The sequence below is a fragment of the Pelagicoccus sp. SDUM812002 genome, from assembly GCF_031127835.1.
Taxonomy (GTDB): Bacteria; Verrucomicrobiota; Verrucomicrobiia; order Opitutales; family Opitutaceae; genus Pelagicoccus.
On sequence record NZ_JARXHX010000003.1, the window covers coordinates 1 to 57671 of the forward strand.

The window sequence follows — 57671 nt, forward strand, 5'->3', positions numbered from 1 at the left end:
AGGGGCATTAACTCCCCCAGCTCCCACACCACCTAGCATGCGGATCCGCACTAGGCGGTTCCAATACGCTATCGGGACGTATCCGGATAGTGAACACGCGACCAGAGGTCTACAAGGGACAACAGTCCCTGTTCCTTGAGGTAGCGATTAGATAGAGCCTGATTCACGCCGGGCGTTTTGGACATTTTCCAGTCGCCCAGCTTCGTCACCCCTGTGATAATCGCATTGCGGCGGCTCACTCCAAGGGACGTCAGGTTGCGGACGCGATTGGCGATGGTCTTCCACTGCTTCCAATAGCAGCAGCGGATTCGGCGACGTATTCAATGGTCCATGCGCCGTGCTTACCCGAAGGTCCTGCTGATCGCGTAGTAGCCCATCCACCCGCGCAGGTACCGCGCTAGCTTTCCGAGCCTGTATTCCATCGATACGCCCCAGCTGCGGCACGTGTACTCCCGTATCCGGCCCTTGAACACATGGAGCGACTTCTCGCTCCACACGATCTTTCCGCCGGTTCCGAAGGAGAACCCGAGGAACGCGAGTTCCCGCGCCTTGACGACGCGGCTCTTCTCCTCGTTCACCTTCGTAAGCGTCCGGTGAACCGGCTTACGATTCTTCCTTGACGGTGCGGTATTTGGCGATGGGCTTCTCGAGCAGCTTCACGACGTCCTGAGCCTTCAACGAGCGAGAAGCCCTCAACTCGACGCAAAAGCGGCTGTACTCGTCCACGATGCTCAGGATCCGTATCGAACGACCGTCCTCAGTCACGTCATGAATGAAGTCCCAGCACCACACGTCGTTGACCGCTTCGGCCCCGGCCGGAGTTGCGCAAGAGGTTCCGCGACGCGTCTTCTTGGAGGTGTTCGCCTTCGCCGCCAGCCCTTCCTTGCGGCGCAGTCGCTGAACCTTCTTGAAGCTTATCCTCCAACCCTCCTTGCGCAGCTTCGCCGTATCGAAGCGGTATCCGTAGGTTGGATATTCCAGGGAAAGCTCGATGATTCGCCTAAGCAGAAGAGCTTCAAGCTCGCCGCCGGACTTCAGCGGGCGGTACAGGGCGCTGCGGCTCAGGCCGATCCATCGGCTAGCCCGCCGCGCGGAGCACATTCCTAAGCTCAGAATGTGCTCAATCGCTTGTCTTCTTCGCGCCGGGCCTACCATTTTTTTGAGTTCACCTCCTTGAGCACGTCGATGTGCAGATCCCTTTCGGCAACCAGCTTCTTCAAGCGGCGGTTCTCTTCTTCAAGCTCCTTGAGCCGCTTCGCGTCATGGACTTCCATTCCTGCGTATTTGCGTTTCCAGCGATAGAGGGTCTGCTCGCTGAACTCATGCTCGCGGCAAATCTCCAGGGCGCTCTTGGATCCCTCGCTTTCGCGAAGGATCTTCATTATCTGTTCGGTACTGTGTCGTTTCTTCTTCATGGTCTGGCAATCGTGCCGCCAGACTAACGTTTCAACCGGTCCCAATTCAAGGAGTCATCCCAGCGTTCGATTTTGGCCCGGAGACAAGTTCACTCAAAAGAACCTCCGAAAACTGTATTGTGCAGATACGAAGGATTGAAATCCTACTCAAATCTAGCGGATTCACGCTTCAATACAATTTATCCAACAGTCAACTAAGGTTGCCTTTTGGCTGACATGCTTTAACCAAATGAGCATGAGACCCCTACTACATTTTTGTATCCTGATAACAATGACTCACACTGCAGCCATCGCCGAAACAACTTACAAGCTCCTCCTATGGGACGGGCCACCTCCCAACCACCAAGGCTCGGACCTAGAGGAAAAGATCTTTAAAAGAGGTGACAATGGGGACTTGGATCGCATTGCCTTCGTTCAAGACCCTGAGATTGAGGTTCGTCTACCCTCCCCTCAAAGCGCCACCGGCCAAGCCGTCGTCGTTTGCCCTGGCGGCGGTTACGCGGTGCTGGCGTACGATTGGGAGGGCATCGATACTGCGAACTATCTCAATGCTCACGGAATAGCTGCTATCGTATTGAAATATCGACTTCCGGAGGACGCGAGCAACGAAATCCCTCACCTCAGTCCGCTTCTCGACGCAAAGCGTGCCATGCGCCTAACGCGATTCCACGCGAAGGACTGGAATATCGATCCAAACCGAATCGGTGTCATGGGATTCTCCGCAGGCGGACACGCTGCCTCGACACTTGGCACGCATTTCGACGAAGGCGACCCAGACGCCGACGACCCCATCGACCAACTTAGCTCGCGCCCGGACTTCATGGCCCTTATCTATCCCGTCATTACCATGGACGCCGCCTTCACTCATGGCGGTTCGCGGGAAAACCTGATCGGCAAATCTCCGACGGCTGAACTCATCGAACTCTATTCCAATGAGAAGCAAATCACCCCGCAGACTCCTCCTACCTTCCTCGTCCATTCCTCGGACGATAAAGCGGTGCCAATCCAGAATAGTCTTAGCTTCTACCAAGCTCTTCTCGAAAATGAGGTTGATGCGGAGATGCACTTGTATCCATACGGCGGACACGGCTATTCGCTCGCGATCGGCAAAGGCCACCTATCGGATTGGCCTGCCCGTTGCGTAGCCTGGATGAAGAGCTTGGATACGGAGTAGATCGATACGCGATTCAGGCCTTCTAAAAAAAACAGCACGAGCCAAAGCATTGGGCGGTCCGCATCTCAATCGCGTCGGACCTCGGAAATAAAAAAGGACCGCAAGAAATGCGGTCCTTTTCATTGAATCACTTTTTGGGCTACTCAGTCGCCCGCGCAACGACTTGTCCGTCGGGAGCGTGAGGGGCGTGATCCGAAGACGTCCCCTTACCGTAGACCCACTTCAGGCCGTTTCCGATATCATGCACTACTAGATTGGTAAGCGGCACGAAGTACAGCGTGATGAAGGTTGCGAACAGGATACCCCATCCAAGTGATACCGCCATCGGGATTAGAAACTGGGCGCTTCTAGCGCTTTCGAACATGAGCGGTAGAAGGCCGACGAACGTGGTGAGTGACGTGAGCAAGATCGGCCTGAAGCGCTTAGGACCTGCCATGCGAACCGCATCCGGCAGGCTCATGCCTTCCTTCCGTCGCTGATTGATATAATCCATCATTACCAAGCTATCGTTCACCACAACTCCCGAGAGGGCCATCATACCGAGTATCGACATCATGGTTACATTTATTACCGGGTTCGTTTCGCGATGCAGAACCGATTCGTAGACGAAACTCATAAGGTCATGACCCATAATCGCACCCACAACTCCAAACGGAATGGCTGTCATCACGATAAAGGGTTGGACATAGCTCTTGAAGGGAATCGCGAGCAGTATGTAGATCACGACCAGAACCAGATAAACCCCATTCATGAATTCGCGATTGTTGTCTCGCGACTCCGCAGCGTTTCCTTGGAGAGTGAAGGACATGCTGGAGTACTTGCTGACGAGTTCCGGTAAATAGTTCGTTTCCAGATCAGATTGGATCCCCTCCTCGTCGGTCTCGTTTTCGTCGCCCGAAGCGGTCACGCGTATAATTCGATTTCGGTCAAAGCGCTGAATAGACGGGAGGCTCTTTCCTGGTACGACTTTTGCCACTTCCTCAAAAGGAACTTCAGACCCGTCTACTGTGCGGATCTTCATGTTGTGCAAGGCAGCGATACTCTTTCGCTGAGCTTCCGGATAGCGGACCATGACGCGAATGTCATCACGACCGCGTTGGATACGCTGAGCTTCCGCACCATAGAACGCTTGACGCACTTGGGATGCGAGCTGCCGCGAAGTGACTCCCAAATGCACAGCCTGAGGCTTGAGCTCTAACTCGAGCTCCTCGGTTGCTTGCTGGAAGGAGTCCTCGATGTCGTAGAGGCCTTCGTAGGTGGCCAGCTTTCGTTGCAACTCCTTGGAGGCTTCAACTAGGTCCTCTATTCGCGGACCCTCGAGCTGGACGTTCACCGCGTCGCCACCACCACGAGAAAAGGCAATCTCAAGTGACTCCGCTTCTGGGACAGGACCCACCAATTGTCGCAAGCCCATGGAAATTTCACGACTCCCGATCTCGACTCCTGACTCTTCTACCGAGGCCATTTCGAGAACGATCTCGCCCTCTTCCGCTACACCTGCCGTGGAGCGCCAGCTACTGAAAGGGCGTCCGCCAGCAGTGGCGAAGATGTTTTTGATGATTTCGACGCCGTGCTCCTGGCGGAGGTCCGACTGCAGCTGCATCGCGGCCGATTCGACCTTATCTACAACAACTTGGGTCGACTCGAAAGCGGTCCCCACCGGCATGACTACCGTAGTCGTAATCACACTACGAGGAATCCGCGGAAACGTCGTGTAAGACAGGTGGCCAGCCATGAAGCGTGCGACGAATAGGCCTAGCACTCCGAGAAATATCATCAAAACTGCGTATCGATACTTTAAGCACATCTCCAGCGACGGGCGGTAGACCTTCTCGACGAAGCGTTCGAGCCCGTTCGCGACTCCACGCTGAATGCGTGTAAGCACATTTTTCTTCGCCGTATTTTTGTTGTTGATCGGCCGACAGTGCTTCAAGTGAGCTGGTAGAATCAGCTTCGATTCGATCAGCGAAAAAAGCAGCACAGGGATTACCACAAATGGGATTTGCTTAAAGATATTTCCCCGGAATCCAGTCATATTGACCAAGGGGTAGAAAGCTGCCACGGTGGTGAGCACACCGAAAATAACGGGGATCGCTACTTCTTGGGTTCCCTTGATAGATGCGGTCAGAGAGTCCTCTCCATCCTGCATCCTCTGGTATACATTCTCACCGGTTACGATAGCGTCATCCACCACGATACCGAGAACGAGGATGAAGGCGAAAAGGGTGATTAGGTTCAATGTGATCCCCATCATCGGCAGCAAGAAAAATGCGCCCGAGAACGCGATTGGAATTCCTAGCGAAACCCAGAATGCAAGCGATGGGCGCAAGAACAGTGAGAGCACTAGAACTACCAATACATAGCCGAAAATCGCGCTTCCCTTCAGCATGCTGAGACGCTCCGCAATTCGCTCCGAGTCGTCCTGCCAGTAGTCCAAAGTAATACCTGCGGGCAACTGATCGCGCTTCAATTCCAGGTAGTCCTTAACCTTTTCACCGAGCTCGATAATGTTTTGCTGGCCGACACGGTACACGTCTATCGCCACAGAACGCTTTCCGTTGAAGCGAGGATTGATCGGCGTCTCGTCGAAACCGTCGTTCACTCGAGCGAGCTCGCCCACGGTGATGCGCGTTCCATCCGGACGGGTGAAGACTACGATCTCCTCGAATTCCTCTTGGGTGTAGGCCTGCTGAGAGGTCCTCAACATGATGTCGCCGCTGGACGACTTGATACGTCCAGCAGAGAGGTCGAGAGAGTGAGCTCGAATTGCCGAGGTCAAACTGTCTAGGGTTAGCCCATATTCGCGTAATGTATCTTCGGATACCTCGACGGAAATCTCGTAGGGGCGAGTGGCCTTAAGAGAAGCGATCGTAATCCCTTCTATATTTGTGACCTCATCGCGTATTTGTTCACCGAGGCGCTTGAGATCCATTTCGCTGAGGTCGCCGGAAGCCACGATCGTTATCACACGCTCCCGTCGCTCCGGCATGCTGACTTGCGGACGCTCCGCTTCGACAGGAAAGGTGCGGATCGAGTCGACACGATTTTTGATCTTATCCTGCGCCTCCGCGAGGCTGAAGCCCTCCTCGATTTCAAGCGTTACCGTACCCGAGCTAGAGGAAGCCCGACTGGTCATCTCCTTGATGCCGTCGATATCGTAGAGCTCTTCCTCGAGGCGGGTGATGATCGACTGCTCCACCTCTCGTGGAGTCGATCCCGGATACGGAACGGTGACTGTGATGTCTCTCGACGGAAAATCGGGAAACTCCTGCAACACAATTTTGTTCAGCAGCGAGTGCACCCCGACTGCCACAATCGCTACCATCAATATGTTAGCCGCGACGCTGTTTTTGGTAAACCACTCTATTAATTTATTCATTCCGATCCCCTTGCTCTGGCTTTTGCACTATCCACGGGGTTGGCCCGCTCTTGGATTTGGCGGCATCTCTTCGCCGTTTGCCTCTGCCCAAGAGGCGATCTTTCCCATGAGAGGACGAAGCTTGCTGAAATCCATCGAAGCCTTCACTGCCATCAGCTCATCCTTCAACTCCTCAGGCATCTTATCCCCGAACTTCTGCAAAATCTGGTCAGGATAGGACGCTCCCCCCGGGCCTGCCTGCGAACGAGGCCGCGGAGCGGAACCACTTGCCAACATCGTATCCTCGTTCTTCGACGTTTCATTGTTGGCCACGACCTTCCAGCCTTCGAGCGCATACGGGACGTCAGTCAAACAGAGGAGATCCCCGTCGTTCAGACCAGCCTTGACGATAATGTTCTCGTCGTTTTCCCAGATGGTTGCGACTTCGCGGCGCTCCAAATTACTCTCCTGATCAACGACCAGCACGTAATTGTTTTCTCTATACACGCTGCGTGGGACGACAAATACGTCTTCCAAGGTAGTACCCTCAATCTCCGCTTGCACAAAAGTGCCTACTTTGAGAGGCGGACGCCCTGGAACCGACTCGCCATAGGGATTCTCAACTTGTGCCACGACAAAAATTTGACGGGTGCGTTCGTCGACCGCTCCTTCCGATCGCACGATGCGGCCTTCCCACTGATAAGCTTCGCCACCACCTGCAGAAATAAGAGTGACCTTAGGGCCATTCTCGATCGAGGGGTTTGCCCCCCGGTAGATGGACGGCAGCTTCAGGTAGGCGATCTGCGTCGCCGTGAGCGGCAGCCGAACTTCCGCGAAGTCAACCGCGTAGATTTCGGCGAGCTGGCTGCCAGTGGTAACGTATTGCCCGACGTCGACATCCTTGGTGAGAATTCGTCCGGCGTAGGGAGCTCTCACTTTTGAGCGCTCAAGATTAAGCTCTGCGGTGGCAATTCGAGCCTCCGCGGATGCCACAGCCGCCCTCGATTGGCGAATCTGAGGCTCGCGCAACGTAAGCTCGCTGGCATCGACTCCCGGATTCAAGCGCTCCCAATCCCGACCGGCTTGCTCGTAACGAGCGGTCTCCTGCTGCAGCTCGAGCTCTGCCTGGGCTAAGGCAGACTTGGCAACAGCAAGTTCTGCTAGATAGTCGCGGTCGTCGATCTCGAGCAAAACATCACCCTCCTCGAAGAAGGCTCCTTCTTGGAAATTCGGCGAAACGCTGACGATACGGCCACGCACCTCCGGGATGAGCGAGCTGCGGGTCCGAGCCCGTACGGCACCCTGGGAATGAAGCGTGATCTGGAAGTCCTCCCGCTCCAACGTGCGAACGATGACCTGTGGACTTGGCGCGGCGTATCTCCGCTGTTGGGGCTCTTCCTTGCTCGCGAGAATCATAGAAATAATGACCCCGAAAAACACGAGTATCCCGATTGGCAATAGAACTTGAAGGATGCGTCTCATAACTAGGTGTGCGTAAAAAGTTAAACGTGAAGCGAATTGATTCGGGCACTGATCAAGCGCCAAAGCCTCCGCCTAAAGCTAAGTAAAGATCGATACGGCTCTGGATACGCCTGTTGGCGACCTGAATGTACGATCGCTGCGCGGTGATGGAGCGCCGGACCGAATCGAGAACGGTCGTAATGGTAGACAGCCCGCTCGAGTACTCCTCCCAAGCCAGCTTCTCAGCTTCGACTGATTCGAATGCGGCTACTTTCAAGGCTTCGTAGTCGCGAGCGAAGGAATCTTGGTAAGAAAGGGAATTTTCGACCTCCCGAAATGCGGTCAGAACGGTGTTCGCGTAAGTCGCCACCGCCTGCTCGTGCTGCGCCCTGGCACGCCGAAAGTTCGCTTTCAAACGCCCGCCTTCGAACAGTGTCTGAGCTACGTTAAGCGATTGGCTCCAAATCCTTTGCTCCGCGACTTTGAAAATGTCGCTTAGGTCCTGAACGCTCGTCCCCCTGCTGAGGCTAAGATCCAAACTTGGCAAGCGGGCCTTGCTGGTTTGGAATTTCCTCTGCTCCGCAGCTGCCAGGCTGCGTTCTGCAGAGACTACGTCCGGTCTGCGCAGCAGAAGCTCGCTCGGCAGACCCGCGGGTATCGTATTGTTCAAGTCAGGGAATGTGGATACGATATCGAGCTCGCTCTTAGGATAACGCCCGAGAAGCGTCTCTAGATTGGTAATTGCGTCTTGCCGGCTCCGACGGCGGCCTTCCAGCGAGCTCTGGCTCGAAGCCAAGTTTGCCCGGATCAGTCGTACATCCAATGCGCTGGCGATTCCGCTAGAAAAGTTCTCTTCCACGATTCGGCTACTCTGGGTCAAAGCGTCTAGAATTCGCTTTTCGAGCTCGAACTGCTGATGAGCCTCGACTGCCTCGTACCAAGCTTTCGCGACTCTTCCCAAAAGTGAGAGTCGGGCCGCCTCGTAGTCGGCCAAGGCCATCTCTGCATCGGCGAGATCTCCGCGGTACCCATTGCGCAATTTTCCCCAAATATCGATTTCCCAGTTGAAGCGCGCATTGAGTCCGTAGGATTCGTTCACTGGAGTTTGAGAAGTGCCAGAGGCGGTCGGGTTTCGGCGTGACTCGCTGCCATTTCCCGAGAGGTTCAAGCTAGGCCAAACTTCGCTGCGTCCCGCTCGTGTATTCGCCAAAGCCGCTTCCAATCTTGAAGCCGCAATCTTGAGGTCGAAATTGTACTCCAAAGCCTCTTCAAGGATACTTTCAAGACGCGGGTCGTTGAAGTCAGATACCCATGAACCTGGCTCGAAAACAGCCTCGGACGCGCCTTCCACGGCCCAGGCGCTGGGCACTTCGGCCTGCAGTTGGTCCACTTTCAAGGAAGGGCTCGTGTAGCAGGCAGACAGGCCGAGGCCAGCGGCAGCTGGTAGAACCACTCGGGCGAGGAAACGCGTCTTGATAATGCGGATGAAGGAAGGAGGCCTATTAGGCATAATCTAGGTTTTGGAGAAGGAGGAGACTAAGTGTTGCGGAGGAGAAAAGAGTGACCGGCGCATGCAACTGCTATGCCAAGTACGCAAACCTCCTCGATCGCGGAAACGGATCAAGTCAGATGTCGAATTCTAAAATAACGAAGAAACTGAAAACAAATCGCAATCAGCTGAAGAGCCGACGCGATCGCAAGGGACAGCGCCCTATTTTTCAGACTTGCGCCGATTAAAACAAACGTTTGATTCTGCTTGGCAATATCAGAATGAACAAAACTCAAGTAAAGTTGATCGAGGCGGCCGAACGCGAATTCGCGGAAAAAGGTTTTCATGGAGCTTCGATCAGAGACATTACCTCACGAGCTGGGGCGAATGTTGCATCGGTCAACTACCACTTTGGTTCCAAGGAAACCCTGTTTATCGAGATGATCCGCTACCGACTTGAACCGCTCAACACCCTGCGGATCGGTATGCTGGACACGGCGGTTGCTAAAGCGGGACCACGACCGCTTCGTATAAAACGTATCGTAGACATTCTGGTAAGGCCGATGGTCGAGTCGCTGGTAGGAGGGACTCATGGCGAGTATTTCATGCGAGCGATGGGGCGTGGCATGGCGGAGGAAACCGCTTTTATGCAGAGACTGTACAAGGATGTATTGGCAACGCTCGTGACACGCTTCCGCAAGGAGATGAGAAGGACACTGTCCGACTTGCCAGAAACCGTTACTATCACGTGCTTCACTTACTTGCGCAGCACTCTTAGCGGTGTGCTGCAAATCCGTAAAAACAACGTGGTACTCGAGTCGGGTATCCAGTTTCCAGATGCAGACACAATGATTGTTTATATAACTGGAGGCATAGAAGCCATCGTTAGAAACTACCGAACCAAAAACAAATAGCGAACGACTGCTCAAGCGATGAACCCCCTAACATCCTCATTCCTCATTGCCGCCACCGGGCTTTTGCTTAGCTCCTGCCAAAGCGGTTTGCCCGAGCCAGAACCAGGGCAAGCGAGCGCTCTCGCGCCTTCGTCATGGGCAAGCTCCGCCGGGTCGGTAACTCCAACTCGCTGGATCTCCACTCTAGGCTCACCGCAGCTTGAAACGCTAGTACAAGAGGCGCAACAACGAAATTTCGGATTGGAAGCTGCCTCTCAAAGGTCTAGGGCTGCTGCGGCTGCTGCTCGCATTTCTAAATCTCTCAGAATACCCAGCCTCAACGCTTCGCTGCGCTCCAGCAAAAGCCAAAACATGGCCAATTTCGCGCCGCCAGTCGCCGTCGAAACAGATAATCACTCGCTCGGCCTATCGGCTCGGTGGGAAATCGATCTTTGGAACCGGCTTGGGTCCGAGGCCGCATCAGCCGTGGCTCAGTATCGAGCGAGTCAATACGAGTTGGAAGCCTTTGAACTCTCACTCGCTGGACAAGTGGCTCGATCTTGGTTCTCTGCGATAGAGGCGAGGCTTCAATACGAACTCGCTAAAGCCAGCGCCCAAAGCTTTGAAAGAAACCTAGAAGCTTTGGAAAAGCGCTACTCCCGCGGACTGATCGACGCCTTTGATTTGCGGCTTACTCGATCTCAGGCTGCTGCAAGCAGGGCCACTGCTTTGAGTCGGCGCCAGCAGATGGACGCGACCCTTCGCACCCTCGAAACCTTGCTCGGACGTTATCCCTCTGCCGAGCTGGAGCTGGCGATCGCCATGCCAAAGCTAATCCCTCCCCCGGCCGCCGGTATACCATCTGACATCCTGTCTAATCGACCCGATATTCTAGCCGAAAAAAACAGGCTCATCTCCGCCCTAGCCCTCGAACAGTCAGCTAATCGCAACTGGCTGCCCAGCCTCGCCCTGACCGCCTCGGACGGCACGCTTTCGAACAGTTTTTCAGACCTTCTCGATCGAGATTTCAACGTCTGGTCCATCGCTGGAGACTTAAGCGTGGCTCTCTTTCAAGGAGGCCGCCTCGAGGCCCAACGCGAACAGTTCAACGCGAACCAGCTGTCGCAGCTAGCCAACTACAACGAAGTCGTCTTACAAGCGTTTCGAGAGGTCGAAACCGCTCTCCGCGGCGAATCAAATCTGCACGAGCTCGAGGTCGCTACCACGATCAGCGCCGAAGAAAGTGAACAAGCGGAGCAACAAGCATGGCAGCTCTACGAACGCGGTCTGGTGGACATTACGGCCGTACTCGATGCTGAACGCCGCGCCTTCGGAGCCAAGTCACAGTTGATCTCCATTCAAAACCAACGCCTCCAAAATCGAATCAATCTACACATCGCCCTCGGCGACGAACTGTAGTTTTCCGCCCACTACTCTCATGGAAGAAAAAGAATACCGCCCCAGCTTTCCCCAATGGCTCATTTTTCACGTCTTGCCCGCCGGGCTCATCCTTCTCCTCGGATCTGTCGTCATCATCGGTGTCGCCATTTTCTTCAAACACACTCCGGAGACGAGACCTTCCGCGAAGGTGGTGCCGACCGTCGAGGTAATCGAGGTCCAGCCGGAAACCGTACAAGCCGTAGTTGAAAGCCAAGGCATCGTCGAAGCCCGTACGCAGACCACACTCTTCGCCGAGGTGTCAGGCCGAGTCGAGCGTGTATCGCCCGCGCTTTACGCTGGCGGGTTCTTCGCCAAAGGCGATGTTCTGGCTCATATCGATAATACAGACTACCTTGCCAACCTAGCCGCAGCAAAAAGCCGCCAGGCCGAAGCACAGCTCGCCTACGAACAGGAACAAGCAGCCAGCTCCCAGGCCATGGAAGACTGGAAAAGTGTCGGTAGCGGAGACACGCCAGGCGAACTCGTCTTACGCAAACCACAACTCGCCCGAGCGCTCGCCAACCTCGAGGCAGCCACCGCGAACGTGAAGTCTGCTGAACGCGACCTCGAGCGCACCGTGGTGAGGGCCCCGTATGACGGACGCGTGCAAACGAAATTCGTCGACTTAGGCCAATTCGTAAATGCCCGCACCAGCCAGATAGCGAGTATTTACTCAGTGGATACCGCCGAAGTGCGACTTGGCATCAGCCTCGAGGAAACACGCCTCATATCCTTGCCGGAAACCTACGCCGACGGTACCACTAATGGAGAAAAGCCGAAGGTCACGATTACTGCCACCTACGGTGGAGTTGACTACGATTGGGAAGGCGTAATCGACAGGTCGGAAGGATCAGTAGATCCGCAAACACGCCTGTTGTATTTAGTTGCCCAAATCGAAAACCCTTACGAACGAGCCGGTGATTCAAATCGGCCTCCCCTAAAGGTAGGCTCCTTTGTCAGAGCGGAGATCATGGGCGAGACTATCCAGCAATCGTTCATCTTGCCCCGCCAAACCTTGCGCGAGAACGATTCGCTTTACGTCGTCACGGAGGACAGGAAACTGGAGATTAGAGAAATACAGCCATTCCAGAAAAAGCGAGAGAGCGTCATTATCCGCGAAGGCTTGGAAGCTGGCGAACTCGTTTGCCTCACACCGCTGCAATACGTGGTCAACGGGATGGAAGTTCGAATCGAGGGCGACCCGGAACCGAACCCAGCAGAGATTGAATCAGAGCTTCAATCGGACAGCGAACTGTAAGCGCTCAACCCCTACATACGAATGATTGCTTGGTTCACAAGAAACGGCGTAGCGGCTAATTTATTGATGCTGATCCTAGTGATTGGCGGGCTCGCTTCCGCTTTCACTGCCAAGACGGAACTCTTCCCAGAGTTCTCGCTCGATATGGTCGCCGTGCGCGTTCCATTCCTGGGCGCTTCGCCAGAGGAGGTCGAGGAGCTGGTAATCATCCGCATCGAAGAGGCCTTGCAAGGCGTCAATGGGATAAAGGAAATTAACTCAGTCGCATCCGAAGGATACGGCTCCGTGACAGTCACAGTTAATAAAGGCTACTCGGTATCCAAACTAAAGGATGACATAAAAACGAGAGTCGACGCCATACCTAGTTTTCCGGCCAATACGGAACGACCCATTGTTGAGGAAATCCTGATACCGAAAGACGTAATCCGCATCTCCGTATTCGGCGACACCAGCGAGATCGAGATCAAAAAAATCGCCCAGCGGGTGCGTGACGAGCTAACGGAAATCTCGGGAATCAGCCAAGTATCCATGGAAGGGGTGCGAGCCTACGAACTCTCTATCGATGTTACCGAAAATGCCCTGCGAAGCTATAACTTAACGTTCGAACAGGTGGTCGCAGCCGTGCGAGCAAACTCGCTCGACCTTCCCGGAGGCATGATCAAAGCCGACGGCGGGGAAATCCAACTGCGCACGAAGGAACAGGCCTACGATGCATTCGACTTCGAAAACATCGTATTGCTGACCAAACCAGACGGCTCTCGCGTTTACGTTAAGGATATAGCAACCGTGGACGACGGTCTCGTCGACAACGACACCGCGAGTTACTTCAACGGGAAACCGGCCGCTACCATCCTCATTCGCGAGGTAGGCGATGAGAATCCGCTCGAAATCTCAGAATCGGTCTATGACTATGTGGAAAAGGCGGGGTCGTCCTGGATACCGGATGGAGTGACCTTGGAAGCGTGGAGCGACTCCTCCTTCTACCTGCGCGGGCGTATCGATATGCTTTTGGAAAACGGAGCAATCGGATTTGGACTCGTGTTGATTTCCCTGACAATTTTCCTGCGCCCCTCCCTGGCCTTCTTCGTAGCGATCGGCATCCCCGTAAGCTTCTTGGCAACTTTGGCGATCGGTCCTTTTGTCGGCATCACAGTCAATCTGCTTTCGCTCTTCGCCTTCATCCTCGTGTTGGGTATCGTCGTGGACGATGCCATCGTGGTAGGAGAAAGCGTCTTCACAGAATTCCAAAAAAAGGGGCCCGGCGTTCAGAGCGCCGTTGCTGGCACTCACAAGGTTTCTACTCCCGTTACCTTTGCCGTTCTGACGACCATGGTTGCCTTCGTACCCATTTTTCTACTACCAGGAATGGCGGGCAAGTTCATGGGCGTAATCCCTTTCGTCGTAATCCCCACTCTCGGCTTCTCGCTCGTCCAAAGCAAGCTGGTCCTGCCCTACCACTTATCCCTCTGCAATGTCGGCGACAAGCACGACCGCGACCAACTCAACGCCTTCTCGCGCCTGCAGCGACGTTTCTCGGACGGGCTGGAACGGTTCATCGAGCGAAACTACCAGCCTTGGCTTAAGCGAGCGATCAAGTGGCGTTGGTACACGTTTACCATCTTCAGCTTGTTTTTCGTGGCCTCTGTCGCCCTACCCATTTCGGGGGCTATCCGCTTTGTCTTTTTCCCCAGCGTGCCTTCCGACTACATCTTCACGGGGCTGACTATGATCGAAGGAACTCCGGTCGCGGAAACCCAGAAGGCCCTAGACCGCATCGAAAAAGCCTTGGAAGATATCCGCCGCGACGACATCGAAGCCGGCCTCACCGATCCCGTTAAGAACAAGCTGGTAAGCCTCGGTGCATCGAGCAACCCTGGGGGACCGGGTGGAGGCGGCGGCGGCGCCTCGGGCAGCAACGTAGCCCAAATCGTGCTGGAGCTTGCGAAGAGCGAAGTCAGCGACTCCAATGCTGACGATGTAGTCGATCGATGGAGACAAAAAGTTGGCCAGATTCCTGGAGCGAAACGGCTTAATTTCCAATCGAACGCCAGCGGTCCGGTCGGATTGCCAGTGGACATCCAGCTTACCGGGCGCGACTTTACAAAGCTCAAAGCTGCCTCTCTCGAGATCCAAGAGAGACTAAAGGAGGTAAATGGGCTCTACGATATTCGAGACACCTACTCCGAAGGAAAACGCGAACTTAAGATACGCTTGAAGGACAATGCCCGAGCCCTCGGGCTCAATGCGGCAGACCTCGGTCGACAGGTCCGCAACGCATTTTACGGCGCCGAGATTCAGCGCGTGCAACGCGACAAGGAAGACGTGAAGATAATGGTCCGCTACCCTCGATCTGAAAGGGAGTCGCTAGGAGACTTGGAGAATATGCGTATCGTCAGCCCCAGCGGGGCTCGTGTGCCGATTCAGGAAGTGGCGGATATCGAGATGGGAACCGGCTACCCGTCCATCACGCGTCTCGACCGCAAACGAATCGTAAACGTGCAAGCGGAAGCGGATAAAGGAACGATCACTACCAACGAAATCAAAAGCGAGGTATACGGAAAGATACTTCCTGAAGTGCTAAGCAAATACCCGAGCGTAACTCCCGCCATGGGTGGCGAGGCCAAGGACTTCGCAGAGTCTGGGCCAGCCCTCGTCGGCGGTTCGCTCATCGTGCTCGTGCTGATTTATATGCTGTTGGCTATTCCGTTTAAGAGCTACATCCAACCCATCATCGTTATCGCCGTGATACCTTTCGGAGTTGCGGGCGCCATCGTCGGTCACCTCTACGGCTTCCAAGACCTCAGCCTTCTATCTTTCATCGGCATGATCGCGATGGCCGGTGTGGTGGTGAACGACTCGCTCGTCCTCGTGGAAAGAATAAATAGCCTGAGGGCCGACGGAATGAGCCTCTTCGAAGCCGTTCGCATCGGAGGCATGCAACGTTTCCGAGCGATTCTCCTGACCTCCGTTACCACCTTTGTCGGACTCGTCCCCATCTTGCATGAAACCAGTCTGCAAGCTCAGTTCCTCATACCCATGGCCACTTCGCTCGCGTTCGGCGTCGCCTTCGCCACTTTCATCACACTCTTCTTGGTCCCCTGCGTTTACCTGATGCTGGAGGACCTCAAGTGGGCTTTCCAGACGTGGTGGGGCGGACTCCGAGGCGGTTATCGAAGATAGTTTCCCCTAATCTCTCAAGCCGAACTCGAGAGCAAGTATTTCGAGAAAGGGTAAGCCCTCGGAGGCCTTGTTTAGAGTGCGCCATAGCAAGAGTCCAGATTCCTGCATACTTGTGCTTGCTCGCCTCGTAGACCTGTTACTCTCTCTAAAGCGTAATCGCTATACGCGTGTGCAAGCTGCCTCGAACGATCAACCCCCGCCCCCCATTTATCGCCATGGATAAACCACGTGTACTGATGAAGGACGTAGCCAAAGTCGCCGGCGTCCACCAGACAACCGTTTCGCTCGCACTGCGCAACCATCCTAGCCTTCCGCAGAAGACACGCGATCGAATCCAAAAGCTTGCCAACGAAATGGGGTACCGACCCGATCCCGCCCTCTCTGCCTTGGTGGCTTATCGCCAAGCGACCAAGAATCAACCGAGCGAGCAGGTCATAGCTTGGATAATCAATGTCAAAGACGACCTCCGGTCGAGCGGGCTGCACGTGCACCGCCTCCTGATGGAAGGGGCGAAGGAGAGGGCCAATGAACTGGGCTACAAACTCGATATCTTTTGGCTAGGCAAGGAGTACAAGGACAGCAAATCGCTCAATCGCGTCCTCAAGGCTCGCGGCATTCAGGGAGTTATCTTCGGCGCCTTCGACTACCACGAGGAGCCCTTCGAGCTCGATTGGGACTTGTTCTCCTGCATCAAAGTCAACCCGCTACCCGAGGCGCTGCCTTTTGACTCGGTCCTTTGCGATCAGATAGATGCGGTCGGCCAGGTCGTATCGGAACTACGCCGGGTTGGCGTCGAGCGATTCGGTTTGGCAGTTTCGGAATTTGAGGAAATCCACAAGCGCTTTACCTTTGCTGCTGGGTTCCATACGCACCGCCGCCAGATTGCCCCCGAAAACTGGATACCGCCCTTTTATTTCCAGCACGGAGCGGAATACAAAGAGGACGTTATTCCAGCGACCTTGGAATGGGCGCGAGAAAACAAGCTTCAGGCCCTCATCAGCAATTGGAACAATATAGAGGTCGTAGCCCGCAAGCTGAACGAAGAAGGCCAGGATTGTCGCTTCATCTCGCTCGACGCAGACGAAACCACTGCTCGCCATGGTGGCATTCACCAAGACCACCGCGAAAACGGGAGACGCGCCGTCGATATGGCCGTGGGTCAAATCAAGACTTTCCGACGAGGCAAGGAGACAAGCCCTTCCACCACGCTGGTAGCAGCCAAAATGATGCCTATCCCAGAGGAAAACCCCCTCAAGGCCGAGCTCAAATCTCAAGCGGTTCTGGCGTCTTGATCCGCGCCTCGACTGGGGCTCGCGAAACTGCTTCACCATAACTAAGGCCGCCTCCGAGAACCATGGAAGCGGCTTTGCCATTTCAGCAATATGCGTTCGCCCGCTGGGATCCATGGCAGCTACTTGAGCGTATCACCCACTGAAGCGCCTCATTTGGCGGGTTGAAAGGGAGTTGAACTACGAAAAACCGTCTGTGGGAATCAGAGGGACCTTCTGAAGCATTCAGTTCCCGAAAAGAAGCACGTTAAAGATTGTTCACGCTTTGTTCAGTTTTGTATTGAAACAATAACGAACCATCGTTTTAAGTTCACTCATGATCCAAGAAACCGACGCACCCTCTGGCTACAAAATCGGCACCGCTGCTAAGATGGCGGGCATTTCCCCGAACACAATCCGCACCTGGATGCGACGCGACTATTTCACGGCATCGATCGAAACTGATTCTGGAGAACGAATCCTGAGCAGTGACGACCTCAGACGCCTCATATCGCTCAAATCGCTCATCGACCTCGGCGATTCCATTGGCCAAATTGCGCGCCTAGACACGGAAACCCTGCAGAAGCGACTGGCAGAGCTGAAGTCCACCAGCGAAAGCTCCTACGCCAACGATATACCCTCCCTCACCGACCTGGAAGCTGGCTTCGTGACACCAACGAACAGCGTCCGACTCTCAGCCGCTACTCCGCTTTTCTGGAACTCCAAAAAATTCGAGTCAGTGGAGAGCCTCGCGGAACACGCCGCTGGCCACCACAACATAAGCATCGCCCTGATTGACAGCCAAGGGCCCAACCCTGTGGAAAAGGCCGCGATCCTTGATTTCGCGAAAAAGAATCCAGAGATCACCGTCGTCCTGATTTTCGACTTTATGCCGCGAGCGCTCCTTAAGGATCTCGCTAAAGCGCAGGTTCATTTGCTCCGTTGGCCGATCAACAGCATCATGCTCGAGCGCTACCTTTACAGCTTGATGCCTAGTATCTCGCACCCACGGGCCCGAGCAGCTATGATCAACGAGCCACCTCCACGCTTGTTCAGCGAACGGCAACTTTCCGAGATCGCCAACTCCTTGCCGGAACTCGAGTGCGAGTGCCCTCGCCATGTAAGCTCCATCATCACCAGCTTGGGGGCTTTCGAGGACTACAGCAACCAATGCCTCAATGCCACTGACAAGGACAAAGAGATTCACGAATACCTGTACACAGAGACGGCCAAGGCTAGACGCATAATGGAGCTCGCCCTGATCCGGCTTTGCAAGGAAGATGGAATAGACATCCCGCAAAGCTAGTTGCCTGACGAGCCTATTGCGACTCACGAAACCTGCTCGCGATCCACTCACCACTATATCAATGAGATCCCTGGCCATCATCGGTACAGGTATCGCCGGAATGGCCTGTGCCTACTTCCTGCGAAACCGCTACCGAATAACCGTTTTCGAAAAGAATGACTATGTCGGTGGTCACACCAACACGGTTTTCTTGGACGAAGGAACACGAAGGGTTCCAGTCGATACCGGTTTTATGGTATATAACGACAAGACCTACCCGAACCTCATTCGCTTCTTCAACCACCTCGGTATCGCTTCCACGGATACTTCCATGTCATTCAGCGTCAACGACGCTGAGAACGACTTTGAAACGAGCTATACAAACCTGACCACCTTCTTCCCCAGCATTTCCAGCGCGTTGAGCCCTCAACGCTACAAACTGTTGCTGGGGATGAAAAAATTATTCGAAGTGGGTAACGCCTTCCTCGCTACCGAAAAGAACGCGAAGCTCACGCTCACTGACTTCATCAAGCAGTATGAAATAAACTCATTGGCAATTGAGAAATTCCTCCTGCCGATGACAGCTGCGATATGGTCCACCCCCACGGACAAGATGCGAGACTATCCTGCCGTGACCCTCCTGCGCTTTCTGGCAAATCATGGAATGCTCGGCTTCGGCGACCAGTTCCAATGGAAGACCCTCAAAGGAGGAAGTCAGCAATACAAGGAGAAGTTACTCGCTGAGATCGGATCCAGCATAAATACGGACGCTGGCGTCGCTCAAGTTCGTCGACAAGATAACGGTGTCCGCATTGTGAATACGCGAGGACAGATTGGCGATTTTGACGAGGTCATCGTGGCTACCCACGCTGATCAGGCTCTCCGCCTTCTTGAGCGACCTACAGATCGCGAAAGGAATTTACTTTCCTGCTTTCAGTACAACATCAATCCAGTGGTGCTACACTCAGATCCCAGCGTGATGCCGAAACGCAAGCGAGCCTGGGCGTCATGGAACTATCGATACGAATCTATTGAATCCAAGTTGACCGGATCGACACACTACTGGATGAATAATCTTCAAAACGTTTCCGAGCGAAAGGATTACTTCGTCAGTGTCGACTACCTAGGGCGCATTGCTGAAGATCTCACCCATTGGCGATGCACTTACGAGCATCCGCGTTTCGATACAGCAGCCATCAACGCTCAACCCTCCTTACCGGAACTCAACACCAACGGTCCGATCTATTTTTGCGGAAGCTACTTCCGCTACGGCTTTCACGAGGACGCATTTACCTCCGCCCTCAACCTCTGCACTCAACTAAACGACGGGCACGATCCGTTATCATGAATTCGTGCCTCTACAGATGCAGAGTCGCCCACAAGCGAGAAAGACCGAAGCAACACCGCTTTGCCTACTCTACCTTCGTGTTCTGTATCGACCTCGACGAGCTCCAGACCCTCGAGAATTCGCTCAAGCTTTTCGGCCTGAACGCACTCAACCTCTACGCGCTGCACGACCGGGACCACCTCGATCAGGGCGAAGCAAGCATCAAAGAGAACGTTGTCGCCTTTCTCCGGACGAAAGGCATGAACGCCGCCATCGGCCGTATCGAGCTCGTCACAAACTTACGCACTTGGGGCTACGTTTTCAATCCGGTGTCATTCTACTTCGTCTACTCGCCAGAAGGGTCCCTGCTTTCATGCGTCGCCGAAGTCGCGAACACCTTTAATGAGCAAAAGCTCTACCTCGTGGATCAGTTCACTAACAAAGAAAATCGTCTCAAACAATCGCACGAGAAACTGTTCTACATATCGCCCTTTTCGGATTTGGATACAAAACTGAACTTCGATCTCCAGAAACCTAGCGAACGACTCAAGCTTTCCATCACAGAGAACGACACCCAGGGCACCTTTTTTTTCAGTTCCTTAACAGGTGTACGTATCCCTATCACAAATACAAAGCTTCTCGCCTACACCTTGCGATTCCCCTTCCTGACTCTGGGCGTCATGTTCTCCATCCATTGGCAGGCGTTGATTCTCTCCCTTAAGAAAGTGCCCCACTTCAAGAAATCCCATAGGCCGGACCAGCAGACTGAAACGCGTCCATACCTAAAGCCAAAACCGAAACACTCCCAATAGGAAGCTAGAATCCATGAAAATCCAAGACCTAATCCTGAGCTTCTTCGAGAAGGCCAACCGTGGCTGCTTGCGGCTCCAGCTCCCCAGCGGGGAAACCCACGTGTACGGCGGCGCCGAGGACCAAGAGCCGGTAGACCTCGTGGTGCACGATGCCAATTTTTTCCAAAGAGTTGCCCTGAAAGGTGATATCGGATTGGGCGAAAGTTACATCGAAGGCGAGTGGGACTCTCCGAATCCGGCGGCAATGCTCGGCTGGTTCATCAAAAACAAGGACGTACTCATGAGCGACCGTTTCGAATGGGCGATGCCCATGATATCTCGTCTCGCGAGTCTTCAAGAACGTTTCCTCCACCGAAAGAACTCAAATACGAAAACCGGAAGCAAGCGGAATATCGAAGCCCACTACGACCTTGGCAATGACTTCTACGAGCTCTTCCTCGACGCTAGCATGACTTACTCCTCCGCCTACTTTCGTACAGGCGAAGAGACACTGGAAGAAGCGCAGCACGAAAAGTACGATCGTATCTGCCGCAAACTTTCGCTCGAGCCCAGAGATAGCGTGCTGGAGATTGGCTGTGGCTGGGGTGGCTTCGCCGTGTATGCTGCAGAAAACTACGGCTGCTCGGTCACTGGGATCACTCTCTCCCCTAGTCAATACGACTACGCTGTTGAACGGGCGCGTCGAGCAGGGCTAGCGGACAAAGTACACATCAAGCAAATCGACTATCGGGACATGCAGGGTCAGTTCGATAAAGTCGCGTCTATCGAGATGATCGAAGCCGTGGGCCACGAGCACCTGCCAAGCTACTTTTCCTCTATCGACCAATTGCTCAAACCCGACGGACTCAGTTGTATTCAAATAATCATGTCCGCAGACCACCGATATAAGGGATACTGCAAAACATCGGATTTTATCAGAAAACACATTTTCCCCGGTTCTCACCTCCCTTCAGTGGGCTCGCTTTTCGAGGCCAAGCAAAATGCCAACCTCAACCTCTACCACATGGAAACGTTTGGCCTACACTACGCGCGTACACTTGAACTGTGGAGAGATCGTTTCGAAGAGAGCTGGCCCCACATCGAGGCACTTGGCTTTCCCGAACCCTTTCATCGAAAGTGGCGTCTCTACTTCGACTATTGCATAGCGGGCTTCAGGGAACGGCACATTAATCTAGCGCAAGTGGTCTTCGGTCGCATGAACTGCGAATCCTACCGCTTCGAACAATCCGAATTTTCGGACACGTCAGGCTTGGGCCAGCGGTACGGCAGCCAACTCCTCGAAGGAGCAAACCACTAATTTACAGTATATCCAAACCATGAATACAATCGCACTCGCAGAAAACGGCTATCTCCCCACTTGGCTGGTTCGCTACGGAATTCGCAGCTTAGTAAAGAAACGCCTTGAGGACGAAACAGTTAACTTCCTGGACAAGAAGGAAAGCCTCATCAGCCAGCTCAAATCCAGCCCTCTAGCAGTGGACACAGATGCTGCAAATGAGCAGCACTACGAGGTGCCGGCCGACTTCTACAAGATCGCACTTGGAGCACGACTCAAATACAGCTGCTGCTACTGGCCAGAGGGAGTCAATACTCTCGACGAGGCTGAGATCGCTTCTCTGCGCCAAATCTGTGAGCGAGCTCAGCTAGAAAACGGTCAGCGCATCCTAGAGCTTGGCTGCGGATGGGGGTCTTTCTCGCTATGGGCGGCCGAAAACTACCCGGATTCCCAGATCGTTTCCGTATCCAATTCATCCGGACAAAGAAGGTACATCGTCGGTGAAGCCAAGAAACGCGGTCTAAGCAATCTGCGAGTGATCACGGCAGACATGAACGCATTCGAAACCGAAGAGCGATTTGACCGAGTCGTTTCCGTCGAAATGTTCGAGCACATGCGAAACTACCAGCAACTTTTCACACGCATCCACTTGTGGCTCAATCCGAAGGCAAAGATGTTCATTCACGTCTTTTCGCACAAGAAGATCGCCTACCTTTTCGAAGACAAAGATTCCGACGACTGGATGGCCCGACACTTTTTCACCGGTGGAATCATGCCCTCGCACGACTTGCTCCCTCGCGTCTGCGCCCCTTTCAAGCTAGCAGAGCAATGGCAGCTCAACGGGATGCATTACCAAAAAACCGCTGAAGCATGGTTTCAGAATTTGGACAGAGACAAAGCTCGAACTCGGGAAGCCATGGAGAAAATCTACGGCAAGGAGGAAGCCCGCGTTTGGGAAAATCGCTGGCGCATCTTCATGCTTTCCTGCGCCGAACTATTCGGCTATCGCAGGGGAGAGGAATGGGGAGTCTCTCACTACCTTTTTGAAACTGAATAGCCCAATCTAAAGACAATCCTGTTCGTTCACCGAGTCATGTGGCCCATCATCACCTTTTTCTTGCTACACTGGTATCTATCCGTTTTTGCGCAGAGCTTTTTCCTGCATCGTTACGCTGCGCACGGGATGTTTCACATGAGCCCGTTTTGGTACCGCTTCTTCTACCTCTTCACGTGGATCACTCAAGGAGCCAGCTACCTTAACCCGAGGGCCTACGCCATCCTTCACATGGAGCACCACAAGCACAGCGATACCGAAGAGGACCCACATTCGCCCCACTTCTTTGAGGATGTCGTATCGATGATGGTGAACACTAAGGATGTATATCAGGGCATCCTCGCTGGCGATTACGACAATCGTCCAGACGTAGCGATCAAGGACTACCCCGCTTGGCCCATTGTCGACAAAGTCGGCGATAGCTGGTTCACCCGCATCGCCTTTTGTCTCGGCTACACGGCCTTCTATGTCGCATTCGCTCCCAATCCGTTTTGGTACGCCCTGCTGCCCGTCCATTTCCTGATGGGACCCGTGCATGGAGCTTTCGTCAATTGGTGCGGCCATAAGTACGGCTACTCCAACTACAACAATGGCGACCATTCCCGCAACACCTTCGTCTGGGATCTATTCTTCGTGGGCGAGTGCTTCCAGAATAACCATCACCGCTACCCCAGGCGGGCCAACTTCGCACAGCGTTGGTTCGAGCTCGATCTCACCTACCCGATCATACGCGTCATGAGTACCCTGCGCATCATACGCTTGCGACATTGAGCGTGCTCTAGTTCCCGTCCCCTCTGGGACCGTTTTCATAATTAATTACTAAGCTTTCTTTAATTAGAGTTTGTCATGGCAGACTGATTAGTTGATATCATCAGGCTGATTCGCAAAATGCAGTCAGCTAATGAACATACTGGTCATAAACTGTGGGAGTTCCTCCCTAAAATTTTCTGTCATCGACACCCAAACGGGCAAGGACCTCGCCCGCGGACTTTTCGACAAACTTGGATCCGCTGCCCCGAGCTACAAGCTCGAGAGCAGCCTCATTCCAGAAGCGAAATATGGGACTCTGCCCTCTAACTCAGAACACGAGGCTTCTCTCGACACCCTCGCTGACTTTCTCGCTTCCGACGAACTACAGCTAAAAATTGAAGCGGTAGGCCATCGTGTCGTGCATGGCGGTGAACACTTTACATCGGCATGCCTAATGGATCAAGCGGCTCTCGATGCTGTGAAATCATGTTCCTCACTTGCCCCTCTCCATAATCCAGCTAACCTTCTCGGTATCGAGTCGTCCAAGCACCATTTCCCGGATCTGCCTCAAGTCGGAGTCTTCGACACCGCCTTTCATCAGACGATTGCACCCGAAGCGTACCTCTACTCGATTCCTATCGAACTCTACGTTAAGCACGGAATTCGGCGCTACGGTTTTCACGGTTCCAGTCATAAGTACGTCACCGCTGAAGCCGCTCGCATCCTTGGCAAGCCGCTCGAGAAAACCAGCATCATCACAGCGCACCTCGGCAACGGTTGCAGCGCTGCTGCCATTGAAAACGGAGCCTGCATAGACACAACGATGGGCCTTACCCCACTGGAAGGACTGGTAATGGGGACCCGCAGCGGAGACATAGATCCCGGCATCATCTTCCACCTACACCGCTCCCTGGGCATGAGTATCGAGGAAATCGATACGACTTTGAACAAGAAAAGCGGCCTATTCGGTCTTTCCGGCTTCTCTAACGATATGCGCTCCCTACGCCAAGCTTCGGCAGAAGGTAGCGAAGCAGCCCAAAGAGCTGTTGCAATCTTTACCCGCCGACTCGCCAAAAGCATAGCAGGCCTGCGAGCTACGCTCACCAAATGCGATGCCCTAGTCTTTACGGGCGGCATCGGCGAGAATGATGCCAAGACGAGGGCCGAAACACTAGCCCGCCTTGAGCACCTTGGCATCAAAATCGACTCGGAAGCGAATTCGAACGCAGGTAAAGGCCGCAACGGAATCATTTCACAAGAAAACTCTCCTACCAAAGCGATCGTGATACCGACCAACGAAGAACTCATGATAGCTAGGGAGACCGAACAACTTGTCGGGAACCAATAAAATGAAACACGTTTTCCTAACCGTACCGACGGGAGCCAAAGTAGGCCTCTCGACTGTATCCATCGGGCTCGTACGAGCTCTTGAGCGCCAGGGCGTAAGAGTCGGTTTCTTCAAACCCATCGCCCAGCCCGTTACTCCAGACGAAGAGGGCGACCGCTCGACTAGCTTCATTCGAGCCGTTACCTCGCTTACCCCTCCGGACCCCATCTCCATGTCCGAGGCCAAGCAGCTCGTGAGCGAAGAGCACGTCGAGCTGCTTTTGGAAAACATCATCCAACGCTACGAGGAAGCTGCGAAAAACTGCGACGTTCTGATCGTCGAAGGACTAATTCAGACCGAGCGCTTTCCCATGGGAGCGCGCCTTAATTCGAAGCTTGCCCAAACGCTCTCCTCTCAGCAGATCCTCGTAACCAGCCTTGGGTCGCGCAGCCTCGACCACTTGAATAAAGAACTGGAGCTTTCCGTATCCGACTTCAAAGGACGCGTGGCCGGGGTCGTGATCAACAAGGCAGATATCGACGCAGCTCGCGAAAGCATCAACTTCGACGGCATAGGGATGGAACCGCTCAAGCAGTTCATTATAGACAATTGTCCAGTCTTTAAGAACGAGGACCTTGAGCTAATCGGCATGATCCCTCGGGACGAAAAGCTGCTTGCGCCCCGCGTTTCCGATGTCGCGAAACTCGTCAAAGCGGAGGTTCTCAACGAGGGCGACATGGCGAATCGCCGTGTATTCAATATCGAGTTGCTCGCACGAAACGTACCGAATATGCTCCACACCTTGAGAACAGGGAACCTACTCGTGACACCCTCTGATCGTAGCGACATCATTCTTGCCGCCAGCATGGCTTCTCTCAACGGGACGCGATTGGCAGGACTCGTGCTGACGAGTGATCAACGCCCCGATGAACGAATCGTCAAACTCTGCCAGATCGCCTGGAAAAGCGGCCTACCTGTCATGCGGGTTGGCAAAACCTCCTTTGATACTGCTCGAGCGCTCTATGACATGAACCTGGAGATAGCTCCAGACGACTATGATCGCATCAACCAAGCGATGGAGACAGTTGCGATCAGCATCAGCAGTAGTTGGATTCGCAATACGCTGTCCTCCCAGATGAAACGCCAGCTTTCCCCGCCAGCCTTTCGCCATATGCTAACGCGAAACGCCCGCCAGAAGCCAAAGCGCATCATACTGCCAGAAGGCGACGAGCCACGAACCATGCAGGCTGCCGTCACGTGCACTGAACGCGGGATAGCCAAATGCGTTTTGCTCGGTAACCCCTATGCCATTCAGCTGAAGGCGGACGCCATGGGGCTTACCTTGCCAAGCGGCTTGGAAATCGTGAATCCCGACGTGATTCGCGAACGCTACGTATCTCCACTCGTCGAAATTAGGCGCCATAAAAACATGACCGAAAAAATCGCTCGAGATCACCTCAGCGACAATGTCGTGCTCGGCACCATGATGCTGCAAAACGACGAAGTCGACGGCCTCGTCTCCGGTGCGGTACATTCATCTGCAAATACGGTCCGTCCAGCGATGCAATTGATCAAAACACGGCCAGGCGCAAAGATCGCATCCTCCGTTTTCTTCATGTGCTTACCCGATCAAGTACTCGTCTACGGTGACTGCGCCATCAATCCCGACCCGAACGCGGAAGAACTCGCCGATATCGCAATCCAAAGCGCTGATTCCGCAAGGGCGTTCGGCATCGAGCCGCTTGTGGCCATGATCAGCTACAGCACATTAGGCTCCGGTTTCGGAGCGGACGTCGACAAGGTCGTTGAAGCAACTCGGCTCGTAAAAGAAGCTCGCCCCGACATCATCATCGATGGCCCGCTACAGTATGATGCTGCAGCAATCGCAGATGTCGCACGCACCAAAGCCCCTGACAGTCCTGTAGCAGGCAAGGCCAACGTTTTCATTTTTCCAGACCTCAATACTGGCAACACAACGTACAAGGCGGTACAGCGTTCTGCCAACGTGATCTCAATCGGTCCCATGCTTCAAGGCTTGCGGAAGCCCGTCAACGACCTGTCTCGTGGAGCGCTCGTTGACGATATCGTCTACACCATTGCGCTCACAGCGGTTCAAGCTCAGCAGAACGACTAAGCAGACGGGGCCTCAATCTACGAAATTGATCGAGATCAGGCGATTCTCGATCGCGTACCTCGTAATGGATGCCACGTTGTGCAAGTCCAGCTTGCGCATCATGCTGCAACGATGGTTATCCACCGTTTTGACACTCAATTCTAATTTGCCAGCGATATCTTTGTTGCTGTTGCCCTTGGCAATCAGTTGGAGGACCTCACGTTCGCGAAGCGTCAAATTGTCATTGTACTCATTTGACTTGCGCTTGTCGCTAACGACCGAGCGCAACACTTCCGTAATATTGAAGCCAAAGAAGCAACCGCCTTCGTCGACGATTCTCACCGCATTCATGAACATACTAAAGTCCACCGATTTCTCGACGAAGCCGTGGGCCCCTGCCTGCAAACAGGCCTTGATGTTCTCGCTCAATTTGTTGTCCGAAAACACGAGAAAGCGGACCTGAGGTAGACGTGTACGAACCTTCGCGATCAAGTCGGCACCTGCTCCGTCTGGCAGGTTCATTTCAAGAATCACCATCATGGGCTTCAGCTCCACGATTTCATCAACCACCCCCTCGATTTTGTCAGAGGATCCTGATACGTCATAGCCCCGAGTTTTCAAACTCTCGGCAAGCATTTGGCAGACAGCCTTCTGGCCATCGACAATGTACACGTTATTCATTCGGGAAAGTAAAGGGCCGGAACAGCCAAACACGTTTGGAATACTTCGTTTCGATCAGGCAATTGTCAGGGTTTGGAGGTCAGAACCCTGCAAATACAACGGGATTTTATAAATAGTAATTGAAATAATTGTTTTTTGTAAAACACATTCAGCGCCCTGCTTCGACAAAAATCGCAGAATAGAGACACCCGCCTGAATCAGCACTCTACGGATAAGAGAGGCGGGTGATTGGACCTCGACCTAACTCTAATATCGCTAGCCACCTTCGCTCAACGGGGGAAGCTCGAATCGCAAGAAAACGTCACTATGTCAGCCGAATAGACTACGAATAAGATCAAGCTGGATTAAAAAGGTCTAAGCCCTACAGCAGATACAGCACCAAGCCTCAAAGCGCTTTATCTAGAAGGTCCTCTATTCGACGACAACTACGCCTCTAAAAAGGCGGCCGGAAAAGCAGGCCACCCTCCGCTCAAACTGTCCGATCGTAACTAAGCCTTAGAGTCGTCGAGCAGGATCTTGTAGTCTATCGCGTCACGGATCGCCTGCCAGCTAGCTTCGATAATGTTGTTTGAAGCTCCCACGGTGCCCCAAATCTCGTTTCCGTCGCTCGACTCTACGAGAACTCGGGTCTTCGCCTCAGCGCCCTCCTTGGAGTCCAAGATACGAACTTTGTAGTCCTTGAGCACCACATCCTTGAGCTTCGGAAACGCATCGCTGAGCGCTACCCTCAAAGCTTTGTCGAGAGCTCCAACAGGTCCTGGATCTTCTGCCACCACGTAGCGCGGTTCGCCGTCGACCTTGACCTTGATCGTTGCCTCGGACATCGGAGATTCATCCGTTGAACGTTTTTCCACGATCACGCGGTAGCCTTCGAACTCGAAGTGCGACTTATGCTTATTGGTCAGCTTATCGAGCAATAAACGAAGCGAACCATCAGCTGATTCAAATTCGTAGCCGTTGAACTCGAGTTCCTTAAGCTTCTCTATGATAATCTTGGTTTCAGGAGAATCGCGATCAATGTCGAAGCCGAGCTCCTGGGCTTTCATCAACAAGCTACTGCGTCCTGCCATATCGGATACAAGAACGCGCTGCTTATTACCCACCTTTGTCGGATCCACGTGCTCGTAGCTGTAGCTAACCTTCTTCGTCGCATCAGCGTGAGCTCCACCTTTGTGCGTGAAGGCTGAGAGACCAACAAACGGCGCCTTCCCATCGTGCTCGAGATTAGCGAGGTCGGCAATAAACAGGGAGAGCTCGCGCAAACGCTTGAGGTGATCTGCGCAATGAAGCGGATGACCCATTTTCAGCGAGATGTTCGGTATGATCGTCGTTAGATTTGCATTACCAACACGCTCGCCGTATCCGTTGAAAGTACCCTGCACGAGGGTAGCGCCGGCTTCAACTCCGCCCAGCGATAAAGCTACGCCAAGTCCAGAATCGTTGTGGCAATGCACGCCCACCGCGACATCCGGGAAACGCTCGACCACTGTCGTCGTGATTTCTTGAAGCTCGCTAACCAGCTTACCACCGTTGGTATCGCAGAGCGTCAGATTGTCCGCTCCGCCCCGCACCGCAGCCTCGAGCGTTTTCATCGCGTAATCGGGACTATCAACGTATCCGTCGTAGAAGTGTTCTGCATCATAGATGACCTCGCGCCCTTGCTCCTTCAGAAAACGCACGCTGTCTTCGATCATCGCTAGGTTCTCCTCGGGAGCGACGCGGATGACCTCGGTGACGTGCAGTAGCCAAGTCTTTCCAAAGATTGTGACAACTGGAGTTCCCGCATCAATCAACGTCTGCAATTGAGGATCTTCCTCGGCCTTCAAATTCGCACGGCGTGTCGAGCCGAAGGCCGCGATCTTCGCATGCTTAAGCTTCAGTTTCTTCGCTTCTTCGAAGAAGGCCATGTCCCGCGGGTTAGAACCAGGCCAACCGCCTTCAATATAGTCGATACGGAACTGGTCGAACTTCTCCGTAATTCGGAGTTTGTCCGTCACAGAAAAGGAGACGCCCTCGCCTTGGGTGCCGTCTCGCAACGTCGTATCGTACATTAAAATCGTTGGCTTGCTCATAATAAAAACCTTTTGAATAGGAAAACGGGGAACGCTACTGCTTGGAACGGATGAAGGCTTTGATCGACGCCTCATCGGGATCGACCGAGAACTTGCGAATCTTCTTCGACTTTAAAGCCTCAAGACTGGGATGGGTCGGCTCGACACCAGTGCACTCCTTCACGACGTCGGGAAACTTGGCAGGATGCGCCGTGGAGAGAACCACCGCAGTCTCCAAAACATCGAGATTCTTAAAGCCGCACGCTGTGTGCGGATCTGCAGTGTAGTTATAAACACGATACACTTCTGAAATAGCTTCTGCGATTTCCTCGTCGTCCATACGGGTACTCGTCATGAACTCGGTAATCGCCATACCGCCTACCTGGAAGATGCCCTCCTTCTTGAAGCTCTCCATTATGTCGCGAGTCATATCCGAATTTCCGCCGAGCGAGAAATACAAGAATCGCTCGAAGTTCGAAGCGACTTGAATGTCCATCGATGGAGCGTGGCTAGGACGGACGTCGCCCACCGAGTAATCGCCTTGAGCGAAGAAACGGTGCAAAATGTCGTTCTGGTTCGTCGCTACTCGGAAACCGTCCACAATCATGCCCATACGGGATGCCATCCAACCAGCGAGCACGTTTCCGAAGTTTCCGGTTGGCACTACGAAAGTCACTCGCTCGCGACGTTCAGCTGGCAACTGCAGGTATGCATAAATATAATACACGCACTGGGCCAAAATACGGGCGAGGTTGATGGAATTGACGGCGGAAAGATGAACTTCCTGGCTGAATTCCTTATCGCCAAAAACGTCCTTCAACGCCGATTGAGCATCGTCGAAGCTGCCCTTGATGCAGAGCGGGTAAACGTTTTCCTCTTCGAGGCAAGTCATCTGCCGTTCCTGCAAGGGAGAGACACGCCCGTCGGGATAGAGAATGAAGATGTTAACGCCCTTCTTCCCCAGTAGGCCACTAATCGCAGCAGCTCCGGTGTCACCCGAGGTAGCGCCCAATACGTTGATGCTTTCTCCAGTCTGAGCAACCTGACGTTCATAGAAACAACCGAGCAGTTGCAAAGCAAAATCCTTGAAGGCCAATGTCGGACCATGGAAAAGCTCTTGCACGTAGAGCTTGTCGCTTAGCTTCACGAGCGGAGCATGATCTTTATGGTCAAAGCGGCTGTACGCTTTTTCGACCAACGCTTTCAGCTCGTCTTGCGGAATATCCGTAGCGAAATACTTAAAGAACTCGTAGCACAATTCCGGATACGAAAGGCCTTCCCACGTGGGAATCTCCAAGCTCAGGTCCGGCATCTTTTCCGGCACGAACAAGCCTTTATCCGGAGCGAGCCCTATCTTTACCGCCTCTGAAAAACTGTGCGGCTCAGTCTGTCCTCTGGTGCTAACGAACTTCACAGGCGACTAAGCTTCGATTTTGTCCAAGCCAAAGGCGCTATGAACGATGCGAAGTGCGTCTTCCGCGCCTTCCTCGTCGATCACCACGGAGATCTTGATTTCGGATGTGCTGATAATTTGGATATTCGACTTCGCGTCGGCGAGCGCTGCGAAGAGCTTGCTCGCAACACCAGAGTGGCTTCGCATGCCGATGCCGACTACGGAGAGCTTCACGACTTCTCCAAATACCGCGACTTCTCCACCGCCCAATTCGTTGAGCACCTTTTCGACTGCGGCGAGAGATCGCTTCGTGTCCTCGCGAGTCACGGTAAAGGTTAGGTTGGCAACGCCGTTTCGGCCGATGTTCTGGACGATCATATCGACACAGACATTCGCCTTGCCGAGCTCCTCGAAAATCTGAGCGGCCGAACCGGGCTTATCTGGGATATTGCTTACCATGATCTTGGCCTGGTTGCGATCGAGCGCGACGCCACGAACGACGACGTCTTCCATTGAGCTTACTTCTTGTTTCACGATTGTGCCTGGGATTGAGGTGTCAAAACTGGATCGTACTTCGAATACGACATTGAACTTGTTGGCGAATTCGACCGACCGGGCCTGCATCACCTTAGTGCCGAGACTCGCCATCTCGAGCATTTCTTCATAGCTGATTTCCTGAATCTTGCTCGCCTTGGGCACGATGCGTGGATCCGCGGTGTAAACGCCGTCGACGTCTGTGTAAATTTGGCAAAGGTCCGCCTTCAAGCCACTGGCTAGAGCGATCGCAGACAAGTCGGAGCCACCGCGACCAAGAGTCGTGGTAGTACCCTCGTCGTTCACCCCTTGGAAGCCTGCTACAATCACGACGCTGCCGCCTTCGAGGGCAGTCTCAATCCGTTCGCAGCTCATGCTGACAATGCGGGCCCGGGTGTGGAACGGATCAGTCTTGATACCGGCTTGAGCTCCCGTCATCGAAATAGCCTCAATTCCGAGGGCATGAAGAGCCATCGCGGTCAGTGCGATCGTCTCCTGCTCTCCCACTGCGAGTAGCACGTCCATCTCACGATCGTTGGGCTGTTCGTTGATTGCTTGGGCGCGGGCGATGAGTTCGTTGGTCACGCCAGAACGAGCCGACACCACCACCGCGACCTGATGCCCTTCTTCAACATCTTGCTTGATGATATTCGCCACATTCTTGATGCGATCCACGTCGCCGACAGAAGTGCCTCCAAATTTTTTAACTATACGTGCCATTGCGCTTTGCTTCCAAATGTTGAATACAGCTAGCCTTCGAAGCTACTGATCGGCATCGTGAAAGGCTTGCCTTCCACGCATGAGTTTTCCTCGAGCGCCTTTACCGCGTCGAGAATAGCTTGTTCTGTAGTTGTGTGAGTCGTTACGATCAAGGTCGCGCTGGCCGCGCTCTCATCAACTTCTTTTTGCGTAACGCTGGCAAGACTTACGCCGTACTTGGCGAGCAAAGAGGTGACCTCTGCCATGACGCCTGGCTTGTCCACAACCTGAAGTCGAACGTAGTAGCGAGACTCGATCTCCTCCGGTTCCGCCAGTTCGATCTTGCCACCACCACGTGGGGCAGGATCAATAAAACGCCCCGCTCCGCCATCAACGATGAGCCTGGCCGCATCGACGATATCAGCAATCACTGCACTGGCCGTCGCATCGCGCCCGGCACCTGGGCCGATATACACAGTCTCGCCCACCACATCTCCGTGCACGGAAACCGCGTTAAAGACGCCATCGACACTACCGAGTACATATTTTTTGGATACAAGAGTAGGCAAGATTGAGATGTAGAGTTTACCGGAAGCGTGGGCTACATCGATCACGGCCAGCAGTTTGATGGCATATCCATTCTCCTTGGCGAAAGCGATATCGGCTTGTGTCACTTCCGCGATCCCTTGGACCAAGAGGTCCTTGAACGGAACCCAGCGACCGTATGCGAGGTAAGCGAGTACCACCGCTTTATGTGCTGCATCGATACCGTCGACATCGAACGACTCGTCGGCTTCCGCGTAGCCGAGGGCTTTAGCCTCCGCAAGGATCTCTGGATACCCTGCGCCTTCGTTTGTCATGCGCGTCAGGATGTAATTGCTGGTACCGTTCAGAATACCATAGATACTATTGAATCGGTTGACGACGAGGCTGTCCTTGATCGCCTTGATAACGGGTATTCCGCCCGCAACGCTCGCCTCGAAAAGCAACTGTCCATTGCCTTCCTTGGCCGCTGCGAAAACGGCTTCACCATGATCGCAGATCAAAGCTTTGTTAGCAGAGACCACAATCTTGCCAGCCTTCAGGGCGGCGAGCGTCACCTCTAGGGCAAGCGTCGTCCCACCCATCAATTCGCAAACGATATCGATATCTGGATCCTGAGCGATGGATACCGGGTCGGTAGTCAGCATCGACGCATCGCAATCGAAATCACGCTTTTTGCTCGTATCACGAACAGCGATACGCGCTACCTTTACGCGAGCCCCCAAGCGGTCGCTTAAGGCCTCCTCACGCTTTTGCAGGTGATTAAACACACCCTGCCCTACGACACCAAAGCCGCATAGGCCTACCTTTATTACGCGGTCACTCATTTACTTTTTTGCAAACTTGTTTTCTTCGCCTCGAATCAGGCGAACGATATTATCCTTGTGCCGCACTACGACGAGCAAGCCCAGAGCAAGCGATACCCAAGTAAGGGTTGCTGGCGAACCGATGACGAGGTTAGTGATCGGCAAACTAATTGCGAGGCAGATCGATGCCAGCGACACATAGCGGGAGGCATAAAATACGACGAGCCATACGAGTACGCCGACCAAAGCCGCTACGTACATCAATGCAACAACGCCTCCCAGCATAGTCGCGACTCCCTTACCTCCACGGAACTTCGTGAAGAGCGAAAACGAATGTCCTAGAACTGCGAATACAAGCCCCACCAAACCATAGTGAAACGATTCACCAGCTAGCAGGATAGGCCAAGCAGTGGCGGTAAAGCCCTTCACCGCATCCAACATGAAAACGATATTTCCCGCCTTCTTGCCGACGCAGCGCTTCACGTTGGTAGCTCCGGGATTTTTGGAGCCGACGCTAAATATATCAACGCCGTTTGCCTTTGCCACCAAATAGCCAAAAGGCAGGGAACCGATAAGGTACCCTGCTCCTGCAGCACTAAGTGCGACTATCAGATCGATAGACATTCGCTATATCCATGAATCGACTACAAGTGGACGATTTTCGCCTGCTTGACCGCGTCGATGGACTTGATTTCTGCCAAAGCGGCGTCACTAGGCTCACTATCCAAACATGCGATATTGAGAGCGATTCCACCGACTTCGTTGCGGCTGAGCGACATGGCGGCAATGTTCACGCCGTCCTTGCCGATGATGCTGCCCACCTTGCCGACGATACCGAGTTCGTCGCTGTTTGCGAGAACCAGCATACAGCCGTGCGGCTCTACCTCAACTTCTCGGCCGTTTACGGAAACGATGCGAGGGGAGTTACCCTTGCCGATCAAGGTACCTTCGGCGGAAACGTTTTCACCGTTCACGCATACAGCTTCTACCTTTATGAGCTCGGTGTAGTCAGTTTCTTCGGAAGACTTGAGAACGTCTACCTGGATACCAAGACGCTCCATGATCACGAGCGCATTGACGAAATTCACGTTGCTACTGACATCCTTGAGGAATCCCTTGAGGATACCACGAGTCAGGGAGTTTGCATCGAGGTCGACGACCTTGCCGGAGTAAGTGATCTTCACCTTCTCGACCTTATCGAGAGCGAGCTGCTGTACAAGCGATCCGAGTGCGGAGCAAAGCTCGAGGTATGGGCCCACTGTCTTGAGCGTCTGCTCGTCGAGAGAGGGCATGTTGATCGCGTTGCGAATACCGCCGCCGCGCAATACGCTGGTAACGCTTTCAGCGATCTCGAGGCCAACGCTTTCCTGAGCTTCTTCCGTAGAAGCGCCAAGGTGAGGCGTGAGGTTGAGATTCTTCTGCTTACGAAAAGGATGATCTTCGGCAGGTGGTTCGCTAGTGTAGACGTCGAGACCGGCTGCTGCCACCTTGCCGCTTTCGAGAGCTTCGAGCAGCGCATCTTCGTCGATGATACCACCACGAGCACAATTGAAGAGACGGACACCGTCTTTCATGGTTGCGATCGACTTCTTGTTGATCATACCACGCGTCGCATCGGTAAGCGGCATGTGAACGGTGATGTAGTCCGACTCGCGGAAGAGCTTATCAAGCTCGACCTGATGCACGCCCATGGCTTCCGCCTTGCTTGCAGAGAGATAAGGATCGTAAGCGAGAACGGTCATACCAAATGCCTTCGCCCGCTTGGCGACCTCGGCGCCGATACGGCCCATACCGCAGATACCCAGTGTCTTCTTGAAGAGCTCGCTGCCACCGTAGATCTTGCGGTCCCAACGACCTTCGCGCATGGATTGAGCCGCTTGAGCAACGGGACGCGCTCCGCAGAGCATGTGAGTGAACGTGAGCTCCGCGGTGGCGATAGTGTTGCCGCCCGGAGTGTTCATCACGACGACGCCGAAATCAGTCGCCGCTTCGGAGTCGATATTGTCAACACCCACCCCGGCGCGTCCCACAGCCTTCAAGGACGGGGCTGCCGCTTCGAAGACCTCCCGATTAACCTTGGAATCGCTGCGCACGATAATTGCGGCCGCGCCCTTAGCGAGCTCGAGGAATTTGGAATAGTCTTCCTTGAAGGTGCCGTAGGCTTCTACGACTTCAAACCCTTCCTGCTGCTTGAGGAAGTCGACTCCAATTGACGAGATTTTGTCTGCTACTAGGATTTTCATCGGAAAAAAAGAGTGCCCATCAAAAGTGATGCCTTTCAAAAAGCAAATATAGAATAGGTTAGCTTCTAATCCCCTTTCCCAATGGGGCTGAAGCCTGGGCTTTACGACTACAAACCGGCCAAAAAGCCTCGAATCGACGCCCAATATTGAGCACTCGCTCGATTGACGAGGTCGTTGTGCCCAACGCCATCAATCCAAAGCGTCTTCAGCAGATCCGCCGGAACGTTCGCGGCAATCTCTTCGCCGTGCGAAAAATCGACGACTCGATCCTTCTTCCCGTGGATCACCAAGGTTGGACACTCGAGCTTCGACGCCTTCTTTCCGTTGAAGAACTTGTCGCCGGGCACCCAAGTCAAAGGCAAGTAGACTTGGTAGGCGCTGAGGAAAGCCGACTCCATGATCAATCCCATGGCCCCACGCGTCGTCGCGAGCTCCATCGCCACGCCCCCCCCAAGGGACCGCCCGTGCAAGATCACCCGCTCCGGTTTGACCCCAAGATTTGCCACTGCATAATCAAGCACTGCGTTTGCGTCTTTGTAGCAGCTTTTTTCGCTGGGCGTACCTTCAGACAATCCGTAGCCGCGATAGTCAAAACTGAGAACATTTACACCCTGTAGCCGATAATTGTTCAGGATGAAACTGACATGTCCCAAGTCCTCCCCGTTACCGTGGAAATAGAATACCGTTTTACTAGCTCCCGGCACCGGCCCCCAAAAGGCGGCGATCTGCGTGTCGTCATCTGAGGTTACCATCAAGATCGACTCGTCCGCTTCGTAGCTGGCTGGCCCTGGCCGGAAGAGCAGCTGCTTGGTGACGACTTGGGCGAAAAGGAAGAAAAAGAGCACGCAAACCGACACCAATACCAGCAAAGTATTGAAACCGTTTTTTTGCTCTCTCTCCCTCATTGACTTGTAATCGCTATGCTAGACTAATTCGCGGACAGCTTCCAGCAGTTGGGCGCGCGGAATGTCCTGTTCGCGGCGATCCGCTAGGTTTCGCAACTTTACGACACCCTTTTCCAGCTCATCGGAACCGTAGATCAACGAGAAGCGAGCGCCCGAAGAAGCTGCTGACTTCAACTGCTTCCCGAAGGCCTGGGACTTCAGCTGATACTCGACGGAATAACCCGCTTGGCGCAGCAACGACACGTCAGACAGGGCTGCCAGCTTCTCGGCATCACCGCCTGTCACTGCAAAGAAATCTACCGTATCGATGAACTCAGGCATTTTTCCACGAGCTTTGAGCAACTCGCCCAAGACGACATCGCCCATTCCAAAACCAACCGCCGGCATATCGGGACCACCCATCTTTTTAACGAGAGCGTCGTAACGCCCGCCACCTGCCAAGGCGCGAAATTCGCCTTTCTTGTCGAATGCCTCGAAGACGAACCCAGTGTAATACGCAAGCCCACGCACGATGCTCAAATCGATCTTGATGAAACCGCCAAAACCCATTGCCGCCAACCCCTCGAGCACCACATTCCAATCTGCCAAGCGAGTAGCCAACTCTTCCGAAGCTGACTCAACCGCTTCGAGCGAGGCAAAGCAGTCTCGAATCGCGCCTACGGAATCGAGCTTAAGAAAAGCATCAACCGAAGCCTTCAACTCCGCCGCTTTTTCGCCTGCGACTTCCTGTAGTTGGCCAATCAGCTTCTCCTCAGGCAGGCGCTCCCACTTGTCGACAACGCCTAAAATGGAGCCGATCGCATCGCCTTCGTAGCCAAGGGCCGCCAGGTAGAGCATCCATAGGTTACGATCACTAAGCCGAACGTAGAAATCTTCCTCGGTCAGGCCGAAGCCGACCAACGTTTGCACGAGCAAGCCAATCAACTCCACTTCCGCACTCGGCCCCTGCTCGCCGAGCAGGTCGACGTTCAGCTGAGTGAAGCAACGCAACCGCCCTTTCTGCATGCGTTCGTAGCGGAAATTGTCGCCGATGCTGAACCACTTGATCGGTCGCTTGAGCCCGTTAGCCCGCGACGCCACCATGCGAGCGAGCGAGGGAGTCAGTTCAGGACGGAGCGAAACCTGGCGTCCGCCCTTGTCCTCAAAGCAAAAGAGCTGGCTTTCGATCTCCGGGCCGGACTTGGTCGTGAAGAGTTCCAACGACTCGAGGATCGGGCCATCGAATTCTTGAAACGCGAAGCGACGCGCTACCTGCCTCCAAATCTGGAAGATGTGCTTCCGCTGGGCGTAGTCTTCAGGGTAAAACTCCCGAAATCCGGGCAATGTCTTAAAAGTGGCCATGTCTCTAGAATTTAAAACGCGGGACTATGCCCAAGCCCAGTCGGCGAATGCAACAAACAATGGAACATTACGCTCGCCACACTCATCACAAAAAAACGGCTCCCAAATCGGGAGCCGTATCAAAAAATTAGCATCGACGCCAAACGCTTAATCCAACGCGTCCAGATCGATATCCTTGATCTTCGCCTTGAGTACCTTGCCCGCCTTGAACTTGACGACAGCACGGGTCGGGATCACCACGTCCGTCTCCGGACGGTTCGGGTTGCGGCCCACGCGTGCCTTGCGTTTCTGAACTTCGAACACACCAAAATTGCGCAACTCGACATTTCGCCCATCCGCCAACGCATCAAGAATGATGTCCAGTGTCATCTGGACGGTGTCTTGAATCTTGCTCTGAGGGATGTCCTTGGTCTTTTCAAAAATCCGAAGAACGATATCGCGTTTAGTGAGGTTGTTGGACATGGCGGCAATAGGAGTTGAAAACTCGTTACATAGTTGAGGGTAAGCTACTTCCACAGTTTAGGTTGCGTCAACCTCAAAGCCATCAAATATCCGCACCCAATGAGCAAAGACGATAAACCAACAGATCCCATGGAAGAATTGCAGAAGAATCTGCAGGACCTTTTCAAACAGGGAAAAGCGTTCATGCCTTTCGGAGGCCCCATGGGGGGACCAAGCGGCGTTGCGTCCTCCGGCGGTCGCCCGCAAGACCCCACAAAAGAACAGGAAGAAGAGGCTGCTGAACGCGCCGAGGCGCTCAAACGAATCGAGGCATTCAACCTGAAGCCCCGCGAAATCCGTGACTACCTTGATCGCTACGTAATTCAGCAGAACGAGGCCAAGAAAGTCATATCCGTAGCCATCTGCGACCACTTCAACCACGTGCGGCGCTGCCTCGAACGTCCAGACCTAGCCGACCTCGACTACGCTAAGCAAAATATCATCCTTCTGGGCCCTACCGGTGTGGGCAAAACCTACCTCATGCGAAACGTGGCTAAGCTTGTCGGAGTCCCTTTCGTGAAGGCCGACGCCACCAAGTTCTCCGAAACGGGATACATAGGCGGAGACGTCGAAGACCTAGTGCGCGACCTCGTCAAGGCGGCCAACGGTGATACCGAGCTCGCCCAATACGGTATCGTCTACATCGACGAAATCGACAAGATAGCCAATAAAGCCAACAGTGGCGGCGGCCGCGACGTATCTGGGCGAGGAGTACAGATCAACTTGCTCAAGCTTATGGAAGACACAGAAGTCAACCTGCAAAGCCAAACCGACATGATGGGGCAAATGCAGGCCATGATGGACCTGCAAAGTGGAAAGAAGCGCAAACGCACCGTATCCACAAAGCACATACTCTTCATCGTTAGCGGCGCGTTCGACCAAATGGACCTATCCGTCAAAAAGCGGCTCACCAACACCTCCATGGGATTCGGAGCCCATCGGGCCGACGACGAAGACGAAAGCCTGAACTACTTGGACAGAGCTGAAACCCGAGACTTCATCGACTACGGATTCGAGCCTGAATTCGTCGGACGCCTCCCCGTTCGCGTGGCTTGCCAACCCTTGAAGCCGGACGATCTCTTCCAGATCATGACGACCTCAGAAGGCAGCGTCCTTCGCCAGTATGTCTCCGATTTCGAAGGCTACGGAATCACGCTCGAGATGGACAACCCATCCCTCAAGGAGGTCGCCGATCGCGCGTACAAGGAGAAAACCGGAGCACGCGGTCTCATGACCATCCTCGAGCGAGCCTTCCGCGGCTTCAAGTTCGAGCTGCCCTCTACCAGCATCAAGACGCTAACAGTCAATAAAGGAACGATCGAAGATCCAGACTCGCAACTAAAGAAGCTACTCCGCGACAATCTCTCCAGTCAGCACAGTGTATTGAAAAAAGAGATACAGGAATTCAGCGAGCGCTTCGAAACGCAATTCGGCTTCGCCCTCGAGTTCACAGAAGACGCCATCATCGCCCTTATCGAGGAATCGCTCGAAACCGACAAGACGATCCGCGGGCTTTGCGAACGCAAATTTCACGATTTCAATCACGGGCTCACCCTGATCAACCGCAACACCGGGCAGAAGTCGTTCACCATCGACGCAGAAGTGATTCAAGATGCAGAAAAGGCCCTGTCCAGCTGGGTTGTCGCCAGCTACCAAGAGGAAAATGCAGAAAAGTGAGAGCGCCGCACTGAAATGTGCTTCCCTCGCTTTCACTATTCACTACTCACCTTTCTCTACTCCCGATGCCGGATCCAGAAAAAGTTAACTCAATGTTTAGCCGCATCGCGGCAAAGTACGACCTCGCCAATCGCGCCCTCAGCCTCGGGATCGACACGCTCTGGCGCGATCGCCTGGTAGACGAAGTTTGGCTCAGAAGCCCAAACCATATCACGGATCTCGCAACGGGCAGTGGAGACGTCGCTTTCGAGCTACGCAAGGAGTTCGACCCTGAAATCCGCATCTACGGACTGGACTTCTGCGAACCGATGCTGGAGGAAGCCCGCAAAAAACAAACAAAGGCCGGGTACCAAAATATGAGTTTCGAGGTGGGAGACTGCCTTGCCCTCCCTTTGACTGACGCTTCGACCGATGCAGTGACGATATCGTTCGGGTACCGAAATCTTGGCGACCGCCACCAGGGCCTTCTCGAAATGCGCCGCATCCTTCGCCCAGAAACTGGCTACCTATATATTCTAGAGTTTTCCCAGCCACTCAAAGCGATTCGTCCCTTCTACTATTTCTACCTGAAGACGCTTCTGCCAAACATCGCCGGAGCCCTGACAGGCGATGTCAGCGCCTATCGATATTTGAGCGACTCTATCGAAGCGTTTCCTCCCAAGGAGGGCATAACCGAAGAGCTTCGCCTTGCGGGCTTCAGAGATATTCACGCGATTCCCATGACCTGCGGCATGGTTGCCCTCCATATCGCTAAAGCTTAGCGTAAAAAAGGCACGCCAGCAGCGACGTGCCCAAAATCAGCCGCTCGGACCTACTTCGCTTCGGCGAAGGCAGCTTTGGCCCTGCGCTCGATCTCTTCAGGGGCAACCTCCTCGATGACTTGGCTCAAAGACCAGCGATAGCCAAAAGGATCGAGAATCATGGCCGACCGAGCTCCCCAAAACATATCGGCTGGCTCGCTTAACCCGGTCCCGCCCGCAGCTTTAGCTTGAGCAAACACTTCGTCGCAATTTTCAGCGGCTACGCAAAACAAACACGAAGCCTTGGCGCCATCAGCCATAGCGTAGGCGTGCCATTCAGGCGACTCCTCCGACAGGAAAACCTTTGCATCGCCGAGCATAAACTCAGCGTGAGCCACTCCGCCATCGGGTGACGGCAATCGGTAGAGCTCCTTAGCTCCAAAAGCTCTCGCGTAAAAATCGAGAGCTTTATCACCGTCTTTCACGGTGAGGGATATTGATAAACTTGCTTCGCTCATTCTGTATATTCTTTCGTTGGATTTCTTGTTTGATCCCAAGGCTAGCCTGGAAAGTGAAAGCCTGATAATCGCACACCTGTGCTGACAACCCTATGTCAGTAGCCATTAATTTCTGCAAAAATATTGCGCTTTGCAATGGGCACAAAAAAACGCAGCCCTTGGGCCGCGTTAGAAGCAATATCCTGCCGGAGCTGCTTAACTGAAGGACTTCCCGCAACCGCAGGTGCTCTCTGCGTTCGGGTTTTGAATATCGAACCCTTTTCCCTGCAGGCCATCGTCGAAGTCAATCTTGCTGCCCTCCATGTAGGCGAAGCTCGCCTCATCGGTCAAAAACTGGACCCCTTCGCTCTCCAAGGCCCTATCCTCAGCCTTTTGCTCGTCGAAAGACATTCCGTACTGGAAACCCGAACAGCCTCCCGACTCGACAAATACGCGGAGCAACTTGCCTGCGCCAGCATCCTCTTGGAGCTCCTTTATCTTGGCGGCAGCTCTTTGTGTAAGTGTAATCATGCTCCGATCCTTTAATCGCCCGTAGCCAACTGTCAACCAATCGAGAGCTTCCTTACTCCGATTTCACGATAATCCATAGCATAAATCATGCTCAACTTGCTCAAGCTGCTTGCATTCACTAAAAAAAACTCTTTCACTCCATCCTGTTCGAATCGATCCAGCTACACGAGCCTACTCGAACCAGACCATTCAGCAAACCTCTTTCAGACTTACCACAAATATGGCCGCGCAAGGTTTCAACCAAGAGTTACGACAGAAACAAACTCAATCCCTAGTCCTCGCGCCGCAGCTTCGCCAGTCGCTCAAGATCCTCCAAGTTGCCCAAATGGATCTGCGCACGACGATATTGGAGGAACTGCAGACCAACCCTTCCCTCGAGGAGATGTCGATGGACACGCCAAGCTTGGACGACAACTCGTCAAGCGACTCCGAATCCAACGACCCCAAGGACGAGCACTCCCAAAGCGAGGAACTGGAATTCGGCGAGAACTTCGAAATCCTCAACAAGCTCGACGAAGACTGGCGCGACTACATGTCGCAAGTCGGCGGAGCCCAAAACTACACCAGCGAAGACGCCGAAAAGCGCGAGCACTTCTTCAACTCGCTCGTATCCGAGACCTCACTACAGGAGCATTTGCTCGATCAAGCTTCGCTCTCGGACCTCGAACCCAACCAGCGTGAGGCCATCGAGTACCTCGTGGGCAGCATCGACAATAGCGGCTTCCTCTCGACCTCTCTTTCTGACCTCGCCCTCTTATCGGGGCTCTCTCTCGGAGAAATGCAAGAGGCCCACAACATCCTCCGATCTTTCGAGCCAGCTGGGATAGGCGCTTTCGACGTTCAGGACTGCTTGCTTATGCAGCTAAAAGCGAAGTTTCGAGGCCGTTCCATCGCGGCCGAAATCATAAGAGACCACTTCAAGCTCCTGTCGAGACGTCGCATACCGGACATTGCCCGTCGCTTGAGCATCGACGTCGAGGAAGTGCAGGAAGCGATCGAAGAAATTTCTCAGCTAGACCCAGCGCCCGGAAGACGCTTTGCGGACGATACCAACCGCTCGATAATGCCGGATGTCATCGTCGAATGGGACGAGGATAAGTGGAAGGTTACTTTGAATTCCGACTACATCCCAAGGCTTCGCATCAGCCCCACCTACAAGGAGATGATCGCAAAGGGAAGCATCTCAAAGCAGGAGAAGGAGTACATCCAAGAAAAGATACGCTCCGGCAAGTTCCTGATGAGCTCCATCGAGCAACGACAGCAAACCATCGAGCGAATCTCGAACGAGATAATCAAACTCCAAAACGACTTTTTCGAGGAAGGAGTGTCAAAGCTGCGCCCCTGTACGATGACTCAAGTAGCGGAAACAGTGGGAGTCCACGAAACGACCGTATCGAGAGCCCTCGCGAACAAATACATGCAGACTCCCCACGGGATCTTCGAAATGAAGTTTTTCTTCACTCCAGGCTACACCGGCTCGGACGGGGAATCGATTTCGAACACCAGCGTCAAGGATATGATCCAACAGCTCGTCGCCGCGGAGGACACTTCAAAGCCCCTGAGCGACCAGGAAATCGTAACCCGACTCCAGGAAAAGGACCTCAAGATCGCCCGGCGCACCGTGGCCAAATACCGCGAAGAGCTAGGTATCCTCCCAAGCAACCTAAGGCGCCAGTATTAGTCATTGCATTGCGATCATGCCCAGTTTTCCGTCCACCCGAGGTCGGCAAGGCAGCAGCTGTTTCCTAGTGTGATCAACAGCATTTTCCGCAGGAAAGTGGCCCGCACGTCCGCACCATTGGGTACTCCCAACTTAGCGCGGCTACCGCGTTGGAATAACGCAAGGAGTGGCCGACTCTCGCCATACCTACGAATTCTCCCGAGACCGAGGTCAGGTTCGCTTCGGGGGGGGCTAACTTGATCGACTGAGTACATCCACTCAGGTTGATTCGATGAGAATCAAAACTCTTGCAATAACCAAACTCGCACTTTTAACAGCGCTCGTTTTCGCAGCCCAACTCAATGCCGCACGCATGCTCGAGATCTACCTTACCGGCGACTCCCCTCAAGGGGGCCCTACTTGGCAGAGAAGTACCGTACGAAGATCCGTTCCAACCAATTTTCGACTCAGGCACGGTCCGGATCAAAATTTCCACACCTCTAAAGAATAATCTAGATATCGAGAAATTAGACGACTTCTTTTTCAACGAGGTGTCAGAAACACTAGAATTCGATCACTTACGAACCATTTTTGGGGTCTTTGCAGGAACGGGCGAATCCATCGGAAGAGACCTAAGTATTACCACAGAGGGCACCTCTACTTCTCTGGCTGTAGATTTTTTAATTGCCACTGGTCCTTCGGACTACGAAATGAGTTTTGAATTCAATAAAATCGAACAAACAGGAGATATTCGGATAAGGGCCTACCATCTGTCAGATGATTATGGGTGGAATTCGTTAGATGCAAAGATAACCTCCCTAGCCTACCACGTGCCGGACTCCTCGGGTCGAGCGGCTCTGTTTTCCTTCGTGCTGCTCCTCGGATTTCACGCTAAGTACCGCAGAAAGCGGAATATATAGACACAACTGCTTAGCGGAAGCATTGGCCCAGCCGGTTGCTTCCCCCTACAACGTGCTTGCCGCAGTTCGCTTTTCGCGGATCCTCGGCAAGCATGACTCCCAACCGCCTCGCTCAGCAGATGGCCTTCATCATCGAGGCCGACAAACTGAAAAACATTTTCCGCCAGTCCTACATCAGCGACGAATCGAGGCGCGAGAATGATGCCGAGCACTCTTGGCATCTGTCCCTCATGGCGATCACGCTCTACGAGCATGCCAATGACCCAGACCTCGACCTTCTGAAAATCCTCCGTATGGTCATCATCCACGACATCGTGGAAATCGACGCGGGCGACACCTACATATACGACGAAGTCCACAAGCGTGACCAGGTAGCGCGCGAACAGAGAGCCGCTGACCGCCTCTTCGGTCTCTTGCCCGACGACCAGGTCCAAGCCTTCCGTTCGGTCTGGGACGAGTTCGAGGCCGGCACCACTCCCGAAGCTCGCTTCGCTAAAGCGATCGACCGACTTCACCCCATGCTCCTCAACTACCTAGCCGGCGGCAAGACCTGGTCCAAGCACGGTGTAGTTGCCAGCCAAGTACGGGCCATCAACCAGAAAATCGGAGACGGCAGCAATACCCTCTGGGAGTACGCCCAAGGGCTCATCGAGAAAGCCATCGATGAAGGCATGCTAGCGACTAAATAGTTGAGCTCACTAGTGTCCAGTTAAGGGACTGCTTGAGTTTCGTAAGATGATGATTATCTAATAATAAATCGATTATTCGGGTGTGACGTATTTGAATTGGATGTCCGTAGCTTCCGGCCTTATTGAGACTGGCGGGCATGAATGCTGGTCGTCTCGTTTGCTCTCAAATAGCCGATGTGATTCACCGGGAGCAGTTCGACCGATGCATTTCCAATTACCCCATGCCGAGGGCGAGCAGAAGCTTTACTGAAGGGACCAGCTTCTTTGCATGGCTTTCGCCCAGCTCACCTACAGGGAAAGCTTGCGCGACGTCGAGGCTTGCCTCGAATCGCAAGCCAACTTGCTCTACGCGATGGGTATTCGTGGAGCGGTTACGCGAACCAACATCGCGTACGCCAACGAAAACCGGAGCTGGGAAGTTTATTTCGAGCTCGCCCAAGTCCTCATCCGCAAAGCCAGAAAACTCCATTCCAAGGATCGATACCTGAAGGAGATAGACGAGATTGTCTACGCTATCGACGCCTCCACGATAGACCTGCGCATGAACCTCTTTCCATGGGCTCTCTTTCGAAAGAGGAAGTCCGCTGTCAAGCTTCACGCTATGATCGACTTGAACGGTTCTATCCCGGCGTTCATCGCGATTACGCAGGGAAAGGTCCACGACGTCAATGCCCTGGACTGGATCGTCTTCGAAGCCGAAGCCTTCTATGTATTGGATCTTGGATACGTCGATTTCATGCGACTGTCGCGAATCCATTCGGCTCGGGCGTTCTTCGTTACCAGAGCGAAGGTCAACATGAGTTACGACGTCCGCGTGTCGCGTGCCGTGGACAAGGCCGTCGGATTGAGATCCGACCAGACGGTTCGCCTCAACGGGATGAAGACCAAGACGTTCTTCCCTCACGACTTGAGGCGGGTGAGTTTTTGGGATACCGAATCCGGAAGCTTCTGGTCTTCGTAACCAACAATTTCGAGATCGATGCGTTGGTCGTCGCGAAGATCTACAAAGCGCGTTGGCAGATCGAGCTCTTCGTCAAATGGATTAAGCAGAACCTTCAGTGAAGTCTTTCTTCGGGCTGAGCTAAAACGCCGTGAAGACGCAAATCTGGATCGCGGTCTGCGTTTACCCGATGGTCGCCATGGCTTCGCGTGTCGCCTTCGGCTCGGTACTCAATAAGACCCTGCGCATCGAGCAAAGCATGAGCCGAATCCTGCAAGTGATAAGGTGAACATATTATCCAAAGACCCTATCCATCTGCTACTTATGAAAAACGATACAAGAGATTCAGATGCTAATATTTCTAACCATGTGATATTCAACGACCTACAACTGGACGCTAGTGAGAATATCTGTTGCCTCCTTGGCTTCCGCATTTCGCAAGATAGTTAAAACCAAAGTCCCATCTAAATTAAGAGAGTCGTACGTGCCACACGGTTCTCGAAACCCGGGTGATCGTGAGATTGGGCGGCTCCAATATCGAGCAGCGTTCCCAAGATACTTATTTTAATCACTATCCGTAGGCGACCAATGCTTCACTATATAAAAGGGAACGAGAGCAGAAAACACCCGAATCGTTACCGTTTTCCACTAGTCCTCGATCAGGTCCGAACATAATAATTACACTTGAGACGAATAGGTAACTACGCTCAGGTCAATTCGATGAGAATCAAGCAACTCTTATTATTTGGACTCGCATCATCAACATGGCTTTTATTGGCGACCCAACTTAACGCAGCCCGTATGGTTGAGATCTCATTGTTTGGGTCAGGTGTAGAGGTCGACGAACTATTGTCTCCCGACCCAGAAGTCCTTGCTTCAGAGGACTATGAGCAGCCGTTCATAGCATTCTCTATCAGTAATACTATACGAGTCAAAATATCTATAATGGTTGGAAACGATCAAATTGAAGATTTCTACAATATCGGCATCAATTCTCAAACTTGGGGGACGATACATTTCAAATTCTATAACGGCCATGGTCATTTCGCTGGAGAGGATTCTGGATTTGGATTTATTGGCCCTGAATCTGGCGATATTTTGACTGGCCCGGGATATTTTGAGCTGGCTTATGGGCCGAGTCCTTTTCTTGAGGGGAGCGAAATCCATATTTGGGCTCCGCATGTTGGCCCCACTAGCATTAGCGAACTCGAGGACTTTCAATATGCTTATCAAACACTCAGAGCTCGCTTGACCTCAGTCACATATCACGTGCCAGATTCATCGGGTCCCGCTGCATTGCTCTCCTTCTCCCTGCTCCTCTTTATTCACGCCAAGTTACGCATAAGCGGAACCAGTAGAGTAGCCAGGTAGTCGAAATAGAAGCCGCGGCCCTACCGGTTGCTTTCCCCTACATCGTGCTTACCGCAGTTCGCTTTTCGCAGATCCTCGGCAGGCATGACTCCTGACCGACTTTCCCAGCAGATGGCCTTCATCATCGAGGCCGACAAGCTGAAGAATATTTTCCGCCAGTCCTACATCAGCGACGAATCGCGCCGCGAGAATGATGCCGAGCACTCTTGGCACCTGTCTCTCATGGCGATCACGCTCTACGAGCATGCCAATGACCCGGACCTCGACCTTCTGAAAATCCTCCGTATGGTCATCATCCACGACATCGTGGAAATCGACGCGGGCGACACCTACATCTACGACGAAGTCCACAAGCGTGACCAGGAAGAGCGCGAACAGAGAGCCGCTGACCGCCTCTTCGGCCTCCTGCCCGACGACCAGGCTCAATCCTTCCGCTCTGTCTGGGACGAGTTCGAGGCCGGCGCCACTCCCGAAGCTCGCTTCGCTAAAGCGATCGACCGACTTCACCCCATGCTCCTCAACTACCTAGCCGACGGCAAGACCTGGTCCAAGCACGGTGTAGTTGCCAGCCAAGTACGAGACATCAACCAGAAAATCGGAGACGGCAGCGATACCCTCTGGGAGTACGCCCAAGGGCTCATCGAGAAAGCCATCGATGAAGGCATGCTAGCGACCAAATAGTTGAGCTATCAACCCGCCGCACCATGAGCGCTTTTTATAGATTCGGCTTCTACGCCCTACTCCTCTCGACCGCATTCCTTGCCTACAGATTTTCAACGACCACTCCACCGGCGGCAGAATCACCCTTCACTCCGAACGAAAAGACTGATGCCGGAGAAAATCAAAGCTCCATATCCATCTCCGGAACTCTCAAAGCGAATCACGCCTCTATTCTGGAGCCAGACAAAGCAACGGAAGAGATGAGGCAGAATCTCCTCGCAAAACTCAGCGAGTTGAAGAGCTCCAGGGACGTCATTATCCGACTACCGATTTTCGATAGAGTTTCCAAAGATCTAAGCCGCAGCGTGCAGTCACTCTTCGACCTCAGCCCGACTGAGGTCGCGCAACTCAACCAGCAAATCAAAGCGACAAATCTAGCCCTGCACCATGAGCGAGAAGCGCGATCGACGGCACGCCTTCTCGAGGACGGTACCCTTCAGGTCGACATTGAGCCCTTTCCCGAACGCGGTCGACAAATCTACGAGGCGTTCACCGCCACCTTCAAAGACGTGATCGGCGAATCGAACTTCCTCACGCTGACTCAAATCGCCGATTCTTCCTTCGAAAAAGATTTCAATTATTTCGGAGCGGAAGTCGCCTCCCTCAATGTTAAACGGGTCACCAACAACCCAAAAACCGGTCTGCCCGTTTTCATAGCTTCCTATGAATCGGACCGAGGCGAATCGAGTGGATCTACCTCGAGCACGATTGTCGGTACTGACTACTTTACCTTTGCAGGGCCGGATATTTATCGACTCCTAACAGCCGAGGCCCTCCTCAGTCTGCCGGCAACGGAAGCACCCAATCCCTGAAACTCCCTCATTGCTCTAGTGCCCACAACCTGTTTTGCTCCAAAAACTACGAAAACACCGTTTTGAGCAAAATGAAATCACCCCTAGCAGGCCTTTCCAAATTCGACTATTTTGGCGTCCTTCTTCTCCGTATCGGAGTCGGCGCCTTGCTTGCCTTCCACGGCTATCCAATCCTCACGGGAGGCGGCACCGTTTGGTCCGATATTGGCGAGGGTGCCGCAATCGCCAGCCTTCCCCCGGGATTATTTGAATACGCTGGCCTGGCTTCGGGAATTATTCAATTCATCGGCGGAATTTTGCTCGTCATCGGACTTTTCACGCGTGGAACGGCCCTCCTCCTCACTGTGGTCGCCGGCTTCGCCTTAGCTAACCATATCGCCGCCGGTTCCTTCTATCTAAGCTTCATTGCCCATCTCGAGATGACGTTAGCCTTGCTAGCACTCGTATTCATAGGGCCAGGACGCCTTAGCCTCGACCGCAAGGGAATCTAGCGGAGAAGCAAGCTCCTCAAGTCGTCACCTACTTCTCCCACCTCATGCGCTGGCAAATCGAGCAACGCAACGGGCTCTACCTATCCGAGCTCGACTGGCATCTCGATGCTCGCCACCCCGTGAAACGCTCCTTCGTGTCGCATGCCCATTTCGACCATACGGGCAAACATCAGACCATCCTCTGCAGCCCGCCCACCGCTCAACTCATCCAGCAGCGTCTTTCCGGCGAGAGGAAGTGGATCATCAAGGAATTCGGAGAAACTTTCGAACTCGAGCCTGGAGTGGAAGCCTGCCTCTACCCAGCCGGACATATCGCAGGATCCGCCATGCTGTGGCTGAAAAAGGCCGGGCAGAGTTTCCTCTACACCGGAGACTTCAAGTTGACTCCCGGCATATCCGCCGAGCCCTGCCAACCTGTGGCGGCCGACACACTCGTCATGGAAACGACGTATGGACTTCCGCGATACACCTTTCCTCCGGAAAACGAGGTATACGCTGATATCATCCGCTTTTGCCGAGACACCCTCGAGAATGGCGATACCCCTGTTCTCTTCGGCTACAGCTTAGGAAAAAGCCAATCCATCCTCCGCTCCCTCACCGACCAAGGTCTCGAGGTCATGCTGCACCCCACAGCCCTCAAACTCACTCAATCCTGCCAAAAGCTCGGCTGGAAATTCCCTCAATTCCTCTCCTTCGATCCTCGCAACCAAGAGGGGAAAGTAGTCATTTCGCCGCCGCTTGCGAAAACGGCGGAATGGATGAAAAGCATCCGCAATCCAAAGACGGCCATGATCTCAGGATGGGCTATCGACCCGTCGGCGAGCTACCGCTACCAATGCGACAGAACATTTCCCCTCTCCGACCACGCCGACTATCTAGACCTCCAGAACTTCGTCGCTAAGGTTCAACCTAAGGAAGTCTATACCGTCCACGGCTTCGCTAAGGAGTTCGCAGCAACTTTACGAGAGCAAGGCTACCAAGCATGGGCGCTGGGAAGAGAGAACCAGTTAGGCCTCGCTATTGAAACGCAAACTCCGGAACTACATTCCACCAATTCCGAGGACACCGATCAAATCCCCGCAGATCCGTCCGCAAGCCAACTCGCAGCAGACTCTTTCCAGCGGCTCGCACTAACCGGCGAAACGCTCTCCCAGTCGGACAGTTTGCAAAAAAAATCCGATTTGCTCGAAGCCCAACTCGCTTCTCTCGACGCAGAAAACGTTTCCCACTGCTTGAAGCTCCTCCACAACCCGAGTCCCGCTGACCTAGAGGAGTTACCTCCTAAGCTCGTTAAACAAAGCCTGATCTTGGCAACCGGTTCGAGCGAATCTAAGTTCAAGAGCCTGTATCACGATTTTCGCGACAACCGAAAAGTCGCTCGCGTTCTTTTCAGCCAAAACCCGAGCAATCCCAGCCGCACTCTTTCCCAAATCTGCTCGTTCCTCAAAACGCTCACGTCCGCCCCAAACCCGATCTTCAAGCAATCGCTCCTCAGCGAACAGTTTCGCAAACTCTCGCCCTCGGAGGGCTGTTTCTTCTTCGACTTTCTTTGCGGGACTTCGCAGAGCGGACTCAGCGCCGACCTTCTCTGCCAAGCGATCGCAACTCGCTTCGACCGGCAACTCCCTAGCGTTCAATCTGCGTTTTTACGTAGTGGCAGCTTAACTACGGTATCTACCGCAGCGGCCACCGATACCCTGCCAGAAATCCGTATCAAGCCCTTCCATCCGATCCGTCCGATGGCTGCAAAGACGGAGGACAGCGCCGAGGCTATCATCGAGAAACAAGGCCTTTCCGTATGGGCCGAGTTCGAGCACGACGGCATCCGTTGTCAGATCCACAAAGACGGCGACCACATCGATCTCTATGACACCGAGGGGCAACGCATCACACACCTCTTTCCAGAGTTCGTCGACGACGCACGCAAGATTCCGCAACACTTTATTTGCGACGCGGTGGTTGTTCCTTGGGGATATGAGAAACCGCTCCCCCGAGGAGATCTGGAGAAGCGTCTCAACCGGAAAGCGGAAGAACTCTTTCTCGGAGAAGAGATCCCAGTCGTGCTATGGCTTTTCGATCTGCTCTCGCTGTCCGGGGACGACCTGCTCGACTTGCCACTCGAGAAACGCCGCCAACGCCTCGACACCCTTTCCGTGACCCCGAAGATTCGCATCACTCCCGTTCATCCCCTCGTCGGCGTCGAACAGATCGAGCATACACTCGAAAAAGCCGCCACCTCGGGCAGCAAAGGTCTCGTATTCAAGGACTCCGAAAGTCCTTACAACCCGCTGAGCAAATCTCCCTCTTGGTTACGGCTTCCCGCTAGGGCACGCGACTAGGCTTGCAGAAAGGGTGGAACTCCCCCACACCGCAGGCATCCAAATCCTAGAACAATCCGCCTCTTCATTAGCCGAATCCATGTTCAAGAATTTCTCCCAACTCATCTTTCCAGCCCTCACCGCACTTTTGCTCGCAGCCCCCGGAGCGCTCCACGCTGGATTTGGAAACGACGCTTTTGAGGATGATCCAGCCCTCCGCCAAGACGACGACCTGGATTGGCCCGAGGTGGAATTCCCGTCCGCCGAACAACGCGGGAAGGGCTTCAAGGCCGGCGAATCCTTCGAATACCGAGCTCAATGGGGTTGGTTTCGAAAGGCCGGCCGCATCGCTTTTTCCACCGAGGCCAGCGACGATCCCGACCAGCCAGCCCTCATCGTCAAAACGGAGACCGCCTCCGCCGGGATGATTCGGAAATTCTACCCTATGACCTTGGTCGCGACTACCGTTCTCGACGCGGAAAATTGGCGCATGCTCCGCAACGAGACCCACGGAAAGGTACGTTCCGAGGAGAGCTCCACTGTCACCCTCTTCGACTTCGACCGCGCTCTCATGAATTACGAGGACGAGATCGAACCGGAATACAGCCGGATCCGAGAGCTCCCCTACGACTGTCCAGTCGACTACTCCTCCGCATTTCTCCAGCTGCGCGGCATGGACCTCGCGGTCGGCAAAACCTTTCCGCTTTTCGTCAGCACCAAGGGCAAGTTCTACTACGCCGTACTCAAAGTCATGGAGATGGAGACCATCGATACGGACATTGGCGACATCGAATGCTTCCGCCTCGAGCCGATCAGCTCCTTCCCAGTCAGCAAAGTCTTCCGCGAAGGAGGTAAGATGGCGGTCTGGATCACCAATGACGAACGACGCATTCCCGTCCGTTTCGACGTGAAGACGTCCGTCGGCAACGCCTCCATCCGACTGGAGGAGTACACCCTGTCCGAATAGCGTCCCGCTATCGACAGACCGCCTCCCTCGGCTCACTCGTCCTCGAACACCAGCAAGTCGCCCGGTTGGCACTGCAGGACCTCGCAAATCGCCTCCAGGGTGCTGAAGCGCACCGCCTTGGCCTTGCCCGTCTTAAGGATAGATAAGTTTGCCAGCGTCAGCCCCACCCGCTCCGAGAGCTCGGTTAGGCTCACGCCGCGCGCCTTCATCTGCTCTTCCAGTCGTACTCTTATCGGCATCTGCAGGGCGTTAGATAGTTAGGTCCTGTTCCTGGCGCATCGCTGCTCCGACTCTCAACACTTCAGAGAGCACAAGTACGCTTAACCCGATGACCAAGGAGAAAAAATCCCCGTGAAGATGACCATTTAGGCTAAATCCGACGGGCTTCACCACAACGTCAGCGTAACCACTCAACGCAAAATCGGAGACGCTCTTTGCGAGGGAGCCAAAGATGATCAGGAGGCCCATCACCCTAAGACGGTTGGCGTTTTCAGAGATAAACGGATCACCGACCTCAACACTGCGGACGATTTGTCTCAATTGATGCATGAACCAAAGGACTGCACCCATCATGGCCAAAAAAACTCCAAAAGCCAAAGCCACTAAACCGCGATTGGCCTCCCAATGCTCGGCCGGCAGAACGAGCTTAACTAAAAGATTATCTTCAAATTCGACCGCTACTGGAAGCCCCTCGCGCGTCATAGCGGTCAAATTCGAGTCTACGATCTGACCGTACCCCTTGAGATAATTGACATAGTCGCCTGGGCTCGAGACCGCCAAGGGTGCCAAAACGACGATAAGAACGGTCGTCGCAATAGTCCCCCACCAACTAATCGCCAGCAGCACCTTCAGAGCGTTAAGAGATTTGGATTTTGTTTTCATTTATTGTTTTTCAATAAATATGCATTGAACGAAGGCAAACTCTATTTATTGCTATTCGATAAATAAAGTTAACTCGTAATTTTCGCTCCGCAGTCTTTACCGGCTCGATTACGTTTTCCCTGGATGTCACCATTCAACCACTATTCAGGGGTAACCAAGGCAATTAACTTGCCATCCAAGCCCTCAAACCTAGAACCGCGCGAATCATGAGTTCCGCAGACGCGACCCAAAAGCTCGAGAAAAACGAGTACCTCAAAGAGGAGAGTAACAATCTCCGCGGCACCCTTATGGAGGAGCTGGCAGACACCAGCACCGCCGGCATTTCCGCCGACGCTTCCCAGCTCACCAAGTTCCACGGCATGTACGTGCAGGACGACCGCGACATTCGCGGAGAGCGCCGCGTCAAGAAACTGGAAAAGGCCTTCTCCTTCATGCTCCGCGTACGTCTTCCGGGCGGAGTCTGCTCCCCTGAGCAGTACCTCATGATGGACCAGCTTTCCACCGACTACGGCAACCACACGATCCGCCTCACTACTCGTCAAACCTACCAGCTGCACGGCTTGCTCAAAGGCAACTTGCGCAACATCATCCGCGGTATGGACAAGGTCCTCATGGACTCCATCGGAGCCTGCGGCGACATCAACCGCAACGTCATGTGCCAGCCGGATTTCAAGAAGACCCACGCTCACGCCGACGTCTACGAGATCGCAAAGAACATCTCCCTGCACTTGCTTCCGAAGGGCAAAGCCTACCGCGAAATCTTCATCGACGGCGAAAAGTTCTCCGGCGAAGTCGAAGAAGAGCCCATCTACGGCACCACTTACCTGCCGCGTAAATTCAAGATCGGCGTAGCAATTCCTCCGACCAACGACGTCGACGTCTTCTCGCAGGACCTCGGCTACATCGCCATTTTCGAAGGTAAAACCCTCACCGGCTTCAACGTCACTGTCGGCGGCGGTCTCGGCACCACCCACGGCAATGACAAAACCTACCCACGTGTCGCAGACGTGATAGGCTTCTGCACTCCCGATCAGGTGAACCAGGTCGCCGAAGCCGTCGTACTCGCCCAGCGCGACAACGGCTCCCGCACCGACCGCAAGAATGCTCGCCTCAAGTACACCATCGACCGCATGGGCCTCGCCGCCTTCAAGGCCGAAGTGGAGAAACGCACCGGTTTCGCCCTCGGCGAAGCGAAGCCATTCGAGTTCAACACCATTCAGGACGACTACGGCTGGAACCAGGACATCAACGGCAAGTGGTACTACGTGCAGTTCGTCGCCTCCGGACGTATCGTCGACAAGGATGGCATCAACCTCCGCACCGCTTTTCGCGAGATCGCCCAAATCCACAAGGGAGACATCCGCCTCACCCCGACCCAGAACCTCGCGTTCTGCGGCATCGACGAGGCAGACAAGGCCGCGATACAGAAGATCCTAGACAACAATGGTGTCGCCGGTCCGGAAAAGCTCTCCGGACTGCGCAAGAACGCCATGGCTTGCCCAGCCTTACCAACCTGCGGACTCGCCCTTTCCGAGTCCGAGCGCTTCATCCCAGACCTCCTCGACGAGTTCGAGAAAGTCCTAGACGAAGCTGGCCTCACCGACGACGCGATCAGCATCCGCATGACTGGTTGCCCGAATGGCTGCGCCCGTCCTTACCTCGCTGAGATCGGCCTCATCGGAAAGGCTCCCGGCAAGTACAACCTTTACCTCGGAGCCGCCTACAATGGCATGCGCCTGAACACGCTCTACAAGGAAAGCATCACTTCCGAAGAGATCGTTCCTTCCGTAGAGCCTCACCTCAAGGCCTACGCCAAGGAGCGCCAGGAAGGCGAAGGCTTCGGCGACTTCTGCGTTCGCACCGGCGTCGTGACTCCACCGAGCAAATTCACCGTCGGCCAAGACTGACCGGCTGGAGCGATCTTGGTCGCGAAATCCATTTCTCCAAAGGCGGACCGCATCAGCGGTCCGCCTTTTTTTGCCAATTTCCAATTTGCGGGAAGTCACGGAGCGAGGCGGACAGGGCGGAACCGGACCCACCAGATAAAAGCGCCAGCGGAGGCACGACTTCCACGTCGTCCACGCTGCAGGATCGGTACATTTCGTAACAGCAACTCAAATGAAGAACAGTCGTCTCAGCGACGACCCGACCCAACCTCTCGCATCCACCTAGCTTGCTCTCTCTGGGTTCCCTTACGCAGCCGCACCCCGCGCTTTCGCATCCAAGAATGCCGCAGAAACGTACCCCTTACTATGACTGCCACCAACTCTACCTCGCTTAAGCCCGCCCTCGTCGCTTGTTTCGCCGCCCTTTTCGCCCTGCTGGCGACACCCTCCACGGTAGCCCAAGAGGAAAACCTCCGCCTCGAAAACTGGGAATATCCATTCCCTGAATACACGTACCAATTCAAGAGCCAACTCGAAGACCACGAGATGGTCTACATGGACCTCTTCCCTGAAAGCACTGCCAACGGTGAAACCGTAGTCCTGCTCCACGGCAAGAACTTCTCCGGCTCCTATTTCGAGGAAACAGCAACGGCCCTCAGCGAGAGCGGATACCGCGTCCTCATACCCGACCAGATCGGCTTCGGCAAGTCCACCAAGCCAGAGCACTACCACTACACGTTCCAGCAGCTCGCCATTAATACCATGGGCCTGCTGCAGTCGCTAGAGATCGAGAGCGCCCACATGCTGGGACACTCAATGGGCGGCATGCTCGCCACACGCTTCGCTCTGTTGTATCCCGATTACACGGAGTCACTCACCCTTCTCAATCCCATCGGACTCGAGGACTGGAAAGCTCTCGGCGTACCTTACCGCCCCGTCGAGGCCTGGTATCAGCAAGAGCTACAGAAAACCGCAAAATCGATAAAAGAGTACCAGCTCAAGTCCTACTATGACGGGAAATGGAAGCCCGCCTACGATCCTTGGGTCAACCAGCTCGCCAGCTACCTCGAGAGCCCTGACTACGCCCGCATGGCCTGGAACCAAGCGCTCACCTATGACATGATCTTCACCCAACCTGTCGTCTACGAATTGCCGAAGCTCAAGATGCCCACTTTGCTCATCATTGGCCAACGGGACCGCACCGCCTTGGGCAAGGACGTTGTCAACGCCAAGGAGCGGGCCAAGCTAGGCGACTACGAAATGCTTGGCAAACTCACCCAGCAAGCCATCCCAGAATCCCAGCTAGTGGAGCTTGACGGCATCGGGCACCTTCCCCACATCGAAGCTTTTGATCGCTTCATCGAGCCGTACACCCAATTCCTGCTGACCCACGCCAATCCCGAGGCGGACTGAAGTCCTGGAGCGTGGCCTCGCGCTCCATAGCAAGGACACATCCTCAGCGAATCAGCTGTTGCCGTCCTGCGGCAGCACCGTATCCTATACGACCAATATGACTTACCTCCGCCCCTTGCTCGTCCTCCTTCTGCTAACTTCGCTCAGAGCTGCCCCCTTCATGAACGCTTCAGATTCCTTCACTTGGCCAGGTGGCGCCGGAGCCGCCGTATGCCTCACTTACGACGATTCTTTGCCCTCTCAACTCGACATCGCCTACCCGCAGCTCGAAGCAGCCGGAGTCAAAGGCACCTTCTTCCTCCAAGCCAAAGCCGACACCATGGAGCAGCGCCTCGAGGAATGGCGTCAAGTCGGCGCCGCTGGACACGAGCTCGCCAGCCACTCACTCTACCATCCCTGCCGCAGAGGCCTGCCAGGTCGCGACTGGGTCGCCGAATCGCGAGACCTCGACCACTACACCATCGAGCGCCTGCGCGACGAACTCCTCCTCACCAACACCCTTCTGCAAGCCCTCGACGGCAACAATGCCCGCACCTTCGCCTATCCCTGCGGAGATACAGCAGTAGCAAACGGCCAAGAA

51 protein-coding genes (1 of these 51 running past the window's edge) are annotated in these 57671 nt (G+C 54.0%); 30 read left to right on the plus strand and 21 right to left on the minus strand.

All coding sequences use genetic code 11. The annotated features are described in order from the left end of the window. Window positions 1-68: 68 nt before the first annotated feature. The 4 genes from QEH53_RS05565 to QEH53_RS05580 all read right to left on the minus strand — a co-directional run bounded on the left by QEH53_RS05565 (window position 69) and on the right by QEH53_RS05580 (window position 1415). Window positions 69-239: a hypothetical protein gene (locus QEH53_RS05565; protein WP_309022156.1), complete on the minus strand. Its 171-nt coding sequence runs from the start codon at window positions 237-239 to the stop codon at window positions 69-71. Between the two features lie 102 nt (window positions 240-341). Continuing rightward, on the minus strand, window positions 342-578 hold the full coding sequence (locus tag QEH53_RS05570) for a group II intron maturase-specific domain-containing protein (protein WP_309022157.1): 237 nt from the start codon (window positions 576-578) through the stop codon (window positions 342-344). 25 nt (window positions 579-603) lie between these two features. Further along, complete coding sequence (locus QEH53_RS05575; RefSeq protein ID WP_309022158.1) at window positions 604-1101, minus strand: IS3 family transposase; 498 nt, start codon at window positions 1099-1101, stop codon at window positions 604-606. Between the two features lie 47 nt (window positions 1102-1148). Next, complete coding sequence (locus QEH53_RS05580) at window positions 1149-1415, minus strand: transposase (RefSeq protein WP_309022159.1); 267 nt, start codon at window positions 1413-1415, stop codon at window positions 1149-1151. Window positions 1416-1686: 271 nt separating this feature from the next. On the opposite strand from QEH53_RS05580, the gene QEH53_RS05585 reads away from it, so the two are divergent. Further along, window positions 1687-2589 (plus strand): alpha/beta hydrolase, encoded by a 903-nt coding sequence (locus QEH53_RS05585; protein WP_309022160.1) that lies wholly within the window; start codon window positions 1687-1689, stop codon window positions 2587-2589. Window positions 2590-2728: 139 nt separating this feature from the next. Here QEH53_RS05585 and QEH53_RS05590 read toward each other — a convergent pair whose 3' ends face one another. The 3 genes from QEH53_RS05590 to QEH53_RS05600 are packed head-to-tail and all read right to left on the minus strand — an operon-like array spanning window position 2729 to window position 8918. Next, window positions 2729-5968 (minus strand): efflux RND transporter permease subunit, encoded by a 3240-nt coding sequence (locus tag QEH53_RS05590; RefSeq protein ID WP_309022161.1) that lies wholly within the window; start codon window positions 5966-5968, stop codon window positions 2729-2731. 27 nt (window positions 5969-5995) lie between these two features. Further along, a complete protein-coding gene (locus QEH53_RS05595; protein WP_309022162.1) occupies window positions 5996-7429 on the minus strand; it encodes an efflux RND transporter periplasmic adaptor subunit in 1434 nt (477 codons plus the stop codon). A gap of 52 nt (window positions 7430-7481) precedes the next feature. Further along, window positions 7482-8918, minus strand: a complete 1437-nt coding sequence (locus tag QEH53_RS05600; protein WP_309022163.1) for an efflux transporter outer membrane subunit — start codon at window positions 8916-8918, stop codon at window positions 7482-7484. 260 nt (window positions 8919-9178) lie between these two features. On the opposite strand from QEH53_RS05600, the gene QEH53_RS05605 reads away from it, so the two are divergent. From QEH53_RS05605 to pta, 13 genes are all read left to right on the plus strand, one after another. Then, a complete protein-coding gene (locus tag QEH53_RS05605) occupies window positions 9179-9811 on the plus strand; it encodes a TetR/AcrR family transcriptional regulator (RefSeq protein WP_309022164.1) in 633 nt (210 codons plus the stop codon). 18 nt (window positions 9812-9829) lie between these two features. After that, on the plus strand, window positions 9830-11209 hold the full coding sequence (locus QEH53_RS05610) for an efflux transporter outer membrane subunit (RefSeq protein WP_309022165.1): 1380 nt from the start codon (window positions 9830-9832) through the stop codon (window positions 11207-11209). Window positions 11210-11228: 19 nt separating this feature from the next. After that, entirely contained in the window at window positions 11229-12488 is a 1260-nt protein-coding gene (locus tag QEH53_RS05615; protein ID WP_309022166.1) for an efflux RND transporter periplasmic adaptor subunit, read from the plus strand. Window positions 12489-12509: 21 nt separating this feature from the next. Then, a complete protein-coding gene (locus QEH53_RS05620) occupies window positions 12510-15668 on the plus strand; it encodes an efflux RND transporter permease subunit (protein WP_309022167.1) in 3159 nt (1052 codons plus the stop codon). A 215-nt stretch (window positions 15669-15883) separates the two neighbouring features. Beyond that, on the plus strand, window positions 15884-16960 hold the full coding sequence (locus QEH53_RS05625; protein WP_309022168.1) for a LacI family DNA-binding transcriptional regulator: 1077 nt from the start codon (window positions 15884-15886) through the stop codon (window positions 16958-16960). A gap of 313 nt (window positions 16961-17273) precedes the next feature. Continuing rightward, complete coding sequence (locus QEH53_RS05630) at window positions 17274-18242, plus strand: MerR family transcriptional regulator (RefSeq protein ID WP_309022169.1); 969 nt, start codon at window positions 17274-17276, stop codon at window positions 18240-18242. A gap of 61 nt (window positions 18243-18303) precedes the next feature. Further along, on the plus strand, window positions 18304-19569 hold the full coding sequence (locus QEH53_RS05635) for an FAD-dependent oxidoreductase (RefSeq protein ID WP_309022170.1): 1266 nt from the start codon (window positions 18304-18306) through the stop codon (window positions 19567-19569). Continuing rightward, window positions 19566-20360: a DUF1365 domain-containing protein gene (locus tag QEH53_RS05640; protein WP_309022171.1), complete on the plus strand. Its 795-nt coding sequence runs from the start codon at window positions 19566-19568 to the stop codon at window positions 20358-20360. Before QEH53_RS05635 ends, QEH53_RS05640 begins: the two co-directional genes overlap by 4 nt. 13 nt (window positions 20361-20373) lie before the next feature. Beyond that, window positions 20374-21657 carry a cyclopropane-fatty-acyl-phospholipid synthase family protein gene (locus QEH53_RS05645; RefSeq protein ID WP_309022172.1) on the plus strand — a complete coding sequence of 428 codons (1284 nt, stop codon included), beginning with the start codon at window positions 20374-20376 and terminating at the stop codon, window positions 21655-21657. A gap of 19 nt (window positions 21658-21676) precedes the next feature. Beyond that, entirely contained in the window at window positions 21677-22693 is a 1017-nt protein-coding gene (locus QEH53_RS05650) for a cyclopropane-fatty-acyl-phospholipid synthase family protein (RefSeq protein WP_309022173.1), read from the plus strand. A gap of 36 nt (window positions 22694-22729) precedes the next feature. Next, window positions 22730-23461, plus strand: a complete 732-nt coding sequence (locus QEH53_RS05655; RefSeq protein ID WP_309022174.1) for an acyl-CoA desaturase — start codon at window positions 22730-22732, stop codon at window positions 23459-23461. Window positions 23462-23591: 130 nt separating this feature from the next. After that, window positions 23592-24788, plus strand: coding sequence for an acetate kinase (locus QEH53_RS05660; protein ID WP_309022175.1), 1197 nt, complete (start codon window positions 23592-23594; stop codon window positions 24786-24788). Between the two features lies 1 nt (window position 24789). Then, on the plus strand, window positions 24790-26901 hold the full coding sequence (pta, locus tag QEH53_RS05665) for a phosphate acetyltransferase (RefSeq protein WP_309022176.1): 2112 nt from the start codon (window positions 24790-24792) through the stop codon (window positions 26899-26901). Window positions 26902-26913: 12 nt separating this feature from the next. Here the strand turns inward: pta and QEH53_RS05670 are convergent, their stop codons facing one another. The 10 genes from QEH53_RS05670 to QEH53_RS05715 all read right to left on the minus strand — a co-directional run bounded on the left by QEH53_RS05670 (window position 26914) and on the right by QEH53_RS05715 (window position 38538). Next, complete coding sequence (locus QEH53_RS05670; RefSeq protein WP_309022177.1) at window positions 26914-27561, minus strand: response regulator transcription factor; 648 nt, start codon at window positions 27559-27561, stop codon at window positions 26914-26916. Between the two features lie 488 nt (window positions 27562-28049). Continuing rightward, window positions 28050-29633, minus strand: coding sequence for a citramalate synthase (cimA, locus tag QEH53_RS05675; protein WP_309022178.1), 1584 nt, complete (start codon window positions 29631-29633; stop codon window positions 28050-28052). 34 nt (window positions 29634-29667) lie between these two features. After that, window positions 29668-31026 carry a threonine synthase gene (thrC, locus tag QEH53_RS05680; RefSeq protein ID WP_309022179.1) on the minus strand — a complete coding sequence of 453 codons (1359 nt, stop codon included), beginning with the start codon at window positions 31024-31026 and terminating at the stop codon, window positions 29668-29670. Window positions 31027-31032: 6 nt separating this feature from the next. Further along, window positions 31033-32259, minus strand: coding sequence for an aspartate kinase (locus QEH53_RS05685; RefSeq protein WP_309022180.1), 1227 nt, complete (start codon window positions 32257-32259; stop codon window positions 31033-31035). 29 nt (window positions 32260-32288) lie between these two features. Continuing rightward, window positions 32289-33608 carry a homoserine dehydrogenase gene (locus tag QEH53_RS05690; protein ID WP_309022181.1) on the minus strand — a complete coding sequence of 440 codons (1320 nt, stop codon included), beginning with the start codon at window positions 33606-33608 and terminating at the stop codon, window positions 32289-32291. Further along, window positions 33609-34211: a glycerol-3-phosphate 1-O-acyltransferase PlsY gene (plsY, locus tag QEH53_RS05695; protein WP_309022182.1), complete on the minus strand. Its 603-nt coding sequence runs from the start codon at window positions 34209-34211 to the stop codon at window positions 33609-33611. A gap of 20 nt (window positions 34212-34231) precedes the next feature. Beyond that, entirely contained in the window at window positions 34232-35830 is a 1599-nt protein-coding gene (gene serA, locus QEH53_RS05700) for a phosphoglycerate dehydrogenase (RefSeq protein ID WP_309022183.1), read from the minus strand. Window positions 35831-35937: 107 nt separating this feature from the next. Then, entirely contained in the window at window positions 35938-36735 is a 798-nt protein-coding gene (locus QEH53_RS05705) for an alpha/beta hydrolase (RefSeq protein ID WP_309022184.1), read from the minus strand. Between the two features lie 18 nt (window positions 36736-36753). Then, on the minus strand, window positions 36754-38076 hold the full coding sequence (hisS, locus tag QEH53_RS05710) for a histidine--tRNA ligase (RefSeq protein WP_309022185.1): 1323 nt from the start codon (window positions 38074-38076) through the stop codon (window positions 36754-36756). Between the two features lie 147 nt (window positions 38077-38223). Beyond that, window positions 38224-38538, minus strand: a complete 315-nt coding sequence (locus QEH53_RS05715) for an HU family DNA-binding protein (protein ID WP_309022186.1) — start codon at window positions 38536-38538, stop codon at window positions 38224-38226. Window positions 38539-38637: 99 nt separating this feature from the next. On the opposite strand from QEH53_RS05715, the gene QEH53_RS05720 reads away from it, so the two are divergent. Together QEH53_RS05720 and ubiE are read left to right on the plus strand one after the other, a co-directional pair. Beyond that, complete coding sequence (locus QEH53_RS05720) at window positions 38638-40254, plus strand: AAA family ATPase (RefSeq protein WP_309022187.1); 1617 nt, start codon at window positions 38638-38640, stop codon at window positions 40252-40254. 65 nt (window positions 40255-40319) lie between these two features. Continuing rightward, window positions 40320-41015 carry a bifunctional demethylmenaquinone methyltransferase/2-methoxy-6-polyprenyl-1,4-benzoquinol methylase UbiE gene (ubiE, locus tag QEH53_RS05725; RefSeq protein WP_309022188.1) on the plus strand — a complete coding sequence of 232 codons (696 nt, stop codon included), beginning with the start codon at window positions 40320-40322 and terminating at the stop codon, window positions 41013-41015. A 50-nt stretch (window positions 41016-41065) separates the two neighbouring features. Here ubiE and QEH53_RS05730 read toward each other — a convergent pair whose 3' ends face one another. Further along, entirely contained in the window at window positions 41066-41512 is a 447-nt protein-coding gene (locus tag QEH53_RS05730) for a VOC family protein (protein WP_309022189.1), read from the minus strand. 195 nt (window positions 41513-41707) lie between these two features. After that, a complete protein-coding gene (gene erpA, locus QEH53_RS05735) occupies window positions 41708-42022 on the minus strand; it encodes an iron-sulfur cluster insertion protein ErpA (protein WP_309022190.1) in 315 nt (104 codons plus the stop codon). 220 nt (window positions 42023-42242) lie between these two features. On the opposite strand from erpA, the gene rpoN reads away from it, so the two are divergent. The 11 genes from rpoN (at window position 42243) to QEH53_RS05795 (ending at window position 52910) form a co-directional block, all read left to right on the plus strand. Then, window positions 42243-43703: an RNA polymerase factor sigma-54 gene (gene rpoN, locus QEH53_RS05740; RefSeq protein ID WP_309022191.1), complete on the plus strand. Its 1461-nt coding sequence runs from the start codon at window positions 42243-42245 to the stop codon at window positions 43701-43703. A gap of 341 nt (window positions 43704-44044) precedes the next feature. Further along, window positions 44045-44602 carry a hypothetical protein gene (locus QEH53_RS05745; protein ID WP_309022192.1) on the plus strand — a complete coding sequence of 186 codons (558 nt, stop codon included), beginning with the start codon at window positions 44045-44047 and terminating at the stop codon, window positions 44600-44602. Between the two features lie 92 nt (window positions 44603-44694). Beyond that, window positions 44695-45291 (plus strand): HD domain-containing protein, encoded by a 597-nt coding sequence (locus tag QEH53_RS05750; RefSeq protein WP_309022193.1) that lies wholly within the window; start codon window positions 44695-44697, stop codon window positions 45289-45291. Between the two features lie 268 nt (window positions 45292-45559). After that, window positions 45560-46252 carry an IS4 family transposase gene (locus tag QEH53_RS05755; protein ID WP_309022194.1) on the plus strand — a complete coding sequence of 231 codons (693 nt, stop codon included), beginning with the start codon at window positions 45560-45562 and terminating at the stop codon, window positions 46250-46252. Between the two features lie 130 nt (window positions 46253-46382). Next, window positions 46383-46520, plus strand: a complete 138-nt coding sequence (locus tag QEH53_RS05765; protein WP_309022195.1) for a hypothetical protein — start codon at window positions 46383-46385, stop codon at window positions 46518-46520. A gap of 431 nt (window positions 46521-46951) precedes the next feature. Continuing rightward, window positions 46952-47602, plus strand: coding sequence for a hypothetical protein (locus QEH53_RS05770; RefSeq protein WP_309022196.1), 651 nt, complete (start codon window positions 46952-46954; stop codon window positions 47600-47602). A gap of 84 nt (window positions 47603-47686) precedes the next feature. After that, window positions 47687-48283, plus strand: a complete 597-nt coding sequence (locus tag QEH53_RS05775) for an HD domain-containing protein (protein ID WP_309022197.1) — start codon at window positions 47687-47689, stop codon at window positions 48281-48283. Between the two features lie 23 nt (window positions 48284-48306). Then, entirely contained in the window at window positions 48307-49134 is an 828-nt protein-coding gene (locus QEH53_RS05780) for a hypothetical protein (protein ID WP_309022198.1), read from the plus strand. Between the two features lie 71 nt (window positions 49135-49205). Beyond that, entirely contained in the window at window positions 49206-49625 is a 420-nt protein-coding gene (locus tag QEH53_RS05785) for a DoxX family protein (RefSeq protein ID WP_309022199.1), read from the plus strand. A gap of 44 nt (window positions 49626-49669) precedes the next feature. Beyond that, window positions 49670-51964 (plus strand): MBL fold metallo-hydrolase RNA specificity domain-containing protein, encoded by a 2295-nt coding sequence (locus tag QEH53_RS05790; RefSeq protein WP_309022200.1) that lies wholly within the window; start codon window positions 49670-49672, stop codon window positions 51962-51964. Between the two features lie 13 nt (window positions 51965-51977). Continuing rightward, window positions 51978-52910 (plus strand): DUF3108 domain-containing protein, encoded by a 933-nt coding sequence (locus QEH53_RS05795; RefSeq protein ID WP_309022201.1) that lies wholly within the window; start codon window positions 51978-51980, stop codon window positions 52908-52910. Between the two features lie 32 nt (window positions 52911-52942). Here QEH53_RS05795 and QEH53_RS05800 read toward each other — a convergent pair whose 3' ends face one another. Then, window positions 52943-53149, minus strand: coding sequence for a helix-turn-helix transcriptional regulator (locus QEH53_RS05800; RefSeq protein WP_309022202.1), 207 nt, complete (start codon window positions 53147-53149; stop codon window positions 52943-52945). Between the two features lie 10 nt (window positions 53150-53159). Continuing rightward, on the minus strand, window positions 53160-53792 hold the full coding sequence (locus QEH53_RS05805) for a DUF2975 domain-containing protein (protein ID WP_309022203.1): 633 nt from the start codon (window positions 53790-53792) through the stop codon (window positions 53160-53162). Between the two features lie 206 nt (window positions 53793-53998). Between QEH53_RS05805 and QEH53_RS05810 the strand changes: the two genes are divergently transcribed. The 3 genes from QEH53_RS05810 to QEH53_RS05820 form a co-directional block, all read left to right on the plus strand. Then, complete coding sequence (locus QEH53_RS05810; protein WP_309022204.1) at window positions 53999-55699, plus strand: NADPH-dependent assimilatory sulfite reductase hemoprotein subunit; 1701 nt, start codon at window positions 53999-54001, stop codon at window positions 55697-55699. A gap of 345 nt (window positions 55700-56044) precedes the next feature. After that, window positions 56045-57091 carry an alpha/beta hydrolase gene (locus tag QEH53_RS05815; RefSeq protein ID WP_309022205.1) on the plus strand — a complete coding sequence of 349 codons (1047 nt, stop codon included), beginning with the start codon at window positions 56045-56047 and terminating at the stop codon, window positions 57089-57091. Between the two features lie 97 nt (window positions 57092-57188). Further along, window positions 57189-57671, plus strand: partial view of a polysaccharide deacetylase family protein gene (locus QEH53_RS05820; RefSeq protein ID WP_309022206.1) — the 5' portion only. It continues 351 nt past the right edge of the window; only the first 483 of its 834 coding nucleotides appear in the window; the start codon lies at window positions 57189-57191; its stop codon lies off the right edge, out of view.

What these genes read in the sequence shown, in the direction of transcription:
- QEH53_RS05780 (WP_309022198.1), top strand. Translation starts at nt 48,307, where the DNA reads ATGAGCGCTTTTTATAGATTCGGCTTCTACGCCCTACTCCTCTCGACC.
- QEH53_RS05690 (WP_309022181.1), bottom strand. Translation starts at nt 33,608, where the DNA reads ATGAGTGACCGCGTAATAAAGGTAGGCCTATGCGGCTTTGGTGTCGTA.
- erpA (WP_309022190.1), bottom strand. Translation starts at nt 42,022, where the DNA reads ATGATTACACTTACACAAAGAGCTGCCGCCAAGATAAAGGAGCTCCAA.
- QEH53_RS05770 (WP_309022196.1), top strand. Translation starts at nt 46,952, where the DNA reads ATGAGAATCAAGCAACTCTTATTATTTGGACTCGCATCATCAACATGG.
- QEH53_RS05600 (WP_309022163.1), bottom strand. Translation starts at nt 8,918, where the DNA reads ATGCCTAATAGGCCTCCTTCCTTCATCCGCATTATCAAGACGCGTTTC.
- hisS (WP_309022185.1), bottom strand. Translation starts at nt 38,076, where the DNA reads ATGGCCACTTTTAAGACATTGCCCGGATTTCGGGAGTTTTACCCTGAA.
- QEH53_RS05605 (WP_309022164.1), top strand. Translation starts at nt 9,179, where the DNA reads ATGAACAAAACTCAAGTAAAGTTGATCGAGGCGGCCGAACGCGAATTC.
- QEH53_RS05805 (WP_309022203.1), bottom strand. Translation starts at nt 53,792, where the DNA reads ATGAAAACAAAATCCAAATCTCTTAACGCTCTGAAGGTGCTGCTGGCG.
- cimA (WP_309022178.1), bottom strand. Translation starts at nt 29,633, where the DNA reads ATGAGCAAGCCAACGATTTTAATGTACGATACGACGTTGCGAGACGGC.
- plsY (WP_309022182.1), bottom strand. Translation starts at nt 34,211, where the DNA reads ATGTCTATCGATCTGATAGTCGCACTTAGTGCTGCAGGAGCAGGGTAC.
- QEH53_RS05590 (WP_309022161.1), bottom strand. Translation starts at nt 5,968, where the DNA reads ATGAATAAATTAATAGAGTGGTTTACCAAAAACAGCGTCGCGGCTAAC.
- QEH53_RS05580 (WP_309022159.1), bottom strand. Translation starts at nt 1,415, where the DNA reads ATGAAGAAGAAACGACACAGTACCGAACAGATAATGAAGATCCTTCGC.
- QEH53_RS05785 (WP_309022199.1), top strand. Translation starts at nt 49,206, where the DNA reads ATGAAATCACCCCTAGCAGGCCTTTCCAAATTCGACTATTTTGGCGTC.
- QEH53_RS05685 (WP_309022180.1), bottom strand. Translation starts at nt 32,259, where the DNA reads ATGGCACGTATAGTTAAAAAATTTGGAGGCACTTCTGTCGGCGACGTG.
- QEH53_RS05745 (WP_309022192.1), top strand. Translation starts at nt 44,045, where the DNA reads ATGCCGCACGCATGCTCGAGATCTACCTTACCGGCGACTCCCCTCAAG.
- QEH53_RS05630 (WP_309022169.1), top strand. Translation starts at nt 17,274, where the DNA reads ATGATCCAAGAAACCGACGCACCCTCTGGCTACAAAATCGGCACCGCT.
- QEH53_RS05645 (WP_309022172.1), top strand. Translation starts at nt 20,374, where the DNA reads ATGAAAATCCAAGACCTAATCCTGAGCTTCTTCGAGAAGGCCAACCGT.
- QEH53_RS05640 (WP_309022171.1), top strand. Translation starts at nt 19,566, where the DNA reads ATGAATTCGTGCCTCTACAGATGCAGAGTCGCCCACAAGCGAGAAAGA.
- QEH53_RS05635 (WP_309022170.1), top strand. Translation starts at nt 18,304, where the DNA reads ATGAGATCCCTGGCCATCATCGGTACAGGTATCGCCGGAATGGCCTGT.
- pta (WP_309022176.1), top strand. Translation starts at nt 24,790, where the DNA reads ATGAAACACGTTTTCCTAACCGTACCGACGGGAGCCAAAGTAGGCCTC.
- QEH53_RS05750 (WP_309022193.1), top strand. Translation starts at nt 44,695, where the DNA reads ATGACTCCCAACCGCCTCGCTCAGCAGATGGCCTTCATCATCGAGGCC.
- QEH53_RS05715 (WP_309022186.1), bottom strand. Translation starts at nt 38,538, where the DNA reads ATGTCCAACAACCTCACTAAACGCGATATCGTTCTTCGGATTTTTGAA.
- QEH53_RS05670 (WP_309022177.1), bottom strand. Translation starts at nt 27,561, where the DNA reads ATGAATAACGTGTACATTGTCGATGGCCAGAAGGCTGTCTGCCAAATG.
- QEH53_RS05655 (WP_309022174.1), top strand. Translation starts at nt 22,730, where the DNA reads ATGTGGCCCATCATCACCTTTTTCTTGCTACACTGGTATCTATCCGTT.
- QEH53_RS05660 (WP_309022175.1), top strand. Translation starts at nt 23,592, where the DNA reads ATGAACATACTGGTCATAAACTGTGGGAGTTCCTCCCTAAAATTTTCT.
- QEH53_RS05755 (WP_309022194.1), top strand. Translation starts at nt 45,560, where the DNA reads ATGGCTTTCGCCCAGCTCACCTACAGGGAAAGCTTGCGCGACGTCGAG.
- QEH53_RS05775 (WP_309022197.1), top strand. Translation starts at nt 47,687, where the DNA reads ATGACTCCTGACCGACTTTCCCAGCAGATGGCCTTCATCATCGAGGCC.
- QEH53_RS05625 (WP_309022168.1), top strand. Translation starts at nt 15,884, where the DNA reads ATGGATAAACCACGTGTACTGATGAAGGACGTAGCCAAAGTCGCCGGC.
- QEH53_RS05595 (WP_309022162.1), bottom strand. Translation starts at nt 7,429, where the DNA reads ATGAGACGCATCCTTCAAGTTCTATTGCCAATCGGGATACTCGTGTTT.
- QEH53_RS05810 (WP_309022204.1), top strand. Translation starts at nt 53,999, where the DNA reads ATGAGTTCCGCAGACGCGACCCAAAAGCTCGAGAAAAACGAGTACCTC.
- QEH53_RS05705 (WP_309022184.1), bottom strand. Translation starts at nt 36,735, where the DNA reads ATGAGGGAGAGAGAGCAAAAAAACGGTTTCAATACTTTGCTGGTATTG.
- QEH53_RS05650 (WP_309022173.1), top strand. Translation starts at nt 21,677, where the DNA reads ATGAATACAATCGCACTCGCAGAAAACGGCTATCTCCCCACTTGGCTG.
- QEH53_RS05720 (WP_309022187.1), top strand. Translation starts at nt 38,638, where the DNA reads ATGAGCAAAGACGATAAACCAACAGATCCCATGGAAGAATTGCAGAAG.
- QEH53_RS05585 (WP_309022160.1), top strand. Translation starts at nt 1,687, where the DNA reads ATGACTCACACTGCAGCCATCGCCGAAACAACTTACAAGCTCCTCCTA.
- QEH53_RS05730 (WP_309022189.1), bottom strand. Translation starts at nt 41,512, where the DNA reads ATGAGCGAAGCAAGTTTATCAATATCCCTCACCGTGAAAGACGGTGAT.
- QEH53_RS05815 (WP_309022205.1), top strand. Translation starts at nt 56,045, where the DNA reads ATGACTGCCACCAACTCTACCTCGCTTAAGCCCGCCCTCGTCGCTTGT.
- QEH53_RS05615 (WP_309022166.1), top strand. Translation starts at nt 11,229, where the DNA reads ATGGAAGAAAAAGAATACCGCCCCAGCTTTCCCCAATGGCTCATTTTT.
- QEH53_RS05610 (WP_309022165.1), top strand. Translation starts at nt 9,830, where the DNA reads ATGAACCCCCTAACATCCTCATTCCTCATTGCCGCCACCGGGCTTTTG.
- rpoN (WP_309022191.1), top strand. Translation starts at nt 42,243, where the DNA reads ATGGCCGCGCAAGGTTTCAACCAAGAGTTACGACAGAAACAAACTCAA.
- QEH53_RS05620 (WP_309022167.1), top strand. Translation starts at nt 12,510, where the DNA reads ATGATTGCTTGGTTCACAAGAAACGGCGTAGCGGCTAATTTATTGATG.
- QEH53_RS05575 (WP_309022158.1), bottom strand. Translation starts at nt 1,101, where the DNA reads ATGTGCTCCGCGCGGCGGGCTAGCCGATGGATCGGCCTGAGCCGCAGC.
- serA (WP_309022183.1), bottom strand. Translation starts at nt 35,830, where the DNA reads ATGAAAATCCTAGTAGCAGACAAAATCTCGTCAATTGGAGTCGACTTC.
- ubiE (WP_309022188.1), top strand. Translation starts at nt 40,320, where the DNA reads ATGCCGGATCCAGAAAAAGTTAACTCAATGTTTAGCCGCATCGCGGCA.
- QEH53_RS05790 (WP_309022200.1), top strand. Translation starts at nt 49,670, where the DNA reads ATGCGCTGGCAAATCGAGCAACGCAACGGGCTCTACCTATCCGAGCTC.
- QEH53_RS05800 (WP_309022202.1), bottom strand. Translation starts at nt 53,149, where the DNA reads ATGCCGATAAGAGTACGACTGGAAGAGCAGATGAAGGCGCGCGGCGTG.